Annotated in this window: 37 protein-coding genes and 2 tRNA genes (1 of these 39 only partly in view); 17 read left to right on the top strand and 22 right to left on the bottom strand. The window is 63.0% G+C overall.

Features of this window, described 5'->3' with window-relative positions:
- Positions 1-81: 81 nt before the first annotated feature.
- From M0D67_RS18790 to M0D67_RS18750, 9 genes are all read right to left on the bottom strand, one after another.
- A complete protein-coding gene (locus tag M0D67_RS18790) occupies positions 82-2,433 on the bottom strand; it encodes a hypothetical protein (RefSeq protein ID WP_266239364.1) in 2,352 nt (783 codons plus the stop codon).
- 588 nt (positions 2,434-3,021) lie between these two features.
- Positions 3,022-3,735 (bottom strand): ABC transporter ATP-binding protein, encoded by a 714-nt coding sequence (locus M0D67_RS18785; protein ID WP_154566369.1) that lies wholly within the window; start codon positions 3,733-3,735, stop codon positions 3,022-3,024.
- Complete coding sequence (locus M0D67_RS18780) at positions 3,732-4,484, bottom strand: ABC transporter ATP-binding protein (RefSeq protein WP_154566368.1); 753 nt, start codon at positions 4,482-4,484, stop codon at positions 3,732-3,734. Before M0D67_RS18780 ends, M0D67_RS18785 begins: the two co-directional genes overlap by 4 nt.
- On the bottom strand, positions 4,481-5,719 hold the full coding sequence (locus M0D67_RS18775) for a branched-chain amino acid ABC transporter permease (RefSeq protein ID WP_266239363.1): 1,239 nt from the start codon (positions 5,717-5,719) through the stop codon (positions 4,481-4,483). The genes M0D67_RS18780 and M0D67_RS18775 overlap by 4 nt, the downstream gene beginning before the upstream one ends.
- 43 nt (positions 5,720-5,762) lie before the next feature.
- The gene (locus tag M0D67_RS18770; protein WP_054036322.1) at positions 5,763-6,701 is read right to left on the bottom strand and encodes a branched-chain amino acid ABC transporter permease; all 939 of its coding nucleotides are present in this window, start codon (positions 6,699-6,701) and stop codon (positions 5,763-5,765) included.
- A gap of 4 nt (positions 6,702-6,705) precedes the next feature.
- Complete coding sequence (locus M0D67_RS18765) at positions 6,706-7,155, bottom strand: thioesterase family protein (protein WP_266239360.1); 450 nt, start codon at positions 7,153-7,155, stop codon at positions 6,706-6,708.
- A 3-nt stretch (positions 7,156-7,158) separates the two neighbouring features.
- Positions 7,159-7,689, bottom strand: a complete 531-nt coding sequence (locus M0D67_RS18760; protein ID WP_266239359.1) for an NUDIX domain-containing protein — start codon at positions 7,687-7,689, stop codon at positions 7,159-7,161.
- Between the two features lie 175 nt (positions 7,690-7,864).
- Positions 7,865-8,896 carry a low specificity L-threonine aldolase gene (locus M0D67_RS18755; protein ID WP_266239358.1) on the bottom strand — a complete coding sequence of 344 codons (1,032 nt, stop codon included), beginning with the start codon at positions 8,894-8,896 and terminating at the stop codon, positions 7,865-7,867.
- A gap of 245 nt (positions 8,897-9,141) precedes the next feature.
- Positions 9,142-10,530, bottom strand: a complete 1,389-nt coding sequence (locus M0D67_RS18750; RefSeq protein WP_171927419.1) for a YbfB/YjiJ family MFS transporter — start codon at positions 10,528-10,530, stop codon at positions 9,142-9,144.
- Positions 10,531-10,648: 118 nt separating this feature from the next.
- Here M0D67_RS18750 and M0D67_RS18745 point away from each other — a divergent pair, with 118 nt between their 5' ends.
- On the top strand, positions 10,649-11,560 hold the full coding sequence (locus M0D67_RS18745) for a LysR family transcriptional regulator (protein WP_266239357.1): 912 nt from the start codon (positions 10,649-10,651) through the stop codon (positions 11,558-11,560).
- Between the two features lie 172 nt (positions 11,561-11,732).
- Here the strand turns inward: M0D67_RS18745 and alaS are convergent, their stop codons facing one another.
- Positions 11,733-14,357 (bottom strand): alanine--tRNA ligase, encoded by a 2,625-nt coding sequence (alaS, locus tag M0D67_RS18740; protein WP_266239356.1) that lies wholly within the window; start codon positions 14,355-14,357, stop codon positions 11,733-11,735.
- 307 nt (positions 14,358-14,664) lie between these two features.
- On the opposite strand from alaS, the gene M0D67_RS18735 reads away from it, so the two are divergent.
- A complete protein-coding gene (locus M0D67_RS18735) occupies positions 14,665-15,885 on the top strand; it encodes a CaiB/BaiF CoA-transferase family protein (protein ID WP_171927420.1) in 1,221 nt (406 codons plus the stop codon).
- Between the two features lie 114 nt (positions 15,886-15,999).
- Here M0D67_RS18735 and M0D67_RS18730 read toward each other — a convergent pair whose 3' ends face one another.
- Positions 16,000-16,560, bottom strand: coding sequence for an alpha/beta hydrolase (locus M0D67_RS18730; protein ID WP_266239355.1), 561 nt, complete (start codon positions 16,558-16,560; stop codon positions 16,000-16,002).
- 221 nt (positions 16,561-16,781) lie between these two features.
- Positions 16,782-18,536, bottom strand: a complete 1,755-nt coding sequence (gene ggt, locus M0D67_RS18725; protein WP_266239354.1) for a gamma-glutamyltransferase — start codon at positions 18,534-18,536, stop codon at positions 16,782-16,784.
- A gap of 496 nt (positions 18,537-19,032) precedes the next feature.
- Between ggt and M0D67_RS18720 the strand changes: the two genes are divergently transcribed.
- Complete coding sequence (locus tag M0D67_RS18720; protein WP_266239353.1) at positions 19,033-20,742, top strand: glutamine--tRNA ligase/YqeY domain fusion protein; 1,710 nt, start codon at positions 19,033-19,035, stop codon at positions 20,740-20,742.
- Positions 20,743-21,012: 270 nt separating this feature from the next.
- Positions 21,013-21,906, top strand: coding sequence for a transporter substrate-binding domain-containing protein (locus M0D67_RS18715; RefSeq protein ID WP_266239362.1), 894 nt, complete (start codon positions 21,013-21,015; stop codon positions 21,904-21,906).
- Between the two features lie 76 nt (positions 21,907-21,982).
- Here M0D67_RS18715 and M0D67_RS18710 read toward each other — a convergent pair whose 3' ends face one another.
- A complete protein-coding gene (locus M0D67_RS18710; RefSeq protein WP_266239352.1) occupies positions 21,983-22,432 on the bottom strand; it encodes an NUDIX hydrolase in 450 nt (149 codons plus the stop codon).
- An 82-nt stretch (positions 22,433-22,514) separates the two neighbouring features.
- Positions 22,515-22,904 carry an RT0821/Lpp0805 family surface protein gene (locus M0D67_RS18705; RefSeq protein WP_266239351.1) on the bottom strand — a complete coding sequence of 130 codons (390 nt, stop codon included), beginning with the start codon at positions 22,902-22,904 and terminating at the stop codon, positions 22,515-22,517.
- A 282-nt stretch (positions 22,905-23,186) separates the two neighbouring features.
- On the opposite strand from M0D67_RS18705, the gene M0D67_RS18700 reads away from it, so the two are divergent.
- Positions 23,187-23,426, top strand: a complete 240-nt coding sequence (locus M0D67_RS18700; RefSeq protein WP_266239350.1) for a hypothetical protein — start codon at positions 23,187-23,189, stop codon at positions 23,424-23,426.
- 56 nt (positions 23,427-23,482) lie between these two features.
- Here the strand turns inward: M0D67_RS18700 and M0D67_RS18695 are convergent, their stop codons facing one another.
- A complete protein-coding gene (locus M0D67_RS18695) occupies positions 23,483-24,952 on the bottom strand; it encodes a cytochrome-c peroxidase (RefSeq protein ID WP_266239349.1) in 1,470 nt (489 codons plus the stop codon).
- Between the two features lie 215 nt (positions 24,953-25,167).
- On the opposite strand from M0D67_RS18695, the gene M0D67_RS18690 reads away from it, so the two are divergent.
- Together M0D67_RS18690 and M0D67_RS18685 are read left to right on the top strand one after the other, a co-directional pair.
- Complete coding sequence (locus M0D67_RS18690) at positions 25,168-26,748, top strand: acid phosphatase (RefSeq protein ID WP_266239348.1); 1,581 nt, start codon at positions 25,168-25,170, stop codon at positions 26,746-26,748.
- Positions 26,749-26,992: 244 nt separating this feature from the next.
- The gene (locus M0D67_RS18685) at positions 26,993-27,376 is read left to right on the top strand and encodes a DUF427 domain-containing protein (RefSeq protein WP_154566352.1); all 384 of its coding nucleotides are present in this window, start codon (positions 26,993-26,995) and stop codon (positions 27,374-27,376) included.
- 58 nt (positions 27,377-27,434) lie between these two features.
- Here M0D67_RS18685 and M0D67_RS18680 read toward each other — a convergent pair.
- Positions 27,435-27,508 (bottom strand) — tRNA-Arg (locus M0D67_RS18680).
- Positions 27,509-27,821: 313 nt separating this feature from the next.
- Positions 27,822-28,652, bottom strand: a complete 831-nt coding sequence (locus tag M0D67_RS18675) for an undecaprenyl-diphosphate phosphatase (RefSeq protein WP_266239347.1) — start codon at positions 28,650-28,652, stop codon at positions 27,822-27,824.
- Between the two features lie 630 nt (positions 28,653-29,282).
- On the opposite strand from M0D67_RS18675, the gene M0D67_RS18670 reads away from it, so the two are divergent.
- The 3 genes from M0D67_RS18670 (at position 29,283) to M0D67_RS18660 (ending at position 31,557) form a co-directional block, all read left to right on the top strand.
- Positions 29,283-30,191, top strand: coding sequence for an aldose epimerase (locus tag M0D67_RS18670; RefSeq protein WP_154566351.1), 909 nt, complete (start codon positions 29,283-29,285; stop codon positions 30,189-30,191).
- A 183-nt stretch (positions 30,192-30,374) separates the two neighbouring features.
- On the top strand, positions 30,375-31,103 hold the full coding sequence (locus M0D67_RS18665; RefSeq protein WP_154566350.1) for a peptidoglycan DD-metalloendopeptidase family protein: 729 nt from the start codon (positions 30,375-30,377) through the stop codon (positions 31,101-31,103).
- A gap of 127 nt (positions 31,104-31,230) precedes the next feature.
- The gene (locus M0D67_RS18660) at positions 31,231-31,557 is read left to right on the top strand and encodes a hypothetical protein (protein WP_097389968.1); all 327 of its coding nucleotides are present in this window, start codon (positions 31,231-31,233) and stop codon (positions 31,555-31,557) included.
- A gap of 753 nt (positions 31,558-32,310) precedes the next feature.
- Here the strand turns inward: M0D67_RS18660 and M0D67_RS18655 are convergent.
- Positions 32,311-33,039 (bottom strand): pentapeptide repeat-containing protein, encoded by a 729-nt coding sequence (locus M0D67_RS18655; protein ID WP_171925338.1) that lies wholly within the window; start codon positions 33,037-33,039, stop codon positions 32,311-32,313.
- A 111-nt stretch (positions 33,040-33,150) separates the two neighbouring features.
- On the opposite strand from M0D67_RS18655, the gene M0D67_RS18650 reads away from it, so the two are divergent.
- Together M0D67_RS18650 and M0D67_RS18645 are read left to right on the top strand one after the other, a co-directional pair.
- On the top strand, positions 33,151-33,459 hold the full coding sequence (locus tag M0D67_RS18650; RefSeq protein WP_154565256.1) for a DUF2288 domain-containing protein: 309 nt from the start codon (positions 33,151-33,153) through the stop codon (positions 33,457-33,459).
- A gap of 32 nt (positions 33,460-33,491) precedes the next feature.
- On the top strand, positions 33,492-34,844 hold the full coding sequence (locus tag M0D67_RS18645; RefSeq protein WP_171925410.1) for an MATE family efflux transporter: 1,353 nt from the start codon (positions 33,492-33,494) through the stop codon (positions 34,842-34,844).
- Positions 34,845-35,009: 165 nt separating this feature from the next.
- On the opposite strand, the gene M0D67_RS18640 is transcribed toward M0D67_RS18645, so the two are convergent.
- Positions 35,010-35,159 carry a hypothetical protein gene (locus tag M0D67_RS18640; RefSeq protein ID WP_266239365.1) on the bottom strand — a complete coding sequence of 50 codons (150 nt, stop codon included), beginning with the start codon at positions 35,157-35,159 and terminating at the stop codon, positions 35,010-35,012.
- 176 nt (positions 35,160-35,335) lie between these two features.
- On the opposite strand from M0D67_RS18640, the gene M0D67_RS18635 reads away from it, so the two are divergent.
- The 4 genes from M0D67_RS18635 to M0D67_RS18620 all read left to right on the top strand — a co-directional run bounded on the left by M0D67_RS18635 (position 35,336) and on the right by M0D67_RS18620 (position 37,381).
- Entirely contained in the window at positions 35,336-35,509 is a 174-nt protein-coding gene (locus M0D67_RS18635) for a hypothetical protein (protein ID WP_166618274.1), read from the top strand.
- A gap of 95 nt (positions 35,510-35,604) precedes the next feature.
- Positions 35,605-35,681 (top strand) — tRNA-Pro (locus tag M0D67_RS18630).
- A 191-nt stretch (positions 35,682-35,872) separates the two neighbouring features.
- On the top strand, positions 35,873-36,331 hold the full coding sequence (sixA, locus tag M0D67_RS18625; RefSeq protein ID WP_154565257.1) for a phosphohistidine phosphatase SixA: 459 nt from the start codon (positions 35,873-35,875) through the stop codon (positions 36,329-36,331).
- Between the two features lie 237 nt (positions 36,332-36,568).
- Positions 36,569-37,381 (top strand): GNAT family N-acetyltransferase, encoded by an 813-nt coding sequence (locus M0D67_RS18620; protein ID WP_154565258.1) that lies wholly within the window; start codon positions 36,569-36,571, stop codon positions 37,379-37,381.
- A 115-nt stretch (positions 37,382-37,496) separates the two neighbouring features.
- Here the strand turns inward: M0D67_RS18620 and ppx are convergent, their stop codons facing one another.
- Complete coding sequence (gene ppx / locus M0D67_RS18615; RefSeq protein ID WP_154565259.1) at positions 37,497-39,122, bottom strand: exopolyphosphatase; 1,626 nt, start codon at positions 39,120-39,122, stop codon at positions 37,497-37,499.
- Positions 39,123-39,324: 202 nt separating this feature from the next.
- On the opposite strand from ppx, the gene ppk1 reads away from it, so the two are divergent.
- Complete coding sequence (gene ppk1, locus M0D67_RS18610) at positions 39,325-41,388, top strand: polyphosphate kinase 1 (protein WP_154565260.1); 2,064 nt, start codon at positions 39,325-39,327, stop codon at positions 41,386-41,388.
- A 109-nt stretch (positions 41,389-41,497) separates the two neighbouring features.
- Here the strand turns inward: ppk1 and phoR are convergent, their stop codons facing one another.
- Both phoR and phoB read right to left on the bottom strand, forming a co-directional pair.
- Positions 41,498-42,811 (bottom strand): phosphate regulon sensor histidine kinase PhoR, encoded by a 1,314-nt coding sequence (gene phoR, locus M0D67_RS18605; RefSeq protein ID WP_154565261.1) that lies wholly within the window; start codon positions 42,809-42,811, stop codon positions 41,498-41,500.
- Positions 42,812-42,951: 140 nt separating this feature from the next.
- On the bottom strand, positions 42,952-43,213 hold the 3' portion of the coding sequence (gene phoB / locus M0D67_RS18600) for a phosphate regulon transcriptional regulator PhoB (protein ID WP_028199153.1). The gene runs 440 nt beyond the window's last position; only the last 262 of its 702 coding nucleotides appear in the window; its start codon lies beyond the right edge, outside the window — the gene reads right to left on this strand; the stop codon is at positions 42,952-42,954.

Below are 43,213 nucleotides of genomic sequence, written 5' to 3'. Positions count from 1 at the left end.
CTAATAGACCACTAACAATTCAAGGAAAGGCCAAAGCCCTAAGAACACGGACAATAAGCGCCGCGAAGGCAAAAACCCTAACTATTTCCTAGCAGCCAGATCCACGTCCAATCCCCCATCCTCCCCCATCCTCACAATCCCCTTGGAAACATCCCTTCGATATCCATAAAGATCAAACTTCATGACCCCAGGATTAGAACTATCCCGAATAAAAGTCCTCGCATTCGTGACCAACGAATTAAACATCTTCACATCACCCGACTCGATCCAGACAAAACTCTTCGCCGCCCCAGCAGGCGGCCTCGCAGCAGCAACGGATGCATCACGCTTGAACTTCAACACCAACCCCTCATCAGTCACCGTCGCACTAGCCAGCCGCCCCTGCAAAACCGGCGGCGGAAACACGGTGTACTGATCGAACACCAGTTCGCTACCCTTCAACGCAACACCCTTGCGTGTAAACGGCGTCAACGACGCCAACGGAATATCCAGCGCCCGCAACAACCCCGCCTGCGGCACCCCCAGCACCTTCACCGAGGTCGGCTCATAGACAAGATGCCGCTCATCCTTAGCCACGATCGTGCCGCTCATCGTCGTCGGCAGCCACACGCCAGGAAAGTGATTCCACAACTTGATCCCGCCCGATACTTCCAACTTGCCATCCACCGGCTTCAACTGCAAATCGTTCAGCGAACGCCGCTCATAGTCGAGCAGATAATCGTTGAACAACGCCGCCATGGCAGGCCACGGCTCGACCACTTCGCCGCCAATGATCCGAATGTCGTACTGGTCCGGATCGTCGAGGTCGACCGGTTGACCCGGATTCTTCGGCACCATCTGCGCATCCAGCGAACGCACATGAAAGCCGATTCGACCCGATACGTAGAAGTCGACATTCTCGACGTGAATCAAGGGTGCAGGTCCGGACGAGTGCCGCTCGTCGCTAATCGCAGAGCCGGGCGTCGCCATGCTCTGACCGACAAATGCCGCCCGCGTGCCGACCGGGATCGCGCGTGCAACCGATGCCGTCCGCAAAGTCTGCGGCACCTGTTGCCAGACCAGGCGCGCCTGCGCGAGCGACGCCTGCTGCGCGCGAATGAAGCTGTCGTTAAAGCGCGCGCTCGCGCTGCCCACTTGCGTCGGCGCATCTTTCGACGCGCTGGCTAGCGTGGGATATGACGGCAAATGCACGTCCAGTGCGCCTGCCTCGTCGAAGGTGAAGTAGCCGGCCGCCATCTGGTCGCGGTAGTGATACAGGTCGAGTACGAACGGCGCATTCGTATCAAGTGGCGTTAGCGCCATGTCGATGTTCATCGGCATCGAACGCATGAATTTCACGTCGCCGCCCTGCACCAGCATGCCGCGCGGTGGCATCGTCGTGGGCCAGTCAATTTTCTGCACCGTGCGGTCGTCGAGCGTGAAACGGACACCTGCGGCACTGGTGTTGATCTGCGTGATGGTCATACGCAACGCGGGCGGTGGCGTGAGTTTGGCCACCTGCATCACGACGTCGTCACCTTCGAGACGCGCGATCGGCGTGTCCACCTTCAACAGGTCGGCCATCTTCACGTGCGCAGCCTGCATCAGCTTGTCGGCACCGACGCCGGCCACTTCGACGTGGTCGGCATGGAACACGAGGTTGTCGGCGTTGCGCATCGACAGCGACCCGATCAGCACGATCGGCACCCACGTGTCGCGATGCATTTCGCCCGTAATTCGCAAGGTGCCGCCGTCTTGTGGCACCACTCGCATATTGCGCAGCGGCGAGCCCTGGTACTGGAACAGGTAGCGATTGAAAATCGCAGTGAGCTTGGCGCTGTCGAGCGTGACGTCGCCACGGTGGACGTTGATCGTCACGCTGGTCGGATCGTCGAACACGATCGGCTGTCCAGCGCGTGCCGGCGTCAGCGTCGCGGCCATGTCGTGAATCATGAAACCGATATCGCCGGTCACGCGAAAGTCGACGTCGCGCGCGAACATCAACGAACCGTCGATGCCGGAATCTCGCAGCGTAAGCGGACGGCTGCGCTTTTCGGTCATGCCGCTCGCGGCCGGCACGCGTGCGGCGACGCGCTGTTCGGCAGCAAGCTGTTTGGCCTTGGCGAGTTCGAGCGAGGGGCGCGATGCAAAGGCAGGATGATCGGTGCTCGCAACGGCGGTGCCGCTCGAAGCCGTAGCGACGCCGTTCGTGGCGTTAGCGGTGAGTCCCGCGTCCGGTTGAGATTTTGCCGTCAGCGGGCTGTCGTTGTTGCTCACAGCGTTCGCCGCCGTGCTCGTTTGTGTCGACGGTGCGGATGCGGCATCGCCGGTCGTGGAACTCGCGTCGGCGCATGCGGACATCAGCAGCGCGGCCGTCACCAGTGCGGCGCCAGCGCCAGCACGCGTGCGCCATGTTTCTCCGAGCGGCGTGCGCGCCACTCGACGCGACAACATTCTTTGAAGCGGCCGCAGCGCGGGCTCCGCCTGCACGCCGTCAGCCGATGTTTCGCCCAATGCGCCTGTCTGTTTCATGACGTCTCCTCCTGAGTCCGCGGCGCGTCTTTTGCGCGCCCGGCACGGCATGGTCGGTCGCACATACGTCGGCTTTAAACACCGTGCCGCCGTTGCGCGCCTTTGACCTGATTGTCTTGATTTGTCAGCGCGCTGCCGACAAGATTTCTGGAGGACGCTCACCAAACGATCAAGCGTTTGAATCGCCACAACAAGTCACTGGAAAGCCCCACGCATCAGGCTTGAGCGCGCTGTACGCAAACGGGATTCAAACGGCATTCAGAGCGCGATTTGGGCGTGGAACGAGGGGCGCGTGCATCGCGCAGTGCGTGACGCGCATGTCAGAACAGCAAAAAGGTCGCAAATTCGAATGCGGCGCTGCAATAAAACCGCAGCGAGACGCCAGCCAAGGACGCTCAGGTTCGGCTTCGCGAAACCGGGCTCGGGCGCCCTATCGAGCGCTGTCCTTCAGTGAGCTGCGGCGACGCCGGGTGAACCAGCGGTTATGCGCAGCTCCGCTACGCATCGCGGCTAACCCACACCCAACCATTCCTGCATAACGTCCGGCCGCTTCACAAACGACGCGAGCGCGTCATCGAAGACAATTTCGCCGTGCCCCATCACCGCAACCCTGCTGGCGATGTCTTGCGCAATGACAAGCCGCTGCTCGATCAGCAGCATCGCCACACCACGATCACGCAACATCCGCAGACATTGCGCGACCTGCCCCATCACCACGCTGGCCAGCCCTTCGCCCGGTTCGTCGATGACCAGCAGGTCGGGGTCGCCGAGCAATGCCCGGGCGAGCGTCAGCATCTGTTGTTCGCCGCCCGATAACACGCCGGCGCGCGTGCGCTTTCTTTCGCGCAGGACGGGGAACAGTTCGTAGGCGTCGTCAAAGGTGAAGCGCGGTGCACGGCCGCGAGCGTGCGGTGCCACACCGAGTTGCAGATTCTCATGGACGCTCAGCGTCGGAAACACGTCGCGATGCTCTGGCACGTAACCGAGCCCCAGGCGGGCGATCTCGAAGGTGCGTAGTCCGCCGAGCGCATGGCCGGCAAAACGCAACTCGCCCTCGCTGCGCACGAGGCCCATGATCGCGCGCGCCAGCGTCGAGCGTCCGGAGCCGTTACGCCCGACAAGCGCGACGACTTCGCCGGCGTCGATCTGCAAGTTGACGCCGTGCAGGGTCTGACTCGCGCCGTACCAAGCGTTCAGTTGTCGAATGTCGAGCAAGGCAGTCATGGGCGGACGCCGTCGCCAAGATAAGCGGCGCGCACGGCCGCATCCGCGCGAATCGCCGCCGGCGTGCCGGTCGCGATGATCCGGCCTTGCACCAGCACCGAAACGCGGTCGGCAATCGCAAACACGGCGTCCATGTCGTGCTCGATCATCAGCAACGTACGGCCGGCGGTGGTCGCGCGAATCAGTTCGATGGCGCGCGCCGCTTCGGCGCGGTTCATGCCCGCAGTTGGCTCGTCGAGCAGCAAGGTGTGCGCGCCGCCTGCAAGCGCAAGGCCGAGGTCGAGCGCGCGTTGCTCGGCATAGCTAAGCGTGCCGGCCTGGATATGTCTGCGCGCACTCAGCCCCACGGCTTCGAGCACCTGCTCGGCACGCGCATCGACCGTACGTGAGCCGCTGAAACGCTGCCACCAGCGCGTGCGGTCGCGCTCGGCCAGCATGGCCGCGCAGCGCAGGTTGTCGAATACGCTGAGGCGTGCGAACACGCTAGTGGTCTGGAAGCTGCGCGCGAGGCCCCGGCGCGTGATGGCGGCCGGCGCGAGGCGCGTGATCTCCGCGCCGAACAGATCGATGCGCCCGGCGTTCGGGCGCGCGCCGCCGGCAATCAGATTGAACAGCGTCGACTTGCCCGCGCCGTTCGGACCAATCAATGCATGGCGCTCGCCTGGCTCGATCGCAAGATCGACGCCGCGCAGAATCCGCGTGGCGCCGATGCGTTTTTCGACGCCGTAGACCGCGAGGGCCGGGATCATCGCGCGTCTCCGGCGATCTGCGTGGCGCTGGCGCGCACGGCAAGACGCGCTTGCGCACGATGTGCATAGTGCGCGGCGAGTGCGCCTGGCGCGGCCAGCATGAACACCACGACGCCGAGCCAGAAATGCGCCGAGGCCGGCTCCAGCGGCACACCGATGACGCTGAACGCCGCGCCATCGGCCGCACCGAATTGCGCGGCATAAGCCCACTGCACCGCGAACACGACGGCCAGCGTCCATAGCACCGCTGAGGCCGCGCCCCATAGATACGCCTTGCCGCACACGCGCCAACCGTAAGCGGCAACACGTGCCGTGTGCCGCTGCATGAAGCCCGCCAGTCCGTCCGGCGACGCCACCACGATCACGATAAAGAACAGCCCCAGATAGAACAGCCAGGCCCGCGTCACGCTCGCCACCGCAACGCTGAAAAACGTCAGGACGATCGCGCCCGCGACCGGCCCGAAAAACGCGCCTGTGCCGCCGATCACCGTCGCGATCAGCACGGCGCCCGAGCGCATCATGCCGACGCTTTCCGTCGACACCAGTTCGACATTGATCAACCCCAAGGTGCCGGCAATACCGGCAAAAAACGCCGACATCACCACCACGCCATAGCGGATACGGCCCGGATAACAGCCGATCGCCGCGGCGCGCACTGGGTTGTCGCGCACGGCGTTGGCGAGCCGCATGAACGGTGTGCGCGACAACACGAACATCGCGACGCTCGCCAGCACGCACCATAGCGCGATCAACGCATACGCCTCGCGCGCCGGGCCGAAACTCCAGCTTGCGAGCATCGGTCCGCTCGCGCGATCGATTGGCACGCCGGCCTCGCCGCCGAACCAGTCGGGCAGCGTCCACGCGGCCGCGGCGACGAGCTCGCCAATGCCGAGCGTGATCATCGCGAAGGCCGTCCCGGCGCGCCGCGTCGACACGAAACCGAACAGGACTCCGCACAGCGCGCCGCCGATGCCGCCGATCAACGGCAGCAGCACCAACGGCACGCCGACGCGATTGAACACTTGCGCCGCAATGAGTGCGCCGAGGCCGGAATAAGCGGCATGTCCAAAGGACAGCAAGCCTGTTTCGCCGAGCAGCAGGTTGTACGAAAGCGCGAATACGATCATCGTCGCGGTTTGCGCGAGATAGGCGAGGAGCCAGCTTTGCGGCCAGACAAAGGGGGGCACGGCGAGGAACAGAACGAGCGCGAGCCATGGCGCGAACCTGCGCAACATCGAGCGCGGCTTGACTGCCGGCACAGCAAACTTCTCGGGCGGCTCACGCATGATCGTCACGCCGTCCGAACAGTCCACGCGGGCGCAGCGCCAGCATGGCGACAAGCAGCAGATAGGGAATCAGCGGCGCGAGTTGCGCGAGCGTCAGCGTGTCCCATGCGTCCGGCAGCACGCCTCCGAATACGGCCGTGAGATCGCCCAGCGACACGTCGCTCGCTACCGCGAAGGTCTGCACGCAACCGACGATCAGCGATGCCGCCAGCGCCCCGCTCAACGAGCCCAGTCCGCCGATCACGACCACCACGAAGACGATCGAGCCGAGCGACTCCGCCATCGACGGTTCGATCACAAAGAGCGGCGCACCGATCACGCCGGCCAACGCGGCGAGCGCTGTGCCTGCCGCGAACACACCGGTGAACACGCGCGGCACGTTGTGGCCGAGCGCCTCGACAGCACTCGCATGTGTAAGCGCCGCGCGTACGATCAGCCCCGCCTTCGACACGCGCAGCACCGCGTAGAGCACCGCCAACATCGCCAGCGACACCGCCATCATGAAGGCCCGATAGCGTGCAAAGGCCGCGCCGTAGAGGGTGAACAACGGCCCGTCGAGCACGGCCGGAACAGTCGCGCCAAGCGGACTCAAGCCCCAGCCAAGCTTGACCAGCTCACCGAGCAGATACGCGGCGCCGAAAGTCAGCAGCAACTCGGGGAGATGACCGTGCACACGCACGCGGCGCAACAGCCAGCGCTCCAACGCCGCGCCGATCAAGCCGACGATCAGCGGCGCGATCACCAGCGCACTCCAGAAACCCGCATGCGCCGCCACCGAAAAACCGACGTACGCGCCGAGCATGTAGAAGCTCGCGTGCGCGAAATTCAGCACGCCGAGCATGCTGAAAATCAGCGTCAGGCCCGCCGACAGCATAAACAGCAGCAGGCCGTAACTGACACCGTTGAGCAGGTTGATGACGAACGACTGCACGCGCCTATTCCGCCTGCACAGCGACGGTCAGCGGTTCGAGCGCCGCACGCAAGTCGGCGGGCAAGCTCACCGGGCGACGCGTGACGCGATCCACATACACGTGCACGAAATGCCCTTGGGCGGCGGGTTGATCTTCGCCCTCCTTGAAGAGACCCACTTCGTAGCGCACGCTCGAGGTGCCGAGCCGCACGACCCGCAAGCCCGCTTCGACGCGCTCGGGAAACACCAGCGGCGCGAAGTAATTGCAATGCGTCTCGACCACAAGACCGATCGTCGCGCCATGCTCGAAATCGAGCACGCCGGCGCGAATCAGGTACTCGTTCACCACCGTGTCGAAGTAGCTGTAATAGACGACATTGTTGACGTGGCCGTAGACGTCGTTGTCCATCCAGCGTGTGGTGATCGGTAGAAAATGCGGGTAGGCGCCGCGCGTGGCCGGTGCGGGTTTGTTCATCGCTTACTGCCCTGGTTTTTCGACAAACTCGAACGGCAAGCCGCGCCGCCGCATCCATTCGCCGAGCGCCTGACCGGTGCCCGCACGCCACGGACGCAGTTTGGCCGGCTCGACCAACCGGTATTCGAGCAATTCCGGCGACAGCGCGACTGTGCCGTACGCCTTCACGTGATACGCGATGATCAGTTCGTTTTTGCGGATGAATTCGTACACGCCGATCAATTCGACCGTCTCAGCGTGCAGCGAGGTTTCTTCCAATACTTCGCGGGCGATGCCCTCTTCCGGGGTCTCGCCGTTTTCCAGAAAGCCGGTGATCAGCGCGAACATGCCTTCCGGCCAGGCGGCGTTGCGCGCGAGCAGAATCTTGCCCTCGTACTCGACGATCGCGGCCACCACCGGCAGCGGATTGTTCCAGTGGACGTACCCGCATTCCGTATCAGGGCAGATCTGGCGGGTCCGGCCGCCTTCGTGTTCGGCATCGGCGCGCTCGATCAAAGGCGTAGCGCAGCGCGGACAAAATCGGTGTTCGGTCATGGCGAGTGGGTCGTCTCTTATGGTTTGTGTGCAGCGTTGTTCAGTGTTGAATGTCGTGCTGCCACTGGTTCAGCAACTCGTGCGCGGTGCTAGTTTGTACGCTTGGTTCCTGGTTCCAGCTTCCGGTTCAAGTTCACGGTGCCGGGCTGGTCGCAGGCGCGCAGTCGATGCGGTTTCAGGCCAGGCACAGCTCGCGCACTTCCGCAGCGAAACGCTCGACGGTTTCCGGCTGAGTGTCCCACGCGCACATCAGCCGGCAACCACCCGCGCCGATGAACTCGTAGAACTTCCAGCCGCGCGCACGCATTGCCTTGGCGGCCTGCGCCGGCAATTGCGCAAAGACCGCGTTCGATTCTCGCGGAAACATGATGCTCACACCGGGAATTTCCTGCAACCGCGTTTCCAGCAAGGCCGCCATTGCATTCGCATGACGCCCATTGCGCAGCCAGACGTCGTTATCCAGCAGTCCGAGCCACGGCGCGGAGATGAAGCGCATTTTCGAGGCGAGTTGGCCGGCCTGCTTCAGACGGTAGGCGAAATCGTCGGCGAGCGAGCGATCGAAGAACACCACGGCTTCACCGACCGGTAAACCGTTCTTGGTCCCGCCGAAGCACAGCACGTCGACGCCCGCACGCCACGTGATCTCGGACGGATGCACGTCGAGCGCCGCGACCGCATTCGCAAAGCGCGCGCCGTCCATGTGCACTTTCAGATGACGCCGCTTGGCGATCGCCGCGATCGCGCGCACTTCCTCGACGGTGTAGACGGTGCCTACTTCCGTCGATTGGGTCAGCGTGACGACCTTCGGCTTCGGGTAATGAATATCGGCGCGGCGCGTGACGACCGCTTCGATCGCATCCGGCGTGAGCTTGCCGCCGACGCCCCGCGCGGTCAGCAGCTTCGAGCCGCCGGAGAAGAATTCCGGGCCGCCGCATTCATCGGTTTCGATGTGCGCGAGTTCGTGGCAGATCACCGAGTGATACGACTGGCACAGCGACGCCAGCGCCAGCGAATTGGCGGCCGTGCCGTTGAACACGAAAAACACTTCGCAGTCGGTCTGGAACAGATCCCGCAGGCGGTCGCAAACCTGGTTGGTCCAGGAGTCGTCGCCGTAAGCGGGTTCGTGGCCGCTGTTGTTGGCGGCGATCAGCGCGTTGAGCGCTTCGGGACAGATGCCGGCGTAGTTATCGGACGCGAAATGTTGCATGGCTGGCGGCGCGCCCGGCGACGGGCGCGCTGAGATGTCGGGAAAGCCGTCATTTTAGTGCGCCGGTGAGTTATTTGTTTTTTGGCCTGGTATTTGCCTCGTAGGCGGTTCAACGGGCCCATGCGCTCGGCGCAAGGCGGCGGATGAACTTGCCTTGCTGGCGCTTGGACTTGGACTTGCGCCTGCACTTGCACCTGCGCCTGCGGGATCGGTTGACGTCGAGGAATGCGCCCCCGGAAAGACCGTTAGTTGCAGCCGCAATCGGGCATGCGGCCACGGCCTCGCGGCATGTGTGCCACGACGATCAGGCCGGCCGCGCCCAACAGTAGCGTCCCCGCCGCCAGCCACAAGGCCGGCGAGAAAGACCCCGTGTGCTCGGCGATCGGCGCGGCCACCAGCGGGCCGACGATCTGGCCGACGCCGTAAGCCGCCGTCGCATAGCCCATCAGGCCGGCCGCTTCGTCGCCAAGCAGGCGCCGCGCCTCTCGCATCGCGAACAGGGTGATGGCCGTAAATGGCAGGCCGATCAGGATGCTGCCGAGCGAGAAACCGCCCGCCGTGGGCCAGACGATGCCGAGCGCAATACCGGCGGCTTGCAGCACATAGCAACCGGCGAGCAGGGTGCGATTGTCCCAATGCACCGGCAGGCGTGCCGCGAGAAGCGCACCGACGATCAAGGCCGCGCCGAACATAGGCCAGAACAGATCGGGCCAGGACGAGCCCGGCAGCGCGTGGCGCGCGATCACCGGCAGGAACGTCGCGGTGATGATGTAGCCGAAGCCGGGCACGCCATAGAGCAGAATCAGCCAGAAGGCGTCGGCGCGGTGCGGGGCACGGTTTGTGGGGGCGTGTTGGCCGGCGGCGGGGATTTGGTTCGCGACGGAGAAATGGTTCGTGGGTCGCTGAATTGCGACGTATTGGCCGGTGTCGTGCTGCCCGGCGGAGTGCTGCCCAGCCGAGCGTTGACTGGCATGAGCGACGGGCATCGACCCGTTCGTGGCAAGCGTCGCGCCTTTTGAAGTGGTGCCGGTCACGGCCCCGAACACGGGCCAAACCACGATCGAAAGCACCGCCGCGATGAGTCCGAAACCGATCCAACCGACCGTCGCGCCATAGCCGCCCGCAGCGCTGACGAGCAAACCTGTTCCGACAATGCCCATGCCCGGGCCCGTATAGATCACCCCGCCCCACCCGTGCGCGCCGAGTTCGGCGAGCCGCCGCAAGCCCCACTGCGAGGCGAACACGAAGGTCCAGGCGCTGACCGCGCCGGCGATGAAGCGCACGACGGCCCACACCCAGAATTGGCTTGTTACGCCCATCGCCAGCGTCAGCAGGACCGTCGCGACAAGCCCCGCGCGCACCATACGCGCCGGCGCCACCCGCAGCGCCGCGCAGGTGATCGCGCCGACGAAATAGCCTGCGTAGTTGGCCGATGCGAGCCAGCCGCCGTGCTGGATATCGATCTGCGGCTGACCGAGAGCGCCGCCGTGAAGCATCAGCGGCAGGAGCGGCGTGAACGCAAAACGGCCGATACCGAGCACCACGGCCAAGGTGATCATGCAGGCAAGCGCCGCGCGGCGGGCAGCGTGACGTTCGGTAGCGGTGTCTTGCGCGCTGGAAGCGAGATCGATCATAAGTGGACGAATAGCGGAAGCGGGCCGGCAGTCGCCGGTTTGTTCAATCCATATTAGCTTGACCTTTAGATCACGAAAAATGAATAATTGCGATACCAACCATCGCCAGGAGAGAATCATGGATCTGGCCGCCTTGACCATTTTTCGTGCTGTCGTGCGGGAAAACGGCGTGACGCGCGCCGCTGCCAAGCTCAATCGCGTGCAATCGAACGTCACGACGCGCATCAAGCAACTCGAGGAGCAACTGGGCACTGACCTGTTCATCCGCGACGGCCGGCGCCTTGTTTTGACCCCGGCTGGCGAGACACTGCTGCCCTACGCTGAGCGTCTGCTCGCACTCGCCGACGAGGCGCGCCATGCCGTGCGCGAGGATCGTCCGAGTGGGCGCCTGCGTTTGGGCACGATGGAAAGCGTCGCGGCGACGCGTCTACCTGGATTGCTCGCGAGTTACCACCAGCGGTGGCCGGATGTCGCGCTGGAACTCGAAACCGGCACGACCGGCAAGCTGATCGAGCGGGTCCGCGAATTCGAAGTGGATGCGGCGTTGGTGGCGACGCCACCAGATCCAGCCACGCTCGGTGAATTGTTCGAGACAGTGCCGGTTTTCCGCGAAGAACTGGTGATGCTGTCGCCGCGAGGCCATCGGCCGATTCGCGAAGTACGGGATATTGCTTTATCGACGCTGATCGCGTTCGAGCGCGGGTGTGCTTACCGGGCGTATATCGAGAAGTGGTATCTGGAGCACGGCGTGAGGCCGGCTCGCGTTCTGGAACTCGGCTCGTATCATGCGATCGTGGCTTGTGTCGCCGCCGGCGCGGGAGTGGCCGTGGCGCCGCGATCAGTGCTCGATCTGCAAACGGATACGAGCAACATCGCGGTTCATGAGCTTCCGGATATTGGTGTGATCGAGACGCTTCTCGTCTGGCGACGAGGGCATTTTTCGTCCGCGCTCAATGCGCTGCGGCAAGCGCTTGTGTCGGGAGAGGATGCGGTGGAGTTACCTGTCGCTGCACCGGTAGGCGTTGCTTGAATTTTTGCTTGTTACTTTGCCTGCGTGGCGGGGAACGCTAACCGCGACAGCAATGGGTTAGGTTGATGCACGGCAAGACACGGCACGACACGACACACCAAGGCCAAAAACAACTTGGGCCACCCGGGACGCAAAAACCACCAGCGCCCCGCATGGCCCAATCAAACCCGAATCAAAGCTGGGCTTCGACCCAACCCTTCACGCCTGCCAATGCCGCCGGCAGATTCGCCGGTTCGGTGCCACCCGCTTGAGCCATATCCGGGCGCCCGCCGCCCTTACCGCCGACTTGCTGTGCAACGAAGTTGACCAGTTCACCGGCCTTGACCTTCTTGCTGGCGTCAGCCGTCACACCGGCGATCAAACTCACCTTGCCACCCTCGACCGAGGCCAGCACGATCGCCGCACTCTTCAGCTTGTCCTTCAGCTTGTCGACCGTCTCGCGCAGCGTTTTCACATCGGCGCCCTCGAGCGTGGCCGCCAGCACATGCACGCCGGCCACTTCGATTGCCTGACCGGCAAGTTCATCGCCCTGGCTCGAAGCCATCTTCGACTTCAATGCGCTCAGTTCCTTCTCCAGCGACTTCACCTGATCCTGCACCTGCATGATCCGCTGCGTCAGTTCCGACGGCTGCGCCTTCAACACGGCCGCAGCCGCATTGATCCGCGCGTCGAGATCCTGCACGAAGCGCACGGCGTTATCGCCCGTGATCGCTTCCACGCGACGAATGCCGGCAGCCACGCCGCCTTCCATCACGATCTTGAAGAGTCCGATGTCGCCCGTGCGATGCACGTGCGTACCGCCGCACAATTCACGCGAGAAGCCGAGGTCGAGCACGCGCACTTCGTCGCCGTATTTTTCGCCGAACAGCGCCATCGCGCCGCCCTTCACCGCTTCGTCGAACGGCATCACGCGCACAATGCCCGGCGCGTTCGCCAGCACTTCCGCGTTGACGATCGCTTCGACCTGACGAATCTGCTCGTCAGTCATCGGCGCGTTGTGCGCGAAGTCGAAACGGGTCTTGTCCGCATCGACCAGCGAGCCCTTCTGCTGCACGTGCGAGCCGAGCACTTCGCGCAGCGCCTTGTGCATCAAGTGGGTGGCCGAGTGATTGCGCTCGGTGCGGGCACGACGCACCGCGTCGATTTCCGCCTTCACGACGTCGCCGACTTTCAGCGTGCCCTGCTCGAGCGTGCCGTGATGGCCGACCACGTCCGCCTGCACCTTCAGCGTGTCGGTCACCGCAAAGCGTACGCTCGCGTTCGCCAGCACGCCCTGGTCGCCGACCTGGCCGCCCGACTCCGCGTAGAACGGCGTGTGGTCGAGCACGACGACCGCCTGCTGGCCGTGGCTCACTTCCTTGACCGACGCGCCGTCAACATACAGCGCGATCACTTTCGCGTCGTCAAAGATAATTTCTTCGTAGCCGTGGAACGTGGTCTTCGCGCCCGAGTATTCGAGGCCCTGCGCCATCTTGAACTTGCCCGCCGCGCGAGCCTGTTCGCGCTGACGCGCCATGGCTTCGTCGAAAGCGGCTTCGTCGACCGTCACTTCGCGCTCGCGGCAGACGTCTGCCGTCAGATCGAGCGGGAAGCCGTAGGTGTCGTGCAGCTTGAACGCGAGTTCGCCGTCGAGCGTCTTGCCACCCTTCGCTTCCAGATCGGCCAGCGCGCTTTCGAGAATCGACATGCCGTGCTCGATGGTCTCGAAGAAGCGCTCTTCTTCCTGACGCAGCACATCTGTCACGCGTTGCTCCGCGTCCTTCAGTTCCGGATAGGCGCCGCCCATTTGCGCGACGAGGTCCGGCACCATGCGGTGGAAGAACGAACCCTTCTTGCCCAGCTTGTAGCCGTGGCGGATCGCGCGGCGCACGATACGGCGCAGCACGTAGCCGCGGCCTTCGTTGCCCGGAATCACACCGTCGACGATCAGGAACGAGCAGGCGCGGATGTGATCGGCGATCACCTTCAGCGAGTTGTTCGTCAGATCGGTTACGCCGGTTTCGCGGCCTGCAGCCTTGATGAGCGCCTGGAACAGATCGATCTCGTAGTTGCTGTGCACGTGCTGCAGAACCGCGGCGATACGCTCGAGACCCATGCCCGTGTCGACGCACTGCTTGGGCAGCGGCGTCATGTTGCCTTGGGCGTCGCGGCTGAATTGCATGAACACGAGATTCCAGATCTCGATGTAGCGATCGCCATCTTCCTCAGGAGACCCCGGCGGGCCGCCCCAGACTTCCGGGCCGTGGTCGTAGAAAATTTCCGAGCAAGGGCCGCACGGCCCGACGTCGGCCATCTGCCAGAAGTTGTCCGACGCGTAGCGCGCACCTTTGTTGTCGCCAATGCGGATGATGCGCTCGACCGGCACGCCGACTTCCTTCGCCCAGATGTCGTGCGCTTCGTCGTCTTCGTGATAGACGGTGACCCACAGCTTGTCTTTCGGCAACTGGTACACGCCGGTCAGCAATTCCCACGCGTAGTGGATCGCGTCGCGCTTGAAGTAGTCGCCGAACGAGAAGTTGCCCAGCATTTCGAAGAACGTGTGGTGACGCGCGGTGTAGCCGACGTTTTCCAGATCGTTGTGCTTGCCGCCGGCGCGCACGCTGCGCTGCGCGGTTGTGGCGCGCGAATACGGACGCGATTCCGCGCCGAGGAACACATCTTTGAACTGCACCATTCCCGAATTGGTGAAGAGCAGTGTCGGGTCGTTGCCGGGCACAAGGCTCGACGAGCGAACGATCGTATGGCCCTTCGATTCGAAGAACTTGAGGAATTTCTCGCGGATTTCGGCGGCTTTCATAGCGTGCGGGGGACGGGTTTGCCAGTTCCCTGGCTGTTACCGGCGGCATCATGGGGATGCGCCAACTGTTTGTTTCTTAAACGACTGATTATACGGGATCGGCGCCCGTGCGCGGCGGCGGCCCTGTCCCACCCTGGTCCCGATGGCCATTCGGCCAGGTTTGGCCGGGTAGCGAGTGACATGGCGAGGCGCGCCGCGCGTCCTATGCCGTTCGGCTGACTGCGCCGGCGCGCGGGAATCGCTTAAGATTGCCCCCATCCGCGGCGACATGTACGTCGCTTTGGCTACAAAGGAGACAATGAAAAATATGGGCGCTCTCAGTCATATCCGCGTGCTGGACCTCACACGCGTACTCGCCGGGCCTTGGTGCGCGCAGACGCTCGCCGATTTCGGCGCCGACGTGATCAAGATCGAACGGCCCGAAGTCGGCGACGACACGCGCCACTGGGGGCCGCCGTATCTGAAAACGCCTGAAGGCGCCGACACGCGCGAGGCCGCCTATTACCTTGCGGCCAATCGCAACAAGCGCTCGGTCACCGTCGACATCGCTTCGCCCGAAGGCCAGCGGATCATCCGCGAACTGGCCGCGCAAAGCGACGTGGTGCTGGAGAACTACAAGGTCGGGCAGTTGAAGAAGTACGGCCTCGATTACGCGTCGCTGAAGGAAGTCAAGCCCGATCTGATCTATTGCTCGGTGACCGGCTTCGGGCAAACCGGCCCGTATGCGCAGCGCGCCGGCTACGATTTCATTGTGCAAGGCATCGGCGGCTTCATGAGCATTACCGGCGAGCGCGACGGCCAGCCGGGCGGCGGCCCGCAAAAGGCCGGCGTCGCGATCGCCGATCTGATGACCGGCATGTATTCGACCATCGCCGTGCTCACGGCGCTCACGCATCGCGACCGCACGGGCGAAGGTCAATACATCGACATGGCGCTGCTCGACGTGCAGGTGGCCATGCTGGCCAACATGAATTCGAATTACCTGGCGAGCGGCCAGCCGCCCGTGCGCTGGGGCAATGCGCATCCGAACATCGTGCCCTACCAGACCTTCCAGACCAGCGACGGCTGGATCATTGTCGCGGTCGGCAACGACGGCCAGTTCCGCAAGTTCGTCGAGGCCGGCGGCCGCACCGAACTCGCCATTGACGAGCGATTCGCCACCAATCCGGCACGCGTACGCAACCGCGATATCCTCGTGCCGATTCTTGCCGACATGGTGCGTCTGCAGGGCAAACAACAATGGATTGCCGCCCTCGAAGCAGCCGGTGTGCCGTGCGGGCCGATCAACGATCTGGGCGAAGTGTTCGAGAACGAGCAGGTCGTGGCGCGCGGGTTGCAGGTCGATCTGCCGCATCCGTCGGGCGGCACGGTCAAACTGGTGCGCAATCCGATCAATATGAGCGGTACGCCGCCCGAAGCGCTGTCCCATCCGCCGACGCTCGGCGAGCACACCGACAGCATCCTGCGTGATGTGCTCGGCTATGACGAGGCACGGATTGCGGCGTTGCGGGACCAGTCGGTGATTTGAGGCCGGCTGCGCTGCGGGCGAGTGGTTTGGAGCCGGCCGAGGCGGTGGCAGTTTTCAGCGGAGCTGGCGACGGTGCCAGCTCACTCGCCGCCCGAAACTCCGCAAATGAGGCCATCACCGCCCTTCGCCCAACGAAGCCAGCCAGCGCCGCCCCTCTTCCCAATCGCCGAGGCCGCTATCGGCATTGATGTGGCCGCGCGGCCCGATATCGATCCAGCGGCTGCCCCACGCGCTCGCACAAGTCTGCGAAAACGGCACACCACCGTATAGATCGTCGCTGCTCGATACGACGATGCTCGCGAACGGCAGGCGCGTGCGCGGCACCGGCGCAAAGCCGCTGGCGTCCTGCGGAAAATGCGCCTCGGAGGGGTTGGGCACGGCCACCAGTAATGCACCGGCCACTTTCGCCAACTGCTCAACGCTCGCGTATTGCGACGCCCAGAAGGCGGTCGTCAGGCAGCCCAGGCTGTGCGCGGCGAACACCACCGGCGAGTCGGTTGCGGCCACTGCGGCGTCGAGCGTGCGGCACCACGCGTCGCGCGTCGGATGATCCCAGTCAGGCATTTGCACGCGCACGAAGGCGGGATCGAGCGCTTCCCAAAGCGTCTGCCAGTGACCCGCGCCGGAGTTCTGGTAGCCCGGCAGCACGAGTACGTTTAGTTTTTGTCCGCTCATTGCGTTCCCCGTCGCAGTTCGTTTTTCAAGTTCGCTTTCGCGATATGTTTCCGCGGTCCACGTCTGCAATTGTTGCTGCGGTACGTTTTTGCGGTACGTTTTTGCGGTACGTTTTTGCGGTACGTTTTTGCGGTACGTCTCCGCACGCAGTCCGTCTCCGCAGTTTGCTTCCGCAGCCCGCTTCCGCAATCACCCACTTCGCCCGGCCAAAGCCGCATGCTTCAATGCATCACACGGCCCACGCCCACGCCGCGCGGATCAGCTGCCGGCTCAGGCGTCGTCCCTTCGACGCGGATCATCTGCACGTCGCCGTTAAACGACTGCCCTTCCAGCGTGTAGCCCCTGGCTTTCAGCTGATCGGCCAACTCACCCGTGATCGGATGATACGGCTCGAAATAGATCGTCTTCGGCGGCAGCAACTGATGATGGAACCGCATCGCGGCCAAAGCATCGGCCGGCGCCATGTTGAAATCGTACAGGTTGGTCATGACCTGGAAGATCGACGTGAGTATTCGCGAGCCGCCAGGCGTGCCGATCACCAGCGACACCTTGTTGTCCTTCAACAGGATGGTCGGCGTCATCGACGAAAGCGGCCGGCGTCCCGGGGCCACCGTGTTCAGGTCGTCAGCCGTCGCGCCGGGCGTGCCGGCGGCAGCCGGTTTGGTGACGAAGTCGTCCATCGCGTCATTGAGCAGGAAGCCGCCGCCGTCCACTACCACGCCAGAACCGAAATCCCCGTTCAGCGTGTAGGTGTTCGACACGGCGTTGCCCCACTTGTCGACCACCGAAAAATGCGTGGTTTGCGCTTTCTCCGGCATCACGTCGCCGAGGCCGCCTTTGACCGGCGTGGCGCCCGGCACTTCGTCGGGTTTCACTTCATCGGCGCGTTGCGCGAGGTAGGCGTCGCTGGTCAGTTTGTCGAGCGGCACCTTGTACGAATCGGGGTCGCCGATGTATTGCTGGCGATCGGCGAACACGCGGTCTTCGATCTGCGCGATCAGATGGATATACGGCTCGGAATTCAGCTCGAGGCCATCGAACGCCGGCTTCAGATCGGCCTTCATCTTCAGCATCTGGATCAGCCCGACACCACCCGAACTCGGCGGCGGCACGGTCACGACCTGGTAGCCGTTCCAATTGGCGGTGAGCGGCTGGCGCCAGACAGCCTTGTATTGAATCAGGTCCTGCTTCGTGACCAGACCGTGGCCATACATCTGCTGGGCGATCAGATCGGCGGTGCGGCCTTCGTAAAACTCACGCCCGCCGTCGCTGGCGATGCGCGAGAGGGTTTGCGCGAGTTCCGGCTGGCGATACATGACGCCCGCCTTCAGGTTCGAGAAGTAGGCTTCGAAGTTGGTCTTGCCGGCGAAACTCTTCGCTGCCGCGTCGTGGCGCTGCTGCAACCCCTGGTCGACCTGGAAGCCGTCGGTGGCGTAACGGATCGCGGGCGCCAGCACCTGCTTCCATTTCAGCTTGCCGAAACGCTGCTGCGCTTCCCACATGCCCTCGACGGTGCCCGGCACGCCCACCGCGCGATGGCCGACGAGGCTCATACCCGGCACGAGGTTGCCTTTATCGTCGAGGTACATGTCGCGGGTCGCCTGTTGCGGCGCGCGCTCGCGATAGTCGAGAAAATACGGCTTGCCGTCCATGAACACGGTCATGAAGCCGCCGCCGCCGAGATTCCCCGCGTCCGGACAGGTCACGGCCAGCGTGAAGGCGATCGCCACCGCGGCGTCCACCGCGTTGCCGCCGGCGGCGAAGATCTGCTGCGCGGTGTCGGCGCTGAAGCGATCCGGCACGGCCACCGCCGACGCGTCCAGCACGGCCTTGGGCAGCGGCGTTTTCGCGAGCGCGGGGACGGGCGCGGCGAAGCTGCCGGCGAGCGCGGCGAACACGGCCGCAGCCGTCACGATCCGTGCGAAAGACAAAGAGGCGAAGGGCGCGCGAGGCGCGTCATGCGACGGGACGGACATCTGAGGAACTCCGGGAACTAGGAACGCCATGTTGCACGAACGGAAAGCGTCCATGCCAGGGCGGCCCAATGGGTGACGCGGCCTGCGTGCCCGGCAGCGCTCTGGTGGGCGCTACACGGCAGGGCACAGGCAGCGCAATCCGAAACGGCTTGAGCGGGGCGCGGGTGTGCGGCGAGGCTGTCTGGCTTGCGCCGCACGGGCGCAAAGCGGCGCCGGGGAAAAATCCGTGGGCGAACATCATGTCGCCCGTGCGCGGCGCGTGGAGAGTGCGCCGCCCGCATCGTAAGTCGCCATGGACCGCGCCAACAAAACGTTTTACCTCCTGTTACAGCACATTAAACGCAGCTTGCACGATCTCGTCCGCCCCCAAAAACCACTCGAAACCGCTCAAACGTTGGCTGCGCGCCGCACTCGCCTGCCGCGAGCGAACGCGTCAGGTAGAATTGACGGATAAGTGGGCGCATTGCGCGTCCCCGACAGACTTTCACCTTCTCGCATGAATACCGAACGCAACGACGCGCCAGCGGCATCCAATTTTATCCGCAACATCATTGACGAAGACAACCGCACCGGCAAGTGGGGCCAGCGCGTCGAAACGCGCTTTCCGCCCGAGCCGAACGGCTACCTGCACATCGGTCACGCCAAGAGCATCTGCCTGAACTTCGGCGTGGCGCGCAGCTACGGCGGCGTGTGCCATCTGCGTTTCGACGATACGAATCCGGAAAAGGAAAGCATCGAGTACGTCGACTCGATCATCGACTCGGTGCGCTGGCTCGGTTTCGAGTGGGAAAAAGGCGGCAAGGAACAGCTCTACTTCGCGAGCGATTACTACGACAAACTGTACGAATTCGCCGAACTGCTGATCGAACGCGGCAAGGCGTATGTGGACAGCCAGTCGGCCGAAGAAATGCGCGCGAACCGCGGCTCGGCTTCCGAAGTCGGCACGCCGTCGCGCTTCCGCGAGCGTTCGGTGCAGGAAAACCTCGACCTGTTCCGCCGCATGAAAGCCGGCGAGTTCAAGGAAGGCGAGCATGTGCTGCGCGCGAAGATCGACATGTCGTCGCCGAACTTCAACATGCGCGACCCGGTCATCTACCGCATCCGCTTCGCGCATCACTACCGCACCGGCGACACATGGTGCGTGTACCCGATGTACGACTACACGCACTGCATCTCGGACGCGCTGGAAAACATCACGCATTCGCTGTGCACGCTCGAATTCGAAGACCACCGTCCGCTGTACGACTGGATTCTGAACGAGCTGGCCGAAGCTGGAATCTTCACGCGCCCGCTGCCGCAACAAATCGAGTTTTCGCGCCTGAACCTGACCTACGCGATCACCAGCAAGCGCAAACTGCTGCAACTGGTGACCGAAGGCCATGTCGAGGGCTGGGACGATCCGCGCATGCCGACTATCGTCGGTGTGCGCCGCCGCGGTTTCACGCCGGAAGCGATCCAGTTGTTCTGCGAGCGCATCGGCGTCACCAAGGTCGATTCGTGGATCGACATGAGCGTATTCGAAGGCGCGCTGCGCGACGATCTGGACGACAAGGCGCCGCGCACCGCTGCCGTGCTCGATCCGGTCAAGCTGATCATCGACAATTTCCCCGAAGGCGTGACCGAGCCGTGCAATGCGCCGGTCCACCCGCATCATCCGGAAATGGGGGTTCGGGAGTTCCCGATCTCGCGCGAACTGTGGATCGAACGCGAGGACTACAACGAAACGCCGCCGAAGGGCTACTTCCGCCTGTTCCCGGGCAACAAGGTGCGCCTGCGCTACGGCTATGTGATCGAATGCATCGGTGCGGACAAGGACGAGAACGGCAACATCGTCGCAGTCCACTGCAACTACTTCCCGGACAGCAAATCGGGCACGGAAGGCGCGAACACCTATAAGGTCAAGGGCAACATTCACTGGGTCAGCGCGGCAGGCGCGGTCCCGGCCGAAGTGCGCATCTACGACCGTCTGTTCAAGGAACCGCAACCGGACGCCGGCGGCCGCGACTTCCTCGAAGCGCTGAATCCGGATTCGAAGCGCGTGGTCAACGCCTACCTGGAACCGGGTGCGCGCGACGCGCTGCCGGAACAGCGCTATCAGTTCGAGCGCCACGGCTATTTCGTCGCCGACCGCGTCGATTCGAAACCGGGCAAACCCGTATTCAATCGCATCGTCAGCTTGCGCGACAGTTGGGGCAAGCCGGCGTAAGCTGGAGCCACAACAGCGCGAAGCGCATCTGACGTAGCTTCTCTGAAGTCAAATACGGCGTGCATTTCGCGAGCGGGATGCACGCCGTTTCGTTGCATCATGTTCCATCGACAGTGACAGCGCGGCATCCATGCACGCGCGAGTCCGGGAGGCCCGATGAAAGTTGCAGCCCGTCGCGGGGTAAGCGCATGGGACACAGCATCAGGTGCGGGTCATACGCGTGCCGTTGCTGTTACGCGCATAACCCGCGCCGCACGCGTCGCGCATAGCATGCGCTGCGCACTCGTGGCGCTGAGTGCGTTTGGCGCGGCGTCGCTCGCCTGCCCCGCTCACGCGGACGAACTCACCGGCACGCTGAAGAAAATCCACGACGATGGCGTGGTCGTACTCGGCGTGCGAGAAGCGTCGATTCCCTTCTCCTACTTCGACGGCACGCGCACGGTCGGCTACTCGCAGACCATCGCGCTGCAGATCGTCGACGAAATCAAGAAAACTCTCGGCCTGCCGCAACTGAAGGTGCACGAAATCACCGTGACCTCGTCGAACCGCACGCCGATGTTGCTGAACAACCAGATCGATCTGGAATGCGGCTCAACCACGCACACGGTGGAACGCGAAAACGTGGCCGCGTTCTCGAACAGCTTCTTCCAGTACGCGGTGCGCATGATCGCGCGCAAGAGCAGCGGCATTACGGATTTTCCCGACCTGGCCAGCAAGACGGTCGTGACGACCGCCGGCACCTCCGACGAGCGCCTGCTGCGCCGCCTGAACACCGAGAAGCATCTGAACATGCGCATCACGAGTGCGCGCGATCATGCGGAAGCATTCAGCGCGGTCAAGGATGACCGGGCCGTGGCCTTCGTGATGGACGAGCCGATCGTGTACGGTTTCAAATCGACCGACCCGCACCCCGAAGACTTCGTGGTAACCGGCACGCCGCTCGGCTATGAGGTCTACGCCTGCATGTTCCGCAAGGGCGACGAGCCGCTGCGCACGCTCGTGAACGGGGTGATCGCACGCGGCCAGCTTGCCGGCGACGCGGAACGTCTATACAACCAGTGGTTCACCCAGCCGATTCCGCCGCACGGCATCAATCTGAATTTTCCGTTGTCGGAACAGAACCGCACGCTATTCGCGCATCCGAACGACCGCGCGCTCGACTGAGCGCGCCGGCAGCGCGCGTGGCGGATGCAGGTGGCGGGCATTGCCAAGCGCTACAGTCCAAACAACCCATCCACCGCTATAGCGTTCGATGCAGTTCCGCGAGCGAAAGCGTGGTCTGAAAGAGCCGTGTGAGACTGCGGCTCGCATACTGCTCGACTTCGTCCGGTGTGGTCCAGCGATATGCGTCCATTTCGGGGATCAGCGTGCCGTCGGAGCGGCGCGGAAACAGCGACGTGCAAATGCAAGAAGACAGATCGAGTTCGTCGGCCGTCGCGCGCGCCGCGAACAGATGCAGATCCTTGTCGCGCCGGTAGACGAACAATCCGAGATCCTTCAAGCGCCCGGGTTCGATCACGATACCCGTCTCCTCGACCATCTCGCGCAACGCCGTGACGTGTGGCGCCTCGCCCTCTTCGCCATGCCCTTTCGGAACGTCCCAGTGAGACGTTTCGGTGGCATGCGCGAGCAGCACCCGGCCGTCCGGGTCGAGCAGCACGACGCCGCACGAGACGACCCGCGCGCTCATCGACGCAACGCGCCGCAAGGACGCACAACTTCAGGCTGCGCCGGCGGCAAGCCGGCGCGCGCCATCATACCGGCCCGCACGCTCAGTGCTTTTTCTGCAATTGCCAGTTGCCGCCGCCCTGTTTGCAGAACTGCGGACGCAGGTTCATCGACTGCCCTTTCGCATTCAGCGCGACGCCGACGTCGCGGCAAGTGCGCTCGCCATCCTTCGCCGTGCTGGCGATGCTGATCGTCGCGTCGATCTTCACGCTGTTGCCGGTGTCTTCGTTAACCCAGTTCACGCTTTCGCCGTCCTGCTTGTCGTTCAAGGCAGCGAACACGGCGCTCTTGATCGAGTCGACGTCGCGTTGCTTCATGTAGCTGATCGGCGTGTCGTTCAGAAAACCGAGGTTTGCCGCTTGCGCGCCAATGGCGCCGCCAAGCAGCAGGCCACCGACGGTCAGGTGAAACAGGACACGGGTTCGCGTCGACATGAAGGGTTCTCCTCGAAGAGTAGTTCGGCGGTCTCGAGCGCGTTCACGGCGGCTCGTGATCTGGACCCCAAAAGCATAGCATGTCGTCCTCGAAGTGGCCGCCTGGATGCGGCATCGCAACGGCCCAAGGCAGCCTGCAGCATCCGATTCCCGCTTTGCTGGGACGAACGGGCGCGACAACCGCTCAGACTTTTTAGGACGAGTCTCATATCTTCTTATGAAGCGTCTTCTTAAGATAGGTCTGTTGCGCTGTAGCGCTGATCAAGCTTCCACCGCCGCCCTATGGACATCTCGTTTGCTCTCGAAACCTTCACCGTCTCGGTCGCGCTCTTTTGCGTCGCGCTGGTGCCGTTCGCCATCGGCCGCGATCCCGGTCTTGCGCGGCGCATCGTGCAAATGGACAGCCTCCCTCGCGCACGCTGGCCGAATCTGCTGACACGCGCCGGCATTGCATGCGTCCTCATGTCGTTCGCGCTTCTGCTGGTCGGCTGCTATTACATCATTGCCGGCGCAGGCCACTGACCACGCCCGCGGCGGCACGTGCCGCCCCGACTAGCGGCGCGTCCATCGCCCGGCGATCAATTCGCCGCCGCCTTATCTCCCGCCTTATACCCATCGGTGAGCGTATTCAAAAACGCCACCACATCCTTGATTTCAGCCTCGTCGAGCACCGGCTTGTCACCCGGCTTGCGATCGAACGGCGGCTCGGTGTTCAGATTGGCCCAGTAACGCTGCGGCAGATCGTCGAACTTCTGCACCTTGCCCTTCACGAACGGATAAAACTTTTCCGGGTTCGTGTCGCGTTGCGCATAAAAACGCACTGCCTGATCCAGCGAATGATAGATGCCGTTGTGGAAGAAACTCTTCTTCAACGCGACGTTGCGCAGCGTCGGCGTGCGGAAGATGCCGCAAAACTCGGCACGCCCCCCTAGATCGGTACGCTCCGGCCCACATGCGCCGAGGTCGTAGAAATGCGGATCGCGATTCACCGGCAGCGCGCGGTTGCGCGGCACGCCGATCGCAATCAGACCGAAGTCGCTGAACTGCGGCGGCGCACCGTCCATGGTGCGCTGGCTGATGTGGCAGCTCGCGCAATTACCCTTCTTTTCGTCGTTGAAGACTTCCAGACCATGTAGTTCGGCCTTGGTCAGTTGCGCTTTGCCCGCCAGATACGCGTCGTACTTGCTGGTGTACGGATAGAAAATCTCGGGTGCCTGCTCGAAGGTTTCCAGCGCTTGCAGCACGGCGTTGAAGGTGGCGTCGTCGCTATCGAAAATATGCGCGCCGAATGCCGTGCGGAAAGCCTCCGCATACGGCGCGGCCTTCACCGCCGCCTTGACCTTCGCAGGCGTGCTGCCCATTTCGAACGACGACAGCAGCGGAATACGCGCCTGGTCCGAGCCGCGGTCGACCCTGCCGTCCCACGTCAAGCCGCCGGTCGGCCCGGCATCCACGCTCTCATCGCCTTCGTCGTCCGACTCGTGATAGTGCTCGGCGAACGCCGGCACCGATTGCAGGTACTTGAGCGTCGGCGCGGCGCGCATGCCGGTGCGGTGCATGTCGTTGCCGCCCAGTTGTACCGACAGCGAATTCGCCGGCGAAAAGCCGTGATCGGGGCTGTGGCACGACGCGCAGGCCAGCTTGCCCGAGCCGGATAGCGACGCGTCGAAGAACAGTTGCTTGCCGAGGGCCGTCATCTGCCGCACGGATTCGTAGACTTGCGCGCGGGTCTGACCGGCTTCATGTGCCGTCACCTTGACGGTAGAGGCCACTGTAGAGGTGGACGCCGCCGACGCACTCGTCTGGCGCCCGACGCCCGCGTTGGCATTGGTATTGGCGTTCGTATCCGCCCTGGCGCTCACTTGCGCGTTGCCATTCCCGTCGGCCTTGCCCCCCGCTGTCTGCGAGCCTGCGTCGCACGCGGCCAGGGTCACGGTCATGGCTGCGAGCGCCATCGCCAGCACCGCGCCAATGCCTGCCGGCCTCACGCGCCGCCGCGCCCGCGGCCGAACCGTCGTTTTACGAATCCCCGCGAGACCAAGCCGCATATGAATGATGTGAGTTTGCGATATTGAAGTCCGCGAGCGTATTTCATCGACATGTCGTTTAAATGACATACAGCCGACGAAAATATCGAAACCCAAGCCATTCGTAATTAGTTACATGTTTCTGTCAAATTCCTTGCTCAAACTTTCGCTCGCGGCCATCCGTGTAAACAATGCACGCGGCCCGTCCCCAACGCGAGAGAGAGAACACATACCAAATGAACAAAAAACTGATCTGCGCGGCGCCTATCGCGATCGCGGCAGCGTTGAGTCTGTATGCGTGCGGCGGCGACAATGTCACCGCGCAACCGGACATCACGTCGATCAAGACGGTCGTGGTGATCTACGCGGAGAACCGCAGCTTCGACAATCTGTACGGCAACTTCCCCGGCGCCAACGGTCTGCAGAACGTGACGGCGGCGAGCGCCACACAGGTCGACCGCGACGGCACGGTGCTCGCCACGCTGCCGCAAGTGTGGAACGGCCTGACGCAAACCGGCGTGACGCCGGTCGTGACGCAAGCGATGACGGCCAACCTGCCGAACAGCCCGTTCGCCATCGACGATCCGAATGGTTTCAACACGCCGATCACGGCCACGACGCGCGATCTGTATCACCGCTTCTATGAAAACCAGATGCAGATCAATGGCGGCAAGAACGACAAATTCGCCGCGTGGGCGGACTCCGGCGGCCTCGTCATGGGTCACTACACGCTCAACGCCGACAAGCTGCCGTTGTGGAAAATCGCCCAGCAATACACGCTGGCCGACAACTTCTTCATGGGCGCGTTCGGCGGCTCGTTCCTGAATCACCAGTGGCTGGTTTGCGCGTGCACGCCGACCTATCCGAATGCGGACAAGAGCCCGGCAGCCGCCTCGATCTCGTCGGTCGAGAGCGACGGCGTGACGCTGAAGCTTGCGACCAACTCGCCGGCTTCGGCGCTGAGCGGGCCGCCGAAATACGTGCTCTCGGGCAATCTGACGCCTGACTTCTACGCGATCAACACGATGCAGCCGCCGTATCAGCCAAGCGGCAACAAGGCGGCTTCGGGGGGCGACGCCAACCTGGCCGACCCGACTGCGGCCACCACGTTGCCGGCGCAAACGCAACAGCACATCGGCGATCTGCTGAACAACGCGAAGGTGTCGTGGGCGTGGTACGGCGGCGCGTGGGGTGCGGCGGTGTCGGCGGTGCAAAGCGGCACGTCGAACGTGATCTACGGCGCGAATCTGACGGCGCCGAATTTCCAGCCGCATCACCAGCCGTTCAACTACTTCGCCGATCTCGCACCGGGCTCGGCGAACCGTTCGCAGCATTTGCTCGACGGCGGTCTGGCGGGTTCCGAGTTCATCAAGGCGATCGACGGCGGCACGCTGCCGCAAGTGTCGTTCTACAAGCCGCAGGGCAACCTGAACGAGCACGCGGGTTACACCGACGTCGCCTCCGGCGACCAGCACATCGCCGACGTGATCTCGCATCTGCAGAAAAGCCCGCAGTGGAACAACATGCTGGTGGTCGTGACATACGACGAAAACGGCGGCTTCTGGGACCACGTCGCGCCGCCGAAGGCCGACCGTTGGGGTCCGGGCACGCGGATTCCGGCGCTGATCATTTCGCCGTACGCGAAGAAGGGTTTTGTCGATCACACGCAGTACGACACGACGTCGATTCTGCGTTTCATCACGCATCGCTTCGCGCTGCCGACGCTGCCAGGTATCGCCGCGCGTGATGCTGCGCTGGTCAGCAACGGCAGCAAGCCGATGGGTGATCTGACGGCAGCGCTGAACATCAGGCAGTAATCCGTTAGCAACAGTCCGCCTGACGGTGGGATTTTGACGGGGCAGCTTCGGCTGCCCTTTTTTGTTTTCGTCGCGCGGATCATCCCACGGCGCACGCGACTCGTTATCGACGCAAACAGCGACACAACGCGTTTGCACGAGCGGCGTATGCTTCGACGCAGGACGCAATCATTCCCGCCGATGGCGGCTCGAAACCCATAGCAACGTGTTGCAGGCTTGCCCACTTATTCAGGAGCTCGACAGCATGACTGAAAAAACCATCAAGGTACCCGGCCCCGATCATCCGATCACCATCGAGCCGGACAAAGCCCACGTGGTGGTGACGGTAGCCGGCCGCGTGATCGCGGATACGCGCAATGCGCTCGTGCTGCGCGAGGCGTCGTATCCGCCGGTGTATTACATTCCACGCAATGACGTCGAGATGACGCTGTTGGAACGTACCGATCACGCAACCTATTGCCCATATAAAGGCGATTGCGCGTACTACAGCATTCCGATCGGCGGCGAGCGCGCAGTGAATGCGGTCTGGACCTACGAGTCGCCCTACGCGGCCGTGAAAGAGATCGCCCAGCATCTGGCGTTCTATCCGAACCGGGTCGATTCCATCGACGTGCAGCCGGCGGGGTAAACGGCCATGCGCGCATCGCAGCGGTGAGGCTTCGATGCGCGGCGCCAGGCTTTTGAAGTACGGCAGGAGGGACTCGAACCCCCCACCCTCGGCTTAGAAGGCCGATGCTCTATCCAGCTGAGCTACTGCCGTAATGACGTGAGGCGATGCTACACACGAAACGTGTACAACCTGCATCGCCCGCAATGAGAACCCTTAACGGGCATTGGAACCTGTGCTGTATGACTGCCACAGGGTTCATGGGATACCGAAATTCTAACTGACCGGGCCGAGGACTGTGGAAATCCAATCCGGCGCACGGCACCGCTGATCGGCAGTCACCACGCCGCATCGCAAAACAAACGGGCCCGACGCGTTGAGCCGGGCCCGGATTATAACCGATCGCTTCCTACCCGCCAGTCGCACACCGGCACTTAGCGGGCTGTAGCGGGCGTGTCAAACGCAATCAGACCGGCTGCGGATGCAGCACGAACCAGCCGAGGAACACGATCCCCGCGATCACGCAGTACACGCCGAACGAAGCCAGACGTCCGCGGCCTTCGAAATAACGCATCAGGAAACGCACGCTGAGATAGGCGGCGATTGCGGTCAGCACGCCGCCGAGCAATGCATCGGCGAGCTGGCCCGGCGCATGGAACAGTTTCGGCAATTCGAGCACGCCGGCCGCGAAGATGATCGGCGTGCCGAGCAGGAACGAGAACTCGGCGGCCTTCTCAGTCGTCAGGCCGGCCGCATTCCCGGCGATCATCGTCAGACCGCTGCGCGAGAAGCCCGGAATCAGCGCGCCGATCTGCGCGAGGCCGACGAAAAACGCCTGGCGGAAGGTCAGCTTCTCCGGCGCCTGATGCGCGCGCGAACGTTGCAGGCGATCTCCGAACCACAGCAGCACCCCATTCACGATCAGGGCGGCTGCGACAATGCGCAAATCGTGAAAAATCAGCTCGAGACGTTTCTCAAGAATCAGCCCGACGAGGCCCGCCGGAATCGTGCCGATGATGAGCGCCCACATCATGTGCGCGTCGTCGTTGCGACGACCGCCGAACGAAGCGAAGAAGCCACGCACCAGCGCGCACCAGCGCTTGCGGAAGTACCACAGCAGCGCGAACGCCGTACCGAGGTGCAACGCAACGAGGAACGGCAGCAACTGCGGCGCGTGCTTGTCGATATGCATGCCGAACAGGCCGGGTACGAGCAAGGTGTGGCCAAGGCTGCTGACCGGGAACAGTTCGGTGACGCCTTGCAGCACGCTCAGGAAAATCAGAAACGACAGGTTCACGCGGCGGTCCTTGTAAGGAAAATGTCGGGGAACAGCGCGCCGCACAAGGAGATCGACGGCGCGTCAAGAGCGCACCGATTATGCCTGGCTGCAAAGTCAGCGCCAAGCGTTTGAACCGCATTCGGGGAAATATTGATGCGCCGCGTCACAACTGGAAACCGTTGTTACGCCGCAGCAAAAGAAACAGAGCGCCGCCGGTGGCCGCCCTGCGATCATGAGAAATTCAATGTACTGATGGTCGAAACTTGTGCCAGGCCCGCATTGACGGCCCGGCGGAAGGCGAAGCAGATGACTGGATCAGCGCTCGAGCTTGTAGAAAAAGTAGACCGTGCTTGCCGCGAACATGCCGAACAGCGCCACACCCATTGCCATTGCGAGATCCATAAAGCCTCCTGAGCCGATCTCGCCCGGTCGTTGAAGTGGCCGGGCAGTCAGTGGATTATCGACAAGGATAGTGCTTCCCGGACACCCGCAATTTCCCGAGAAGGGTTTCCCCGTAGCGCAAAGCAGCGCAAAATCGTTGCTTCGCGAGCCGTTACGCGGCGTCGTTCGAACGTTCACAACCCGCGTTCGAGCCGCGCTCAACTCACTTGAACCGCACCCAACCTTTTCTCAACCAGCCCATCGACCATGCCCCTCTCCCCGCAACAGGACATTCTCGAGATCGCCCAGGACGCCTCCGTGCTCCGTTTCTCGCCGCAAGCCGGCGGCCGTCTTTTGTCGTGGATCATCAACGGCGAAGAGGTCATTCATTGGCCCGAGAACGCCGACTGGAGCCAGCCTGCCAGGATTCGCGGCGGCAACCCGCTGCTGTTTCCGTTTCTGGGCCGGCATCGCGTCGACGGCAAGATCGGCTTCTGGCGTGACGCACAAGGCACGGTGCGCGAATTGCCGATGCATGGTTTCGCACGCGACCTGCCCTTCGAAGCCCACGCTGACGTACACGGCGCCGGTTTGCGCATGACCCTCGCCGACAGCGACGCGACACGCGGCGGCTATCCGTTCGGCTTCCGTTTCGAAGCGACGTACCGACTCGTCGATACGCATACGCTGGAAGTCACGCTAAGCACCGCCAATACCGGCGACGTGCGGCTGCCCTACTACGCCGGCCATCACTTCTATTTCACGCTGCCGCATACGCAACGCGCCGAGACCTCGTTGGAACTGCCGCCCACCGAACGGTGCTACCAGCAGAGCGACGGCTCGATCAGCGCAGCAGAACCGGGCGCGGCGCGCTACACGCTCGACGAGGCGCGCATTCTCGACCGCTTCCATTGTCTCGTCGGTGCGCCGGACCAACCGGTGCGCCTCGTTGCGCCCGGACTGAACCGGGTCATCACGATCGATCTGCAACGGCCGGACTCAGTGCCCTGGTATGCGGTCACGACATGGACCGAAGCCGCTGACTCGGACTTCTATTGCGTCGAGCCGTGGCTGGGTCTGCCGGATGCGATCCACAACGGCCTGGGACTGCGCTGGCTCGAACCAGGACAAACCGAGACAGCCGCACTGCGTATCAGCGTCAGCAAGCTGCGCTGATGGCAGGTTTTCCGCTCATCGTGACGTGACGGGTTACGTGGCTTTTCGCCGCGTTCCCGCCGTGCGCGCCCGCCTCTGCATCCGTTTTTCGGATGCTGCAGCGCAAAACCGTTAGAATCGGACGCTTTGCATCTACCTGCCGCGTGATCGGGATCGGCGCGTGGCAGCGCTTTGCGAGGTCCAATGCTCAACACAACAAGAATCATGAAACGGCTCGCCTGCGCGTCGTTGCTGGCGGTGCTTGCCGCCTGCGGGTCCGCTCCGGTGGGGCCTGGCTTTTACCGCGTCGAACGGGGCGATACCCTGTCGAAGATCGCGCGCAGCAACCGGCAACCGGTGCAAAACATCGTGCGCTGGAACAACCTGACCAACCCGGACAGCATCGAGGTCGGACAGGTGTTGCGGGTCGCGCCACCGGGCAATGTGGCGTCTACAGGCGGTGCCGCGGGTGGTGCAGCGCGTAGCAGCGGGGCAGGAAGCGCGAGCGCTTCGGCGGCGCCCCGGCCGGCACCCGCCGATAGCGCGCCGCCGTCCGCGCCGGCTTCGGCGATCTCGCTGGTATGGCCCGCTGACGGCACGGTGATCCGGCCCTTCGACGGCGCCAATTCGAAGGGCATCGATATTTCGGCGGCGGCGGGCACCCCGGTGGTTGCCGCGGCGCCCGGCACGGTGGTTTATGCGGGTAACGGCTTGCGCGGTTACGGCAACCTGCTGATCCTCAAACACAACGCCGACTATCTGACTGCCTACGCGCACAACCGCGTGCTGCTGGTGAAGGAAGGCCAGTCGGTCGCCCGCGGCGACAAGATCGCCGAAATGGGCGACACCGACACCGACCGTGTCATGCTGCACTTCGAACTGCGCTATCAGGGCCGCTCGATCGACCCGTCGCGGGCACTGCCGGCGCGCTAGCCGCCCGGCTTCAGGCACGCGCCCTGCAACAGCAGTCGAGGGAACCGCGCGTGCTATAAAACGCCCAATCCTATGCATGACGCGGCTTCGCGCTGCGTCTTCCCCTGTTATCTGTAAGGAATCTGCAATGAAGAGCGCACTGGCGTCCTTAACAACGGCCGCGGCGATCGGCCTCGGCCTGCTGACGCTCGGCAGCCTCGGCGGCTGTTCCAGCACCACCACCATGACCTACCTGCCAAGCGGCGATACGGGCTTTGCGATCAACTGCAGCGGCAGTGACGCGAGTTCCAGTTGGGCCGAGTGCTACAAACGCGCGGGCGAGGTCTGCGGCAACTACGGCTACGACGTCGTTTCGAAGGACGTCGACAACGGCGCGACCTCGGGTGGCTCGATCGGCGGAGTTTTCGGTGCGAACGTCAAAAACCGGTCGATGGTGGTTCGCTGCAAGCAGTAGAGGCAACGTGGCAACGCAATAACGCAGGCGCAGGGCCGCTCGAGCTGGCGGCGGCGCCAGCGGCCAGAGCGCGGATCGACGCGTTCGGCGAATGCGTGCGGCAAACGCGAACAGCGCGCCGAGCGCGATCGGCCAGAAAAAAAAGCCCGGCACGAGGCCGGGCTAACGGGGGTTCGGCGCATATCGGCAAAGGACCGGTTCACCATGCGCCAGAAGGAAATCTAACAACCCGCCTTTACAAGCGCAATCTATTAATTTCGTGGGCAATGTGACGCGGCGTACGGAGTCCGCATTACGTGAAGAGAAAATGTCGGAAATAAGCTGGGTAAACGCCCTTATCTGCCTCGCATGAAACGTCATAAAATCAACAAGTCAAAATCGCGCGCGTGGTTCGCCGGGCCTTATAAATCAAGCACCTACCCACGCGTCACCCGAAAAGCCTGACGAAAGCCCTTTGACCGATTCCCGCCAGCCCCGCCCAGCATGATCCGGACGCTTTATGTATTGCGAACCTTTAGTGCGCCAACGCACCATACCGAGGTATTAGCGATTATTGAGCGACGCGAATAAGTAATCGCATTTCTTCACAACAAATTCGCGAATAGCGAATACATTAAAAATCTTCAAATCCGCTGACAAATTGCGAGATTGAAAATCGACCGCGGTTAATGAATCAATAGATTAGATGATAAGCACAGGCCTTGATTCGTTCAAGCTGGCCGAATGGCTAAAATCGGCCAGCTTGCAGCGCGATCACATGACTCGCAGGCCCAGTTCAGTCACGAGCACAGCCGCCTGCTGATGCGAAATCGTCGCGCCCTTGAACAGCGCCGCATCGACGAGCCGCACGCCGCTCAGATCCGCCTCGCGCAGGTCCGCGCCGTCAAAGCGCGCGCCTTTCAGATGGGCATCCTTCAGACTGCCGCCGTCGAAGATCGCCTCGCGGAAATCGACGCCGGCCAGATCGGCGTCGGAGAAATCGAGTTGCTGGAGGGTGGCTTTGCGAAACGACAGGCCGCGCAAATGCGCGCCCACCAGCAAGGTCTCGACGAAGCTCAAGCCGAGCGCCGTACAGGCTTCGAAATTGGCGCCCGTCAGCTTGCAACTGTGAAACGACGCCGAGGCAAGCTTGGCGCGCCGCCAGCTCGTGTTGTTCAGATCGCTCGATTGGAACGCCGCATCGACCAGATCGGCCGACGCGAAATCCGCCTGGCGGCCGCGGCAACGAACCCAGCGCGTGTGCGACAGCGCCGCGCCAAAAAATGACGTCTCGACGATCGTGCAGCGATGAAACTCAGCGCCGCGCAAGTCGAGTCGCGACAGATCGGCGCCTTCGAAATCGCAATCGGTGAAATGGAGCGGCTCTCTATTGCCCGCCATGCTCGTGCCAATGAGGCGCTCCACATCGGTGCGCGTGAGTGTGGCGTCGGCCACCACATGAGCTTGCGCGCCCGCAGCGCGCGCCGTTGAATCCAGTGACATGAAGGTTCAGAATGAATTTTGCCGAAAGACCCTAAGCGTACCGGAACGCGCGCCGCCCTGGCGATCCGCGCCGATGGTTTATAGTAACGGCCCCGTCAGAACCCGCTTACGATGACTTCCAACGACGCCACTCATAGCCCGCTGTACGCCAAACTGCTCGCCGAAACCGCCAAAATCGGCTGGACCGAACTCGAACGCTTTTTCGCGCGCGGCATGCTGCTGCGCGTCGCACGCGACATCGATCTGGTGAGCGTCGCCGAAGCCATCGCCAGCGACGACACCACGCAGGTCACGCAATGGCTGTCTTCCGGCCTCGTCGAACGCGTGCAGGCGGAAACCGCCGCCGATTTCGCCGCGCGCGATCCCGATCTGTGGGCAGTGGTCGTCTCGCCATGGGTGTGCGTGCAGGAACGTAATTGAGCGACCCCGCGCACGTCCCGAAGGAAGTCCCCCTGGGGAACGGCGCGAGCGCGACGGCCCCCGCCGTCCCGGTGCGCTGGCATCGCCGGGTGCTGACGCTGGCGTTTCCAATCGTCCTCGCCAATCTCACCCAGCCGATTCTCGGAGCAGTCGACACTGCCGTCGCCGGCCATCTGGATGGCGCGTCCTATCTCGGCGGCGTCGCGCTCGGCGGCCTGTTCTTCAACTTCGTGTTCTGGGGCTTCGGCTTCCTGCGCATGGGCACCACGGGCCTCGTCGCGCAAGCGCACGGCGCGGGGGATCACGCCGAGTTGCGCAACAACGTCGTACGCGCGTTGTTGCTGGCGGCGGCGATCGGCGCCGCGGTGCTTCTGTTGCAAGTGCCACTGATCGATTACGCATTACGCATGATCGGCGGCAGCGACGCGGTGCAGCGCCACGCGCAGATCTACTGCCACGCGCGCATCTGGGCCGCGCCGCTCGCGCTCGGCAACTACGTGGTGCTCGGCTGGCTGCTTGGTACGCAGCAGGTTCGGCTCGCGCTGCTGTCGCAAGTGTTCATCAACAGCGTGAACATCGCGGCGGTGCTGTTGTACGTGTACGTATTCGATTGGGGCGTGGCCGGCATCGGCGCGGCCACGGCCACCGCCGACGCGCTCGGCTTCGTGCTCGGCGCCGCGTTGTTGTGGCACGGCCGGCCGCGCGGTTTGCCTGCGCTAAACCGCGCCTCCCTCTTCGACGCTCCAGCCCTCAAGCGCCTGGTGGTACTGAATCGCGATATCTTCGTACGCACGCTCTGTCTGCTGTCGTCGTTCGGCTGGTTCGCGCATCTCGGCGCGAAGCAAGGTGACGCCACGCTTGCCGCCAACGCGCTGCTGCTCAATTTTCAGACCTTCATGGCTTATGGACTCGACGGCTTCGCTCACGCGGCCGAAGCGCTGGTCGGCGCTGCGATCGGCGCGCGCGACCGGCACGCTTTCGCGCAGGCCATCAAGGTGACCGCGCTATGGTCCGCGCTCGGTGCGCTGGGCTTCTCGCTGGTGTACTGGGGCGCGGGCTCATGGATCATCGAAGGTCTGACCAATCAGGCCGTCGTGCGCGCCACGGCCGAGACTTATCTGCCATGGGCCGCGCTCTTACCGGTGATCTCAGTGTGGGGCTTTCTGCTCGACGGCGTGTTCATCGGCGCCACTCGCACGCATGAACTGATGACGTCGATGGTGGTCTCGTTCGCGGTGTTCGTGGCGGCCTCGTGGGCCTTGCTGGCGCTGTATGGCAATCACGGTTTGTGGGCCGCGATGCTGATCTTCATGGCCGCGCGCGGCGTCACGCTCGCGCGCTTTTTGCCAGGTGTCGTGCGAGGCATGGCGGTGGCAGCGGTCTGAACGACAACGCCGCACACGGTTACGGCTTGAAACAAGCGCACACATATCACGCGTGCACCTCGCCCTAGAATAACTGCAGCCCGCGCTGTCCGCGCGAATAGTCTGCGCGGGTCAGAAGCGCCGGCGTGCCCGCGCCGGTGCTTCGCTTTCGTTCCCGGCAAACGCTCAGGGCGCGGGCGCCATGACGGGCGGACGGTCGTCGGTAGGCACGCCGTGGTAGTCGACGGGATCTTTCGGCGGCGGGCCGCCATGGTGGCCGGAAGGATCGTTGGCACAGCCGGCGAGCCCGGCAGCCAGCATCAAGACAGTCAACAAAACGCGGTTCATAGACTCTCGAAACAGAATGACAATAACGGCAACGAAGCGCCGAGAGTCTACCTGCAATTCGCATTCGACGATGTCGCGGCAGGCCGCGTCCCCATGCCACCCCCTGCCATTTTGTTACGCGTGTCCTACTATAGAGGCACGGCTGCGTGTCATAGGAGACTGCCATGGACGCTGAATCGATCGCAGGTCTGATCGGACTTGCAATAGGCCTGCTCGTGCTGCTCGCCCTGTCGATTTTCGAATCGAGAACCTACCGGCGCGAACACGACGGCGAAGGCATGCTGCATCACTGGATCACGCACCAGCACATGCCGCACTGGATGCGTCGCCGGCATTGAGCGGACAAACGGCGCGGCGCACTGCACCTTTTTTCATCCCGACGCAATTCGTGATTGACTCTGGCACCCAATGCCACGTAGAATCTCGGATTCGTCGGAGCGTAGCGCAGCCTGGTAGCGCATCTGATTTGGGATCAGAGGGTCGAAGGTTCGAATCCTTTCGCTCCGACCACGAAAAGCAATACGAAACCCGCGTAGCCTTCGGCTTCGCGGGTTTTTGCTTTTTGGGCGCCAGGGGCTGATGCGAACTGATGGGAACATTCGGCACGCGCCACCGCCTTGCGTCCTCACGAGCTCGCATGCGACAGTGATTGAAAACCCGGCGCTGTTATCTACGCCGCAACCAGAGTCAAGGAGACACGCATGAATCTGATCCTCTGGCGTCACGCCGAAGCCGAAGATTTCGCCGCGAGCGATCTCGCCCGTGCGCTCACCACACGGGGCCGCAAACAGGCGCAAAACGTCGCCAAGTGGCTGCGCACTCGTCTGCCCGAGGACGCAGTGGTCCTCGCGAGTCCTGCGGTGCGCACCATCCAGACCGCGGAAGCCTTGAGCGACCAGTATCGCGTGGTGCGCGAACTCGCGCCTAACGCCAGTGCGGACGATGTGCTCGAGGCCGCAGGCTGGCCAAAAGGGATCGCACCCACTGTCGTGATCGTCGGCCATCAACCAACCCTCGGCCACGTTGCGGCGCGTTTGCTCGGCAATAGCGGAGCGAGTTGGCCGCTGAAGAAAGCCGGCTTGTGGTGGATCGAGAGCCGTGAGCGCGACGGCGACGACCAGGCCGTGCTGCGCGCGGCGATGAGTCCCGATCTGATCTGAGCTGAACTGAACCGATCAGGTCACGCGGCCTGGTACTCAAAGAGGCGCAGTTGCGCCCGCCAGTCCCAACGGTCGCGCAGAAACAACACATGACCCGCCCGGACCACGACATTACAAGCCGCGCGCACGCAGCTTACGGGCAGTCATCCAATCGTCACAGCTTTGCCATGCGAGCGTCACCAGGCGTTACTACATTGGCGAAAAAAGAAATCTCCCTTTTTTCGACCAGGACGCCACATGCGAGAACTGCCGACGCCCACCCTGCCCCTGGCTTCGATCTTCGAAACGCGCCGCCTGCCGCGCGCCGAAGAGACAGTCACCGCCCAGCATCGCCTGCAAGTGACGTGGGCACGCACCGACGAGCAACTGCGCGAGGCCCAGCGTCTGCGCTACCGCGTATTCGCCGATGAAATGGGCGCCCGTCTGACGGGTCCGGCCGGCCTCGACGTCGATGCGTTCGATTCATACTGCGATCACCTGCTGGTGCGCGATCTCGACACGCTGAAGGTGGTCGGCACCTATCGCGCGCTGCCGCCGCATCAGGCCGCCCGTATCGGACGCCTGTATGCCGAAAGCGAATTCGACGTGTCACGTCTCACGCACCTGCGCGCGAAGATGGTCGAAGTGGGCCGCTCATGCGTGCACCCCGACTATCGCAGCGGCTCGGTGATCATGTCGTTGTGGGCAGGGCTCGCCGCGTACATGAAGCACAACGGCTACGAGACGATGCTCGGCTGCGCGAGTGTCGCGATGGTCGACGGTGGCCACTACGCAGCGAATCTTTACTGCTCGCTGCGCGACAACGCGATGACGGCGCCGGAATATCGCGCGTTCCCGCACACGCCGCTGCCGGTGGAAGAATTGCAAACCGGCGCCGACGTCGCACCGCCGCCGCTGGTGAAGGGCTATCTGCGCCTCGGTGCGAAGATTTGCGGCGCACCGGCCTGGGATCCCGACTTCAACACCGCCGACTTTCTGACGCTGTTGCGCCTGACGGATATCAACGCGCGTTACGCGCGGCACTTCCTCGGCGACGCATCGCCACGCTGAGCGGCACACGCGAACCGCCCGGCATATTCAGCCGGCGGCTGAGCGACTGAAAACTGAAGCGCATAAAAAAAGCCCAGCTAATCCGCCGGGCTTTTTCATTTACCGCGCATGATTCTCAATCGTCCGTGTAAACCACGCGATAGGGAATGCCAACCTTCTCCCACTCTGCGGCTTCCTGGATCAGACTGTAATCCGTCAGCGGATTGTTAGCCACCCACTCATTCGGCAAACGCACTTCGTAACCGCCATTGACCTGCGCAACCGCGATCCCCGGCAAGCCGACATCCGCACGCCGGCGGCACAGCAGCGCCGCGAGCCGCAGACAGAACAGCAGCGGCCATTCCACTTCGCGCGTTTGCGACAGCTTGCCGAGTTTCCCCGCGTGGCCGAGCACCAGCGCGGCGAGCCGCGCCTGATCGGTGCGCGAAAAACCCGGCATGTCGGCGTTGCTGGCGATATAGGCGGAATGCTTGTGATAGGCGCTGTGCGAAATCGACAGCCCGATTTCGTGCAAGGCCGCAGCCCAGCCGAGGAACATGCGATTCTCGGCGCGGCGCTCTTCGTCCGGTTCGGCAAACTGCTCGTAAAAGCGCACCGCGAGTTCACCGATACGCCCGGCCTGCGCGCGGTCCACACCGTAACGGCGCATGAAGCCTTCCACCGTCACCGTGCGCATGTCCTCGTGCTGCGAACGGCCCAGCAGGTCGTACAGCACACCGAGGCGCAGCGCGCCGTCTGTCGTATCGACGTAATCGACGCCGAGTTCGTCGAACACCGCGATCATGATCGACAGGCCGCCGGCCAGCACCGGAATGCGATCGCCCTTCAACGCGACCAGCTTCAGACGATTGACGTTTTCCGCCTTGATCAGCGCGCGCTTGAGGCGCTCCAGCCCACCGCGCGAGATGCCGTGCGTGACGCCCGGATCGTTGAAGCCATTGGCCTCGACCAGTTCGGCGAGCGCCCGCGCGGTGCCGGACGAGCCGATCGCCTGTTCCCAGCCGGTTTTCTTGTATTCGGCAGAAATGATCTGAATTTCACGGCTCGCGGCAAGTTCGGCCTGGCGCATCGTGTATTCGTCGACATTGCCCGCCGGGAAGAATGCGCGGCTATGACTCACGCAGCCGATATACAGGCTCTCCATCTTGATCGGCGTGTAGTGCGAGCCGATGATGAATTCCGTCGAGCCGCCTCCGATATCCACCACGAGACGCTTGCCCGCGCTTGCGGGCACAGAGTGTGCAGCGCCTGCATAAATCAGGCGCGCTTCTTCACGCCCGGCGATCACTTCGATCGGAAAACCGAGCGCGGCTTGCGCCTCGCCGAGAAACTCGCCCGCGTTCTTGGCGATGCGCAACGTATTGGTGGCGACGGCGCGAACGTGATCGGGATGAAAGTCGCGCAGCCGCTCGCCGAAGCGCTTAAGCGCGTCCCAGCCGCGCACTTGCGAGGCGCGGTCGAGCATCTTGTCGCGCGACAGACCGGCGGCAAGACGCACCGGTTCGCGCAACGCATCGACCTGATAGATCTGGCTGCCCGCATCGGTTTCCTCGACCCGGCCTACGATCAGCCGGAAGCTGTTCGAGCCGAGGTCGACGGCAGCGAGGAGTTGTGGAGTAGTGACCATCGAGTAAGCGGACTCCATGCGCGCGAGCGCGGCGGCGGTAGATGCGAAAGGTGCCGGATGCCCACCGGATGCCTTGGGCGCCTTGTGGCCGGCCGCGCTGTTCAAAGACGCCATTCTAAGCGTACCGGACCTCACGATGTCGCCTCGCAGTAATGGGGGTGCCCTATGGTCCCACATGCACTGCGTCATAATTACGACACGCAATGAATACGGCGTAGAATTTATAACTTCGAGAATGTCATAACAACGTCATCATACTGTGAGAATTTCCGAGCGTCTTTTCGTCTCCCCTCCTGACATTCCATTCTCGCTGCCGATGTCCATCCGCTACCCCTTATTGAATCGCGAGCTGGGCATTCTGGGTTTCAACGAGCGTGTGTTGGCACAAGCTGCCGACCCTGCCGTCCCTTTGCTCGAACGCCTGCGCTTCATCTGCATTACCAGTAGCAACCTCGACGAATTCTTCGAAGTCCGCATGGCCGGACTGCAGGAACAGATGCGCGACAACCCGGGCGCAATGTCACCTGATGGCATGTCGCTGCAGCACGTATACGACCTCGTGGTCGAGCGCGCGCAGAGGCTCGTGCATCGCCAGTACACCATGCTGCACGACACGGTGCTCACCGCGCTCGAAGCAGAAGGCATCTATTTTCACGGCACTGAAGCGTGGAACGAAGCGCAGACCGAATGGGCGCGCAACTACTTCTTCGACGAACTGCTGCCGGTGCTCACGCCGATCGGCCTCGATCCGGCTCACCCGTTTCCGCGCGTGCTCAACAAGAGCCTGAACTTCGTCGTCGAACTCGAAGGCAAAGATGCGTTCGGCCGCCAGGCGATGATGGGCATCGTGCAGGCGCCGCGTGCCTTGCCCCGGCTCGTGCGCATGCCGCAGGAGCTGTCGGGCTATCCGCATGGTTTCGTGCTGCTGAGTTCGTTGCTGCAGCGCTTTGTCGGCGAGCTGTTCCCGAATCTGGTGGTGCGGACCTGTAACCAGTTTCGCATCACACGCAATAGCGAACTGTTCGTCGACGAAGACGAAATCACCAATCTGCGTGTCGCGCTGCAGGGCGAACTGCCGGCACGCCATCTGGGCAATGCAGTGCGGCTCGAAGTATCGGCGGAGACGCCCTCGCATGTCGTGCGGCGCCTGCTCGACGAAAGCGGCCTGACCACCAAGGATTGCTATTTCGCCGACGGCCCCGTCAATCTGGTACGGCTGATGCAATTGCCGGAGATGGTGGACCGGCCCGACCTGAAATTCGTGCCGCATATTCCGGCGATTCCGCCGCAGATCGCCAACAGCACCAGCATGTTCGACGTGATCGATCAGGGCGACGTGCTGCTGCATCACCCTTATGAGAGCTTTCAGCCGGTGCTCGAGTTGCTGCTGCAGGCAGCTAAAGACCCGAACGTGATGGCCATCAAGCAGACCATCTATCGCACCGGCACCGACTCGCCGCTGATGGACGCGCTGATGCAAGCCGCGCGCAACGGCAAGGAAGTGACTGTGGTGGTCGAACTGCTCGCGCGCTTCGACGAAGAAACCAACATCAACTGGGCGTCGCAGCTTGAAGCGGTGGGTGCGCACGTCGTGTACGGCGTGGTAGGCCACAAGTGCCACGCGAAGATGATGCTGATCGTGCGGCGCGTCTCGTCGGGCGGCAAGACCACGCTCAAGCGTTACGTGCACCTGGGCACCGGCAACTATCACCCGCGGACCGCGCGTCTTTATACCGACTTCGCCCTGATGACCGCGGATCAGAAAATCTGCGAAGACGTGCACCACGTGTTCCAGCAACTGACCGGCATCGGTGGTGAACTGTCGCTGCACGAGTTGTGGCAGTCGCCGTTCACGCTGCATCCGAAACTGGTTGAATCGATTCGTGCGGAAGCCGAGCATGCGCGCGCCGGCAAGAAGGCGCGCATCGTCGCGAAAATGAACGCGCTGCTCGAACCGACCGTGATTGCCGAGCTGTACGAAGCGTCACAGGCAGGCGTGAAGATCGATCTGATCGTACGTGGCGTGTGTTCGTTGCAACCGGGTGTGCCGGGCCTGTCGGAGAACATCACGGTGCGCTCGATCGTCGGACGCTTTCTCGAGCATCACCGCATCTTCTACTTCTACGACGGCGGCAAGGAACAGGTGTATCTATCGAGCGCCGACTGGATGGACCGTAACTTCTTCCGGCGCGTTGAAGTGGCGTTTCCGGTCAACAACCGTCGCTTGAAGCGGCGTGTGATTGCCGAAGGCCTCTCGGCCTTTCTCGGCGACAACCAGTCCGCGTGGCTCATGCAAAGCGACGGCCACTATCGGCGCCGCCGGCCGGGCAAATCCTCGCGCAATGCCCAGATGAGCCTGCTGGGGAAATTCTGTTCGTGAGTTTGTGATGTCCTGATCGTGTTCGCGCGCCGCCGAAGCAAGCGGCGCTGCACATGAAAAAAGCCCGCCTTGTCTTGTTACAGGCGGGCATTTTTTCAGGCCAACGTTTTCAAACCGGCGCCGGTTGCCGACGCGCCGTGCGAAACACCGGGAAACGCACGGTGAACGTGCTGCCACGTCCCTCTTCGCTCTTCACGTCGAGCTGCGCATCGTGTCGTTGCAGCACATGCTTGACGATGGCGAGACCGAGGCCCGTCCCACCCGTATCGCGCGAGCGGCTGCGGTCAACGCGATAGAAACGCTCGGTCAGACGTGGAATGTCCGCGGCTGGAATCCCCAAGCCGCTGTCCGTGACCGAAAAAACCGCACAGCCGCCGTTGGCCTGCCAACTCACCCTGATCGCACCGCCATCCGGTGTATAGCGGATCGCATTGGTCACGAGGTTGCCCAACGCGCTGAGAATTTCCGTTTCCACGCCAGTGACGGTGAGCCCTTCGTCGGCGTCGAACACGATCTTGTGATGGTCGCTCGACAGGCTTTGCGCGTCGTCGCGCAGATGCCGCAGCACCGCGCGCATATCGATCATCTGATCGCTCGGCGGCTTGTTGTCGCCTTCTAGCTTCGCGAGCACCAGCAAGTCGTTGACGATATGCCGCATGCGCGAAGCCTGCTGCTCCATCAGTTCGAGGTAGCGCCCGCGCTCGGCTTCGCTCAACGGCAGTTCCCGCATCGTCTCGAGAAAACCCGACAATACGGTCAACGGTGTCTTCAATTCATGCGACACGTTAGCGACGAAGTCGCGCCGCATCGCGTCGGTACGCTCCAGCTCGGTGATGTCTTGCGACAGCACCAGCTTGCGATTCTCGCCATACGGAAACACCTGCACCGACAGCACGTTCTGGCGCTTCTCGCCCATGCCGCGCATGATCAGCATCTGTTCGTAGCGTTGCGAATTCAGATAGCGCACGAAATCGGGCTGACGCACGAGATGTGTGATGTGCTGGCGCAGATCGCGTTTCGCATCGAGTCCGAAATGGAGTTCGGAGATCGCGTTGCACCACTCGATCTGATCGTGATCGTCGAGCATCGCCACGCCGTTCGGCGACGCCTGGATCGCCTGGATGAAACGCGAATGCTGTTGTTCGACCTGACGCACCTGCGCATGCCAGCGCTTCGCAAGCTTATGCAGACGGTAGTAGATTTCGCCCCAGATGCCGGGGGCGCTCGGCACTTCGCCGTAGACCGGAGCGTCGAGCAGGCGCCACAAACGCTGCTTGTGGAAGGTGCTGAAGAAGCTCTGCGCGAGCAGCATGACGATCGCGAGGACCAGCCCTGCCTTGACGTTCACGAGTGCGCCGACCACCACGCACAGAACAGCCAGCAGCACGACCGACACGATGGAGCGCGCCCAGATGATGTTCATGTTCTAGCGATCGAAGAGAAAACCGTCCACGCCGGGATCTGAAATCGCGGCGCCTAACGTAACCGATGTGGCCTATGTGGTGTATGCGACATCTATAACGCGCGTGGCTCAAGCATCGCCACTCGCGCTACCGCGCAAAGTCAGGCGCTCTTCGCGAGCCGGTAGCCGCTGCCGCGTACCGTCTCAATCATAGCATCGCACCCGGCCGGCTTGAGTGCCGCGCGCAGACGCTTGATGTGCACATCCACCGTGCGCTCTTCGACGAACACGTGGTCGCCCCACACCTGATCGAGCAGTTGCGTGCGGCTGTGCACGCGCTCCGGGTGCGTCATGAAGAAGTGCAGCAGACGGAACTCGGTCGGGCCGAGATCGAGCTTGATCTCGCTGCCTTCGGCGTGCGCG

It is taken from the genome of Paraburkholderia sp. SECH4, assembly GCF_030511745.1.
In the GTDB taxonomy this organism is placed as follows: domain Bacteria; phylum Pseudomonadota; class Gammaproteobacteria; order Burkholderiales; family Burkholderiaceae; genus Paraburkholderia; species Paraburkholderia madseniana.
Note: the sequence above shows the minus strand (reverse complement) of the source record. Positions and strands in the feature narration are given on the sequence as shown.

Bases quoted from the DNA above. Each gene is read 5' to 3' on its own strand.
- M0D67_RS18790 (WP_266239364.1), bottom strand. From the start codon at position 2,433: ATGTTGTCGCGTCGAGTGGCGCGCACGCCGCTCGGAGAAACATGGCGC.
- M0D67_RS18785 (WP_154566369.1), bottom strand. From the start codon at position 3,735: ATGACTGCCTTGCTCGACATTCGACAACTGAACGCTTGGTACGGCGCG.
- M0D67_RS18780 (WP_154566368.1), bottom strand. From the start codon at position 4,484: ATGATCCCGGCCCTCGCGGTCTACGGCGTCGAAAAACGCATCGGCGCC.
- M0D67_RS18775 (WP_266239363.1), bottom strand. From the start codon at position 5,719: ATGTTGCGCAGGTTCGCGCCATGGCTCGCGCTCGTTCTGTTCCTCGCC.
- M0D67_RS18765 (WP_266239360.1), bottom strand. From the start codon at position 7,155: ATGAACAAACCCGCACCGGCCACGCGCGGCGCCTACCCGCATTTTCTA.
- M0D67_RS18760 (WP_266239359.1), bottom strand. From the start codon at position 7,689: ATGACCGAACACCGATTTTGTCCGCGCTGCGCTACGCCTTTGATCGAG.
- M0D67_RS18755 (WP_266239358.1), bottom strand. From the start codon at position 8,896: ATGCAACATTTCGCGTCCGATAACTACGCCGGCATCTGTCCCGAAGCG.
- M0D67_RS18750 (WP_171927419.1), bottom strand. From the start codon at position 10,530: ATGATCGATCTCGCTTCCAGCGCGCAAGACACCGCTACCGAACGTCAC.
- M0D67_RS18745 (WP_266239357.1), top strand. From the start codon at position 10,649: ATGGATCTGGCCGCCTTGACCATTTTTCGTGCTGTCGTGCGGGAAAAC.
- alaS (WP_266239356.1), bottom strand. From the start codon at position 14,357: ATGAAAGCCGCCGAAATCCGCGAGAAATTCCTCAAGTTCTTCGAATCG.
- M0D67_RS18735 (WP_171927420.1), top strand. From the start codon at position 14,665: ATGGGCGCTCTCAGTCATATCCGCGTGCTGGACCTCACACGCGTACTC.
- M0D67_RS18730 (WP_266239355.1), bottom strand. From the start codon at position 16,560: ATGAGCGGACAAAAACTAAACGTACTCGTGCTGCCGGGCTACCAGAAC.
- ggt (WP_266239354.1), bottom strand. From the start codon at position 18,536: ATGTCCGTCCCGTCGCATGACGCGCCTCGCGCGCCCTTCGCCTCTTTG.
- M0D67_RS18720 (WP_266239353.1), top strand. From the start codon at position 19,033: ATGAATACCGAACGCAACGACGCGCCAGCGGCATCCAATTTTATCCGC.
- M0D67_RS18715 (WP_266239362.1), top strand. From the start codon at position 21,013: ATGCGCTGCGCACTCGTGGCGCTGAGTGCGTTTGGCGCGGCGTCGCTC.
- M0D67_RS18710 (WP_266239352.1), bottom strand. From the start codon at position 22,432: ATGAGCGCGCGGGTCGTCTCGTGCGGCGTCGTGCTGCTCGACCCGGAC.
- M0D67_RS18705 (WP_266239351.1), bottom strand. From the start codon at position 22,904: ATGTCGACGCGAACCCGTGTCCTGTTTCACCTGACCGTCGGTGGCCTG.
- M0D67_RS18700 (WP_266239350.1), top strand. From the start codon at position 23,187: ATGGACATCTCGTTTGCTCTCGAAACCTTCACCGTCTCGGTCGCGCTC.
- M0D67_RS18695 (WP_266239349.1), bottom strand. From the start codon at position 24,952: ATGCGGCTTGGTCTCGCGGGGATTCGTAAAACGACGGTTCGGCCGCGG.
- M0D67_RS18690 (WP_266239348.1), top strand. From the start codon at position 25,168: ATGAACAAAAAACTGATCTGCGCGGCGCCTATCGCGATCGCGGCAGCG.
- M0D67_RS18685 (WP_154566352.1), top strand. From the start codon at position 26,993: ATGACTGAAAAAACCATCAAGGTACCCGGCCCCGATCATCCGATCACC.
- M0D67_RS18670 (WP_154566351.1), top strand. From the start codon at position 29,283: ATGCCCCTCTCCCCGCAACAGGACATTCTCGAGATCGCCCAGGACGCC.
- M0D67_RS18665 (WP_154566350.1), top strand. From the start codon at position 30,375: ATGCTCAACACAACAAGAATCATGAAACGGCTCGCCTGCGCGTCGTTG.
- M0D67_RS18660 (WP_097389968.1), top strand. From the start codon at position 31,231: ATGAAGAGCGCACTGGCGTCCTTAACAACGGCCGCGGCGATCGGCCTC.
- M0D67_RS18655 (WP_171925338.1), bottom strand. From the start codon at position 33,039: ATGTCACTGGATTCAACGGCGCGCGCTGCGGGCGCGCAAGCTCATGTG.
- M0D67_RS18650 (WP_154565256.1), top strand. From the start codon at position 33,151: ATGACTTCCAACGACGCCACTCATAGCCCGCTGTACGCCAAACTGCTC.
- M0D67_RS18635 (WP_166618274.1), top strand. From the start codon at position 35,336: ATGGACGCTGAATCGATCGCAGGTCTGATCGGACTTGCAATAGGCCTG.
- sixA (WP_154565257.1), top strand. From the start codon at position 35,873: ATGAATCTGATCCTCTGGCGTCACGCCGAAGCCGAAGATTTCGCCGCG.
- M0D67_RS18620 (WP_154565258.1), top strand. From the start codon at position 36,569: ATGCGAGAACTGCCGACGCCCACCCTGCCCCTGGCTTCGATCTTCGAA.
- ppx (WP_154565259.1), bottom strand. From the start codon at position 39,122: ATGGCGTCTTTGAACAGCGCGGCCGGCCACAAGGCGCCCAAGGCATCC.
- ppk1 (WP_154565260.1), top strand. From the start codon at position 39,325: ATGTCCATCCGCTACCCCTTATTGAATCGCGAGCTGGGCATTCTGGGT.
- phoR (WP_154565261.1), bottom strand. From the start codon at position 42,811: ATGAACATCATCTGGGCGCGCTCCATCGTGTCGGTCGTGCTGCTGGCT.